The sequence below is a fragment of the Aurantimonas endophytica genome (genome assembly GCF_014196845.1).
GTDB lineage: Bacteria > Pseudomonadota > Alphaproteobacteria > Rhizobiales > Rhizobiaceae > Aurantimonas > Aurantimonas endophytica.
Genome location: NZ_JACIEM010000006.1, coordinates 1 through 56,853 on the forward strand (window position 1 = coordinate 1; position 56,853 = coordinate 56,853).

Consider the following 56,853-nt stretch of genomic DNA (forward strand, 5'->3'; position numbering starts at 1 on the left):
CCCATCCACCCAGACCCGAAGGACCAGGCGAACACGCCAAGGCCGGCCCCGCATCCCTGCGAAACCAGCAACCTGAATGCCGCCGCCCTCGCCCGGCCCTCCAGCCTCGCAGTCACCCGCAAAACCCAAAGCACCAGAACAAGAGCCGTACACTCTCATACCGAAACGTAGAACGATCAGGTCGTTTCTCTCATGGATACTCTCAACCGGAAAGGATACCGGCCAAAGAGCTCCAGACAGACAACCGCCGTCCACATTTCTCTTTCTTCTCAATCTTCAATTGTCAAAGAACACGCCAACAAAACGATGGCGTCAGGTCCGTCTGGACATTCCGTCCGGAGAGACCCTGGAGCAAGCCCGTTCGGGCCGAACTCGTGATATAGTGACGAAACCAGGCAGCACAAGAGCGAAGCAAAGGGCTCGCCGGCGGCGCCTGCGCCGTCGATGAGTGGCTTATAGGACCTGTCCGGAACCCAAGTCAACAGCCCTTTTCAGAAAACATGCGACGGGGCGGAAATTTCCTCTGCCGGCGCAAACCCCTGCGCTGCAGGCTTCCCCGACGTCACCGGCATGTCATGAAGCGCATCCGCCCCGGGGCGGCGGGCCTTCCGGGCCCTCCCGTCCTCCCGCAGCATCCGGCCAGTCCTGATCCCACGGGGCCACTGTCGCAGCCCGGGTCGATCCCCCAGGGTTGCGCCTAGGTGGCGCCCCCGGCTGATCTTCACATTGCGCCGCCGGCCCTCACGGCGTATCCGGCAAAAAAGGGTGCACCGGTGCCCGCCTTTCGGCAGGATAGCGGCCATGGACGACAGACACGGACAAGCAGCCGGCAACTACGAAGCGATCCTGCGCGAGGCCGGGGTGCGGATCACGCGGCCGCGTCGAACCATCCTCGCGATTCTCGCCGACGGCGAGGATCACCCGGGGGCATTGGAGATCTTCCGGCGCGCGGCGGAGATCGACCCGGCCATCTCCCTCTCCACCGTCTACCGGACCATGAAGCTGCTCGAGGAGAAGGGCGCCATCCAGCGCCACGTCTTCGAGGGGGGGCCGTCGCGATTCGAGCAGGCCGCCGGCCGCCACCACGATCATCTGATCGACGTTGAGACCGGCGACGTCGTCGAGTTCCGCTCCGACCGGATCGAGCGGCTGCAGGAGGAGATCGCCCGCGAGCTCGGCTACGAGCTGGTCTCGCACCGCCTGGAACTCTACGCCCGCCGCCGCAAGCCCGACTGATTCGGCGCCCGCGGCAACGGCCGGAGGATCTTCCTCAGGCGAGCTTTGCCTCGAGGCTCACCTTGATCGCCCCGAGCGCCTTGGAGACGGGGCAGCCCTCCTTCGCCTTCTGCGCGAGGCCGTCGAAGGTCGCCGAATCGATCCCGGGGACCTTCGCCTGAAGGCTGAGGGCGCTTTCGGTGATGTCGAACCCGGCCGCTCCCTGCTCGACCGACACGACGGCCTGCACCTTCAGCTCGTCCGCCGGCGTGCCGTTCTCGGCGAGGAAATGCGACAGCTGCATCGCAAAGCACCCGGCATGGGCGGCCGCGAGCAGCTCCTCGGGGTTGGTCCCGGAGCGGCCGCTTTCATCCTCGAATCGCGCCTTGAACGAATAGCCATGGTCCTGGAGCGCGCCGGACTGGGTTGTGAGCGCCCCGGTCCCGTCCTTGAGGGCACCCTTCCAGATTGCTGTCGCGTGGCGTTTCATGGGATCTGTCCTTTCGAGAGACGGCGCTTCCGCGCCTTTCGTCGGGCCGGCGCCTGTGGCGGCCGGGCAGTCGTCGGGCAACCGTTTAGAAGCGCCCCGGTTCCGCCGATACGCCGAGTTTACCGGGATGTCGTAGACTAGGCCCTGACGCCACCGGGACGATGGCGATTCCTGAGGAGGAGCAAGCGATGGCAGAAGCGCTGCTGGTGCACGCGACCGCTGAGGTGCTCGGCGAAAAGGCTGCGTGGCTGGCCTCCTTGGCGCATGAGCGCCACGCAAGCGATCATACTCTCGATGCCTATGAGCGGGACCTGCGGCAGTTCCTGGTGTTTCTGACCGGCTACCACGCCCGACCGGCCGGCATGGCCGACCTCGCCGATCTCGGCACGACGGAGCTGCGCGCCTTCCTCGCCGCGCGGCGCCGCGACGGTGCCGGCGCCAAGACGCTGGGGCGCGGCCTTGCAGGTGTTCGCTCCTTCGTTCGCCATCTGGAACGCAAGGGCCTCGCCTCCGCCGCCGGCGCCAAGGCGATGCGTGCGCCGAAGCAGCCGAAGTCGCTGCCCCGCCCCCTGAGCGTCGCCGATGCGATGTCGGTAACCGAGGAGGCCGGCGCCTATGCCGCCGAGCCGTGGATCGCCGCGCGCGACACCGCCGTCGTGACGCTGCTCTATGGCTGCGGCCTGCGCATCTCGGAAGCCCTGTCGCTGCCGGGCGATGCGCTGGCCGACCCGGCCGCCCGGTCGATGCCGGTCGCCGGCAAAGGCGGCAAGACCCGTATCGTGCCGCTGCTGCCGGCGGTGCTGGCGGCGGCAGCCGAGTATCGCCGGCTCTGCCCATATCCGCTCCCCGCCGACGGTCCGCTGTTCCGCGGCGCCCGGGGCGGCCCGTTGAGGCCGCAGATCGTGCAGCGGGCGATGGCGCTCTTGCGCGGCGCGCTGGGCCTGCCCGATTCGGCGACGCCGCATGCGCTGCGCCACTCCTTCGCGACGCATCTTCTCTCGGCGGGCGGCGACCTGCGCACCATCCAGGACCTGCTCGGCCACGCCAGCCTGTCGACCACGCAGAACTATACCGCCGTCGATGCCGCCCGACTGCTGTCGGTCTACGACGACACACACCCCCGCGCCCGCCGCCGACGCCCGGAAGCGAGCCTAGCGAGGATCGCCTGATGACCCTGCCCCGCCGTCCCCCCGTCGCATTGCGCCGGCTTTATCCGCTGCTCATGGCGCTTGCCTCGGGTCTCCTCCTCGTCGGCCCGGCCCCTGCGGCGACGGCGGATGCGGCCTGTCACGGCAGCAATCTCGTCGACACGTTGCGCGCCGACGGCAAGCTGGCGGCGGTCGAGGCGGCAGCGGCGGCGATTCCCGATGGCGCCGGCAAGCTCTTCCGGATCGAACGGGACGGCGTGGCACCATCATTCCTGTTCGGCACGATGCATCTCAGCGACCCGCGCGTGATGATTCTGCCGCCGCCCGCGGAAGCCGCCTTCGCGGCGGCGGACCGGCTGGTGATCGAGACCACCGACATTGCCGACCCGGCCAAGGCCGCGGCGGCGTTCTTCGCGCATCCGGAGTTCGTCAATCTGCCGCGCGGCGAAACTCTGGCGACGCTGCTCGATCCTATGGATCTGGCGACGGTGGAGGCGGGGCTTGCGGAACGCGGCATCCCGCTGCAGTCGGTGCAGACCCTGCAGCCCTGGTTCACCGCAGTCAGCCTGATGCTGCCGGCCTGCGAGACGGCGCGCAAGGAGGAGGGCGAGGCGGTGCTCGACACCTCGCTCGCAGAGCGGGCGACGGCGGCCGGCAAGCCGGTCGAGGGGCTGGAGACCGCCGCCGAGCAGTTGGAGGCGCTAGCCTCGCTCTCGCTCGACCTGCAGCTCGAAAGCCTCGTCGCCACCGTCGCGCTGGCGGATCGCATGCCGGACATCATGGAGACGATGCTGGCGCTCTATGTCGAGGGGAAGATCGCGATGATCATGCCGGCCATCGAGGCGGCGGTGCCGAACGGCGGCCTGCTGGTCGGCGCCGGCGAAGGCTATGCGGAATTCGAGCGTCGCGTCGTCACCGAACGCAACCAGCGAATGGTCGAACGCATGCAGGCCATGCTGGGCGACGGCGGTTCCTTCGTCGCGGTCGGGGCGCTTCATCTGCCGGGCGAATCAGGGCTGGTCGCGTTGTTGCGCCAAGAAGGCTGGGACGTCACCCGCGCCGACTGATTCGCTTTGGGGGCGGCGTTGCGACGCACCATAAAGTGAACGGCCGCACCGCGACCGGCCTGTTCGGCTGCGACGATCGACACTACGCTGCCTGGATCGCAACAGCCCAAGGAGACATGCCGCATGAAATCCTTTCTCGCTGTCACGCTGAGTGCAGGCCTTCTCGCTGCCGCATCCGGCGGCGCCATGGCCGCCTGCGCCTCCCATGACACCACCGCCGAAGCCCCGGCACCGGTGGTGACGGCCGACGCCGGCACCTCAGGCCCCGCCGCCCCCGTCACGACGGACGCCGACAAGAAGAGCTGACGCCACGCCTCCCGAATCAAAAGGCCCGGTCGCGCCAGCGACCGGGCCTTTTTCATGGGAGCTGATTCACGTGGAACGGCTGCGTTGCCGCCCCGTCCGCCACTCAGATGTGGATCGGCTTGGCGAAGGCCGCGAAGGCCGCCTCGCGCATCACTTCCGACAGGGTCGGATGGGCATGCGAGGTGCGGGCCAGATCCTCCGCCGAGCCGCCGAACTCGATCAGCAGCGCGGCTTCCGCGATCAGGTCGCCGGCGCCGGCCCCGAGAATGTGGCAGCCGAGCACCTTGTCGGTGCGCGGATCGACCAGGAACTTCACGAAACCGTCGGTCTTCAGCATCGCCCGGGCCCGGCCGTTCGCCATGAAGGGGAACTTGCCGACCTTGTACTCGACGCCTGCCTGCTTCAGCTCCTCCTCGGTGCGGCCGACGGAAGCCACTTCCGGCGAGGTGTAGACCACCGACGGAATCGCGTCGTAGTTCACGTGCCCGGCCTGGCCCGCGAGGATCTCGGCCAGCGCCACGCCCTCGTCCTCGGCCTTGTGGGCGAGCATCGCACCCTTCACCACGTCGCCGATCGCATAGATCCCGTCGACATTGGTCTTGTAGTGCGCGTCGATCTCGATACGGCCGCGATCGTCGAGCGCGACACCGACCGCCTCCAGCCCGAGCCCTTCGGTGTACGGCTTGCGGCCGGTGGCGACCAGCACGACGTCGGCGGTGAGCGTCTCGGCCTCGCCGCCCTTGGCCGGCTCGAACGTCACCGAGGCGCCGCCGCCGTCCTTGCGGGCGACATCGGTGACCTTGGCGCCGAGCTTGAAGGTCAGTCCCTGCTTGACCAAGAGCTTCTGGAACGCCGCGGCGACCTCGCCGTCCATCCCGCCGAGGATCTTGTCGAGATATTCGACCACGGTGACCTTTGCCCCGAGCCGGGCCCAGACCGATCCGAGCTCGAGCCCGATGACGCCGCCGCCGACGACCACCATCGTCTCCGGCACCTTCTGCAGCGCGATCGCGTCGTCGGAGGAGACGATCGTGTCGTGGTCGAACGCGACCTCGACGCCGGGGATTCCGGCGACCGAGGAGCCGGTGGCGATGCAGATCGCCCTGGCCGACAGCGTTTCGGTCGAGCCGTCTTCCTTTGTCACCTCGACCTCGGTCGCGGAGACGAGCTTGCCGGTGCCGATCACGCCGGTGATCTTGTTCTTCTTGAACAGGAAGGCGATGCCGTCGACATTCGACTTCACCGTCTTGTCCTTGTGCTCCAGCATCTTCGGCAGGTTCAGCCGCGGCTCGGCCTCAATGCCCAGCTCTGCGAAAGCGTGGCCGGCCTCGGAGAACATCTCGGAGGCGTGCAGCAGCGCCTTGGAGGGGATGCAGCCGACATTCAGGCAGGTGCCGCCATAGGTCTTGCGCTTCTCGACGACGGCGACGCGAAGGCCGAGCTGCGCTGCCTTGATGGCGCAGACATAGCCGCCGGGTCCCGATCCGATGACGACGAGGTCGAAGGGTTCAGCCATTTCCAGTCCAGTTCGAACGATGCGGGCGCTGGGCCCGGGTCACATGTTGGGGTTCAGGGCACCTAGGGCCAGATCGACCGTGCGCCCGACACGTCGAGAATGGCGCCGGTCGAGTAGCTTGCCTCGTCGGAGGCGAGCCACAGGATCGCCTTGGCCACTTCCTCGGCCGTACCGGCCCGCTTCATCGGCAGGCCGGGGCCAAGCTGGGCGACGCGGTCGGGCTGGCCGCCGGAGGCATGGATGTCGGTGTCGATGATGCCGGGCCGCACCGCAAAGACGCGGATGCCGTCGTCGATCACCTCCTTGGCAAGCCCGACGGTCAGCGTGTCGATGGCGCCCTTGGAGGCGGCGTAGTCGAGATACTGGCCGGGACCGCCGAGCTTGGCGGCGACCGAGGAGACATTGACGATCGCGCCGCCTCTGCCGCCGCGTCCCGTCGCCATGCGGTGGACCGCCTCGCGGGCGCAGAGGAAGCTGCCGGCGATGTTGACGCGGAACATCCGCTCCAGCCGCTCCCCGCTCATTTCGGCGAGCGTCGCCGTCTCATCGACGATGCCGGCATTGTTGATCAAGGCGCCGAGCGGGCCGAAGCGGTCGGCAGCCCGGAACAGGTCGATGATGTCGGCCTCGCTGCCGACATCCGCCCGCACCGCCATCGCCTTGCCGCCGCCGGCCTCGATGGCGGCGACCACTGCGCCGGCCGCCGCCTCGTTGGTGGCGTAGTTGACGACGACAGCATAGCCAGCCTTGGCGGCAAGGCGGGCCGTCGCCGCCCCGATGCCGCGCGAGCCGCCGGTCACGATCATCACCCGGTCAGTCATCGACGGTCTCCCGCGCTCGCTTCCGTGCCGGCCGCCGGCCTGCCTCGACCCTTAAAGGTCGAGGACCAGCCGCTCGGGATCCTCGAGACTGTCCTTGACGCGGACGAGGAACGTCACCGCTTCCTTGCCATCGACGATCCGGTGGTCGTAGGAGAGCGCCAGATACATCATCGGGCGGATCACCACCTGCCCGCCGATCGCCACCGGCCGCTCCTGGATCTTGTGCATGCCGAGAATGCCGGACTGCGGCGCGTTGAGGATCGGGGTCGACATCAGCGAGCCGTAGACGCCGCCATTCGAGATGGTGAAGGTCCCGCCCTGCATGTCGGCCATGGCGAGCTTGCCGTCGCGCGCGGCGAGACCCAGGCGGCCGATTTCCTTCTCGATCTCGGCGATGGTCATCTGGTCGGCATCGCGTACCACCGGCACGACGAGACCCTTCGGCGTACCGACGGCGACGCCGATATGGGCATAGTTCTTGTAGACGAGGTCCGTGCCGTCGATCTCGGCATTGACCGCCGGAATCTCCTTCAGCGCGTGGCAGACCGCCTTGGTGAAGAAGCCCATGAAGCCGAGCTTCACGCCGTGCTTGTTCTCGAACAGATCCTTGTACTTCTTGCGCAGCTCCATGACCGCCGTCATGTCCACCTCGTTGAAGGTGGTCAGCATGGCGGCAGTGTCCTGCGCCTCCTTCAGACGCCGGGCGATGGTCTGGCGAAGCCGGGTCATCTTCACCCGCTCCTCGCGCGACTCCTCGGCCGGGCTGGAAGGCGCTCGCGCCGCCTTCGGCGTCTCCTGCGGCGAGGAAGGGGCGCCGCGGCCGATGGCGTCGAGCACGTCACCCTTCAGCACCTGGCCGCGCCGGCCGGAGCCTTCGACGTCGCCGTCGGAAAGACCCTTCTCGTCCATGATCTTTTTGGCCGAAGGCGCCGGGCTCATGCCGCCGCTCGTCCCGTCGCCGGAATTGCCGGCCGGTGCAACGGCGTGACCGGCGGCCCCGCCGCCGTAGTCGGCCTTGGTTTCCGGCGCCGTCTCGGCTTTTGCCTCGGCCGCCTTCGGCTTCTCCGGCGCCGGGCTCGAGCCATCGCCCTCGCCGATCGAGCCGAGCACGGCGCCAACGCCCACCGTCTCGCCCGCCTGCACCGCCACGTCCTCGAGGACGCCGGCCGCCGGAGCCGGCACCTCGACCGTCACCTTGTCGGTCTCGAGCTCGGCGATCGTCTCGTCGAGTTCGACGCGGTCGCCGGGCTTCTTGAACCACTGGCCGATCGTGGCCTCGGTGACGGACTCGCCCAGGGTGGGGACTTTGATCTCGGTGCTCATGGGTGGGTCAGGTCTCTTCGATCGGGTTTCGGTCGGACGCTCGGCGGGCTCAGCCGAGGGCGTCTTCGAGGAAGGTTTCGAGCTGCTTCAGATGGGTGGACATGGTGCCTGCGGCCGGCGAGGCCGCGGCGAGGCGCCCGGTGTAGCGCACGCGCCGCTTCTCGGCGCCGATATGATCCAGCACCCACTCCAGATACGGGTCGATGAACGCCCAGGCGCCCATGTTCTTGGGCTCCTCCTGGCACCAGACCATCTCCGCGCCCTTGAACCGCGACAGCTCGTTGATGAGCGCCTTGGCCGGGAACGGGTAGAGCTGCTCGAGCCGCAAGAGGTAGACGTCGTCGGTGCCGCGCTTCTCGCGCTCCTCCAGGAGGTCGTAATAGACCTTGCCGGTGCACATCACGACGCGCCGGATCTTGTCGTCCCTGACGAGCTTGATCGGCGAATCCTTCTGCATCTCCGCATCGTCCCACAGGAGACGGTGGAAGCTCGTGTCGCCCGACATCTCGGCGAGGGTCGAGGTCGCGCGCTTGTGGCGCAGCAGCGATTTCGGCGTCATCAGGATCAGCGGCTTGCGGAAGTCGCGCTTCATCTGCCGGCGCAGGATGTGGAAATAGTTCGCCGGCGTCGTGACGTTGGCGACCTGCATGTTGTCCTCGGCGCACATCTGCAGGAAGCGCTCGAGCCGGGCCGAAGAATGCTCCGGCCCCTGACCCTCGTAGCCGTGCGGCAGGAGGCAGACGAGGCCGCTCATGCGCAGCCACTTGCGCTCTCCCGACGAGATGAACTGATCGAACACCACCTGCGCGCCATTGGCGAAGTCGCCGAACTGCGCCTCCCAGAGCGTCAGTGCGTTCGGCTCCGACAGCGAGTAGCCGTATTCGAAGCCGAGCACCGCCTCTTCCGAGAGCATCGAGTTGATGACCTCGTAGATCGCCTGGCCCTTGGCGACATTCGACAGCGGGATGAAGCGGTTCTCGTTCTCCTGATCGTAGAGCACGGAATGGCGCTGGCTGAAGGTGCCGCGCTCGGAATCCTGGCCGGACAGCCGCACCGGATGGCCTTCCGAAACCAGCGTGCCGAAGGCGAGCGCCTCGCCGGTCGCCCAGTCGAGACCTTCGCCGGTCTCGATCATCTTGGCGCGGTTGTCGAGGAAGCGCTGGATCGTCTTGTGGACGGTAAAGCCCTCCGGCACCTTGGTCAGCCGGTTGCCGATATCCTTCAGCGTCTTCAGGGGCACGCCGGTAACGCCGCGGCGTGGCTCGTCGGCCTGCTCGGCCTTGCGCAGGCCTGCCCAGGCGCCGTCCAGCCAGTCGGCCTTGTTCGGCAGATAGGAGTGGCCCGCCTCGAACTCTTCTTCGAGCGTCTTGCGCCATTCGGCCTTGCGGCTGTCGACCTCTTCGCTGCTGACGACGCCGGAATCGATCAGGCGCTTGGCGTAGAGTTCGAGCGTCGTCGGGTGGCCGCGGATCGTCCGGTACATGATCGGCTGGGTGAACGCCGGCTCGTCGCCCTCATTGTGGCCGAACCGCCGGTAGCAGAACATGTCGATGACCACCGGCTTGTGGAACTTCATCCGGAATTCGGTCGCCACCTTGGCGGCGTAGACAACCGCTTCCGGATCGTCGCCGTTGACGTGGAAGATCGGCGCCTCGACCATCTTCGCGACGTCGGAGGGATAGGGCGAGGAGCGCGAGAAGCGCGGATTGGTGGTGAAGCCGATCTGGTTGTTGATGATGAAGTGGATCGATCCCGCGACCCGGTGCCCGCGCAGGCTCGACAGGCCGAAGCATTCGGCGACGACGCCCTGGCCGGCAAAGGCCGCGTCGCCGTGGATCAGCAGCGGCAGGATCTTGGAGCGGGTCTCCAGCGGCACGATCTCGTTGCGGTTGCGCCCGGCCAGCGCGTCCTGCTTGGCGCGCGCCTTGCCCAGCACCACCGGGTCGACGATCTCCAGATGCGACGGGTTCGCCGTCAGCGACAGATGCACCTTGTTCTGGTCGAACTCGCGATCCGACGAGGCGCCGAGATGGTACTTCACGTCGCCCGAGCCCTCGACGTCCTCCGGCTTGAACGAGCCGCCCTTGAACTCGTGGAAGATCGCCCGGTGCAGCTTGCCCATCACCTGGCTCAGCACGTTGAGCCGGCCGCGATGGGCCATGCCGAAGACGATTTCCTGCAGGCCCAGCTGGCCGCCGCGCTTGATGATCTGCTCCAGCGCCGGGATCAGCGCCTCGGCGCCGTCAAGCCCGAAGCGCTTGGTGCCCTTGTACTTGACGTCGATGAACTTCTCGAAGCCCTCGGCCTCGATCAGCTTGTTGAGGATCGCCTTCTTGCCCTGGTCGGTGAAGGCGATGCCCTTGTCGGGGCCCTCGATCCGCTCCTGCAGCCAGGCCTTTTCCTGCGGATTGGAGATATGCGTGAACTCGACGCCGATGGTCGAGCAATAGGTCCGCTCCAGGACGTCGACGATCTGCCGGATCGTCGCGGTCTCGAGTCCCAGCACGTTGTAGATCAGGATCGGGCGGTCATAGTCGGCTTCGGTGAAGCCGTAGGCCTCCGGCGACAGCTCGTTGTAGTCGTCGTCGGCCGCCTTGACGATGCCGAGCGGATCGAGCTTGGCGTGGAGGTGGCCGCGCACCCGGTAGGCGCGGATCAGCATCAGCGCCCGCACCGAATCCTGGGTCGCCTGGCGGACCGCCGGACTGTCGAGATCGACGGGGCCGTTCTCCTGGGTCTTCGCCTTGACCTTGGTCTCGATCTTTTTCTCGACCGTCGCCCAGTCGCCGTCCAGCGCCGAGATCAGGTCGCCATTGGCCGTGATCGGCCAGTTCGAACGCTCCCAGGATGGACCGCTGGCGCTCTTCAGCACCGCCGCCTTGTCGTCCTTCAATTCCCTGAAGAAGTCGCTCCACTCGGCGGAAACCGAACTCGGATCCTGCTCGTAGCTGGCGTAAAGCTCCTCGATATAGCCGGCATTGCCGCCATAGAGAAAAGACGTGAGTGCGAGGGTTTCGTTCGCCTGATTGCGTGCCATCGGTGCCGTCGCGGCGTCCGTTCGGAACGCCGTCTCCTTGTTTGCCTCTGCGACGGTCGCAGCCCGTTCGGCAGCGACCGTCCTTCACCTCTAGTCCCTATTCCGGCAAAGCCATGGCGCCAGGGAGCAATTGCGCGTGTGATCCGCCCGCGGAGGCGGATTAGCCTTTCAGCACCTCGACGAGGGTCTTGCCGAGCTGAGCCGGCGACGGCGAGACCCGGATGCCTGCGGCTTCCATCGCCGCGATCTTGTCCTCGGCGCCGCCCTTGCCGCCCGACACCACGGCACCGGCATGGCCCATGGTCCGTCCGGCCGGCGCGGTGCGGCCGGCGATGAAGCCGACCATCGGCTTCTTGCGGCCCTTCTTCGCCTCGTCGGCGAGGAACTGCGCTGCCTCTTCCTCTGCCGAGCCGCCGATCTCGCCGATCATGATGATCGACTGCGTCGCGTCGTCGGCGAGGAACATCTCGAGGATGTCGATGAACTCCGTCCCCTTTACCGGGTCGCCGCCAATGCCGACGGCCGTCGTCTGGCCGAGGCCCTCGTTGCTGGTCTGGAAGACCGCCTCGTATGTAAGCGTTCCCGAGCGCGATACGATCCCGACATTGCCCTTCTTGAAGATGTTACCGGGCATGATGCCGATCTTGCACTCTTCCGGGGTCAGAACGCCGGGGCAGTTCGGTCCGAGCAGGCGCGAGTTGGAGCGGTCGAGCCGCGCCTTGACCTTGACCATGTCCATCACCGGGATGCCCTCGGTGATGCAGACGATCAGCGGGATTTCCGCTTCGATCGCCTCGAGGATCGCCGCTGCCGCGCCGGCGGGCGGCACGTAGATCACCGAAGCGTCGGCACCGGTGCTGTCGCGCGCCTCGGCAACGGTGGCGAAGATCGGCAGCGACGTCTGGTCGAGCCCCGATGTCCAGGTCTCGCCGCCCTTCTTGGGATGGACGCCGCCGACCATCTGCGTGCCGTAATAGGCCAGCGCCTGCTCGGTGTGGAACGTGCCGGTCTTGCCGGTCAGGCCCTGGACGATGACCTTGGTGTTCTTGTCGACGAGAATGGACATGGGTTTCCCTGATCAAAATCTTGCGGAAGGCGAATGGTCACTCGCCGAATTGCGGTCTGGGCCGCTGGCAAAACCCGGCCCCTTCGGTCGTCATCCTCGGGCCGGTGCCCGAGGGTGACGGTGGCGCGTGGCAAGCGCGGCGCTCAAGGTCAATTCGATCTCGTGCTCACTCGCCATCGCCTTTTGCCCTTCGCTTCAGCCGACCGCCGCGACGATCTTCTTGGCCGCGTCGTCGAGGTCGTCCGCTGCCGTGATGGCGAGGCCGCTCTCGTTGAGGATGGCCTTGCCCTTCTCCACGTTGGTGCCCTCGAGGCGCACCACCAGCGGTACCTTGAGGCCGACTTCCTTCACCGCGGCGACTACGCCCTCGGCGATGATGTCGCATTTCATGATGCCGCCGAAGATGTTGACCAGGATGCCCTTCACCGCCGGATCGGCGGTGATGATCTTGAAGGCAGCCGTCACCTTCTCCTTGTTGGCGCCGCCGCCGACATCGAGGAAGTTCGCCGGCTCCTTGCCGTAGAGCTTGATGATGTCCATCGTCGCCATGGCAAGGCCCGCGCCGTTGACCATGCAGCCGATGTCGCCGTCGAGCGCCACGTAGGCGAGGTCGTATTTCGACGCCTCGATCTCCTTGGCGTCCTCCTCGCTCTCGTCGCGCAGCGCCTTGACGTCGTCGTGGCGGAACAACGCGTTGCCGTCGAACGACACCTTGGCGTCGAGCACGCGCAGGCGCCCGTCGGTCATGACGATCAGCGGGTTGATCTCGAGGAGGCTCATGTCCTTCTCGGTGAAGGCCTTGTAGAGGATCGGGAACAGCGTCTCGCCGTCCTTCGCCGCCTGGCCGGTCAGCTGCAGTGATTCGTTGAGCTTGGCGACATCGGCCGAGGTGACGCCGGCCTCGGGATCGATGGCGACGTTGATGATCTTCTCCGGCGTCGCCTCGGCGACCGCCTCGATGTCCATGCCGCCCTCGGTGGAGACCACGAAGGCGACCCGCCCGACCGCGCGGTCGACGAGCAGCGACAGGTACAGTTCGCGGTCGATGTCGGCGCCGTCCTCGATATAGAGGCGGTTGACCTGCTTGCCCGCGTCGCCGGTCTGCTTGGTCACCAGCGTGTTGCCCAGCATCTCGCGGACATTGGCGACGACCTCGTCGATCGACTTGGCCAGCCGCACGCCGCCCTTGGCGTCCGGCCCGAGCTCGGTGAACTTGCCCTTGCCGCGGCCGCCGGCATGGATCTGGCTCTTGACCACGTAGAGCGGGCCGGGCAGCTGGCGCGCCGCGGCCTCGGCCTCTGACACCGCGGTGATCGCAACGCCTTCGGCGACCGGGGCGCCAAAGCCCTTGAGCAGTTCCTTGGCCTGATATTCGTGGATGTTCATGTGGGTCTCCCGGCCTCTGGGCGGAGCATAAGGAAAAGGGGCCGGGATCAGCCGGCCCCTCGGGGATTACTTCAGGTTCGGCGCGATCGCCTGGCAGGCTTCCATCAGGCCGCGCACGGAGCCGACCGATTTCTCGAACTGCGCCTTCTCGTCGCCCTCGAGATCGATCTCGATGATCCGCTCGACGCCGTCGGCGCCGATGACGCAGGGCACGCCGACATACATGTCGCGCTGGCCGTACTGGCCGGAGAGGTTCGCCGCGCAGGGCAGGACGCGCTTCTTGTCCTTCAGGTAGCTTTCGGCCATCTCGATGGCGGAGGAAGCCGGGGCGTAATAGGCCGAGCCGGTCTTCAGGAGGCCGACGATCTCGGCGCCGCCGTCGCGGGTGCGCTGGACGATCTCCTCGAGCCGCTCCTTCGAGCACCAGCCCATCTTGACGAGATCGGTGAGCGGGATGCCGGCGACCGTCGAATAGCGGGTCAGCGGCACCATCGTGTCGCCGTGGCCGCCGAGCACGAAGGCGGTGACGTCCTCGACCGAGACCTTGAACTCGTCGGCGAGGAAGGTGCGGAACCGGCCGGAGTCGAGCACGCCGGCCATGCCGACGACCTTCGCCTTGGGCAGGCCGGAGAATTTCTGCAGCGCCCAGACCATCGCGTCGAGCGGGTTGGTGATGCAGATCACGAAGGCGTCGGGGGCGTATTTGGCGATGCCGGCGCCGACCTGTTCCATGACCTTGAGGTTGATGCCGAGCAGGTCGTCGCGGCTCATGCCGGGCTTGCGCGGCACGCCGGCGGTCACGATGCAGACATCCGCGCCCTCGATGCCGGCATAGTCGTTGACGCCCGACAGATGCGCGTCGAAGCCTTCGACCGGACCGGACTGGGCGATGTCGAGCGCCTTGCCCTGCGGCGTGCCTTCGGCGATGTCGAACAGGACGATGTCGCCGAGTTCCTTGAGGCTCGCCAGATGAGCGAGCGTGCCGCCGATCATGCCGGAACCGATGAGTGCGATCTTGTTACGTGCCAACGCCATTCCCTCCTGCTGCGCGCGATGGGTGGCCGGCGCGCCGATGACTCCCGACGACGTGCTCGATGCGTCGCCCCATGCGGCCGGCGCCGAAGGGGTCCGTCTCCCGCGCCTGGGCGCGGGATGAGGGAAGCCGCAACGGTGCCGCCGTTGGGGTCGAGCAAATAGCCCGGCTGGGGCTTTCGTGCAACTCCAGAAAGCAAGGCCAGCAATTTCAACCGGTTGTATTACTCGGGACTTACGTAAGAGTAAGTCGGAACTGACATTCGTTTCAATGCGTCAGCCCGTTCCCCGGTTTTCTGCCGGCGCCGGGGCCGACGCTGACGAAGCCGGCTCGCCGGCTGGCCCGGCGCTGGAACGCGCCAGATAATCGTCCGAGCGCATCTCGATCAGCCGCGACACCGTGCGGTCGAATTCGAAAGCCTCGGTACCGTTGGCGCCGCGATACAGCGCCTCGGCTGGCGCGTCGGCGGACATCACCAGCCGCCGCCCGGCGTCGTAGAGCGCGTCTACCAGCATGATGAAGCGCTTCGCCTCGTTGCGCTCGGCCTCGCCCATCACCGGCACATCGTCGATCATCACCGTGTGGAATCGCCGCGCAACGGCGAGGAAATCCTGCGCCCCGAGAGGGCGTCGGAGAAGGTTGTCGTAGGTGAAGCGCGCGGCGCCGCCGCCGGCCCGCGGCACCGCGACCGTCCGCCCCTTGACCGAGAGCGAGGCCGTGCCCTCGCGGGTGCCGGCGAGCAGCGCCGCCCATGCGGCGTCCATCCGCGCCGTCGCCGCCGGCCCGAGCGGCGTCACGTAGCAGTCGTCGCTGCCGATCGTCGCCAACCGGTAGTCTTCCGCGCCGGCAAGTTCGACGATGTCGGCGTTGGCTTTGAGCATGTCGACGAACGGCAGGAACAGCGGCCGGTTGAGCCCGTCGCGGTAGAGGTCGTCCGGCGCCACGTTGGAGGTCGCGACGAGGGTGACGCCCTGCTCGAACAGCGCCTTGAACAGCCGGGACAGGATCATCGCGTCGGCGATGTCGGTGACGGAGAACTCGTCGAAGCAGAGAAGCCGGGCCGCGCGGGCGATGTCGGCCGCCACTGGCGGGATCGGATCGTCGCCCTTGGCGGTCCCGGCCTTCACCGCCTCGCGATGCGCGCCGATACGGGCGTGAACGTCGCCCATGAAGTCGTGGAAATGCACCCGGCGCTTGGCCGCGACCGAGCTCTGACGGAAGAACATGTCCATCAGCATGGTCTTGCCGCGGCCGACGTCGCCGAAAATGTAGAGCCCCTTGATCGGCTCGCTCGGCCGGGACTTGCCGAACAGCCAGCCGAGCGCGCTCTGCTTGGAGGCGACCGTGGCCGATGAAAGGACGCGGTCCAGCCGATCCAGCCGGTCGGCCACCTGGCGCTGGGCCGGGTCGGCCTCGATCTCCTTCGCGGCGATCAGGCGGTCGAGTGCGGAGCGGACAGGCCCGCGGGCCTGGGCCGGCTCACGCGTGACGGGGCTCGCCATCGAAACTCCAACGGAAGAAGAGAGAGAAAGAAGCGTCGCCCGCCCGGCGGCCAGGCATAACGGATGTGAGACAGCCGCGGCGTGATCGCGGTGAGCCGGCCGCGTCCTGCGCGGCCGGCTTATGCCATCCTAGCGGTATAGGCTGATCTGCTGTCCGCCGGTGGTGGTGCCCTCGTAGCGGGCGCCGCCGGCCGAGTTCAGATTGGCGACGGTCGTGCCGCCGGAATCCTTCAGCACAACCTGGCTGCCCGACACGTCCCAGGCCGAGACGTCCGCGACCGCTCCCGGGCAACCGCGCGAGGCGGCCCGATAGCCGCCGGTCCACTGCGTCAGCGAAAGGATGATCTGGCAGTTGCCGCCGGTGGTGGTGACGCGGTAGGCGCCGAGCACCTCGCCGCGGGTCAGCGGCTGCCCGCTGCCCAGCGAGGCGACCTGCGAGCCGCCAGCCGCGCCATTCTGGGCGCCTGCGGCCGTATCCGTACCGGCGTTCATGTCGGTCATGCTGGGCGGCGGCGGAGGCGGCGGGGGCGGCAGCTGGTTGCTCGCCACCTGGCCGGTCGGCGCCGGCGTCAGCGAGCTCGGTCCGCTCGGCATGCTGGTATCCATCGTCGGCATCGAGCGCGAGCACCCTGCCGCCACGAGGAGCGCGGCCAGCGCCACTCCGGTCTTCATTGATCGCGTCATCGCACATTTCCCCCGTGACATGTTCTGTCAATTGCGGGCTCGGGCTGCGCGCCCTGAACCGTTCCCGGCCATAAAGCGGGCGCCGGCCCATCATCGCAAGGCTCAACTGTGCCAAAATGCGACGCAGGGTACCGATTGTGGCCCCCAATCCACGAAAAACCGGTGAGCCGGGCGGTAATGTGACCGTCGGCGCGCTTGACAGACCCGCCGAGCCGGCTCGCGCTGCTAATCGAGCGGCCGCATGAAATCGCCCGTCTCGGGATCCATCGCCCATAATTCGCCGCGGGCGATGTCGACCCAGGCGCCGTGCAGCGACAGCTTTCCCTCGCTCTCAAGCGCCACGATCGGCGGGAAGGTGCGCAGATTGGCGATCGAATAGCGGATGGCGATCCGCTCCAGCGCGGCATGGCGCTCGAGATCGGTCATGTGGTCGTTCGATCCGACGGCCCGCGCCACCGGATCGAGCAGGCTCATCCACTTGCCGATGAAGTCGCCGGGCGACAGCGGCTCGGCCGAAGGCGAGAGGGCGGCATGGATGCCGCCGCAGCCGCCATGGCCGAGCACGACGATATGCTCAACCTTCAGGGCATGGATAGCGAATTCCAGGGCCGCCGAGGTGGCGTGATACTCGCCGTCCGGCTCGTAGGGCGGCACCAGATTGGCGACGTTGCGCACGACGAAGATCTCGCCCGGCGCGGTGTCGAAGATGATCTCGGGGGCCGTGCGGGAGTCGCAGCAGGCGATGACCATCGTCTTTGGCTGCTGGCCGGATTCGGCGAGCTGCCGCAGGCGCTGCCGTTCCGACGGAAGGCGCTTGTCGAGGAAGCTCTGATAGCCGGTGAGAAGGTGCTCGGGAAGATACCGTGTCATGGCGAGACCAGTAGCGTTTTGCTGCGGCGCGATCAATCGGGATCAGCGGCCGCCGCGTCAAGCCCAGATGGCGATGGGAAGCCCGTGCGCGTCCTGGGCCGGCGGATCCGGATAGGGTCGCGCGGTCCCGACCGCCCGGCGGGCGGCGACGAGGAGCAGGGCCGCGCCATCGACGCTGTCGACCAGCGCGGCGCCGGGCGGCGGCGGCGCATGGAGGAAGTCGCGGGGGATCGCGTGGCGCAGGAGCAAGGCCCGCCGCTCCTCGATGCCGGCCGCGTCGACGACATTGCGGACCCGCTTGGGCGTCGCCATCGCCGTCCCGCCGTTCAGCGCCATGAAGGCGACCTCCGGGTGACCCTCGACGACCCGGGCAAGCAAGGCCGGCCGGGCCCGCAGGATCGCGTCCAGTTCGAGGATCCGGGCAAACATCGAAAAGCCCTGGATCGAGACGCCGCGCGGCGGGTGTGACGTTTGCCGCGCGACCGCGCAGCAGCGCTGATGGGCTTCCCGGCGCGCCAGCTCACTGGCGTAAGGTGGTGCAGCGGCGACCACGGCGCGGCGCGCGGGCATCGAGAAGACGCTCGACTGGCGCATGCCCAGCAACGGGCGAACGGCCTTCTCGGCCGCCCGGCCGGGTCCTTCGATCCGCTCGGGAAGCCCGATCGGCATGCCGACGACGATCTGGGCGTCCTCGCCGATCGCGTCGAGGAGAAAGCCGAAGCGGGGAAATACGCGCGCCGTCGGCAACGTCCGCCCCGGCAGGGCGTGCACGGCCAGCCAGCCGCCGCGGCAGGCGCCGACGCCGCAGATCTCGACGGCGCCAGGAAATACCGCGGGCGCGGTTCCGTTCATGCCCGTCGGTTGCCGCCTGGAAAGGCGAGACGGCGCATGTGCACCATCGCCATCGGATGGCGCAGGCTGTCGGCGTCGATCTCCACCGTCAGCTCGTCGGCACCGCGCTTGCGGGTGCGCGCCAGGATCTCGAACACCGTCGCCGTCGTCGTCTGCAGCGCCTTTTCCGGACCGAGGCCCGACAGGATCCGGGCGAGGAAGACCGCCGAGGTCAGGTCCCCGAGACCGTGCGGCGCGTCCTCGATCGAGCGGTGCTCGGCGAGATGGGCGGTGAAGTCGTGGACCAGCAGGTTGCCGATGCCCCCGCGCAGCATGGCAAAGGCCGAAGTGACCAGGAGCTTGTCCGGGCCAAGCGCGCTTGCCGCCTCGGCGAGATGGGCGTTGTCGGCGAGCTCCAGCCCGCAGAGCATCTCCAGCTCGAACCGGTTCGGCGTGGCGATGTCGGCAAGCGGGATCAGCCGGTCGCGGATAGCGTCGAGGGTCGCCTGCGGCTGGTACAGCCTTCCCTGGTCGCCGACCACCGGGTCGCAGAGATAGATCGCCGACGGATTGGCGCGCTTGACGGCCTCAACCAGCCTTGCCGCGGGCTCCACCTGCGCACTGTCGCCGAAATAGCCGGTGAGGATGGCCCCCACCTCGCCGAGCCAGGACGAGCCGGCGAGGTCGTCGACAAAAGCGGCGAAATCGGCCGCCGGCGGCACGATCCGCGTCGCCTTGCCGTGGCCGGCATGCCAGGGAAGCGTCACCGTCGGCACCGACCAGACCGGAAAGCCCAGCGACTCCAGCGCGAAGACCACGGCGCGGTTGCCCACCGTGCCGCGCGCGACGTGGCTGGAGATCGAGATCACGGCCGGGCGGTCGCGCGGGTTCCGGGGTTCGGCTGTCGACACGGTCCGCTCAGTTTCCGAAAAGCTGGGAAGCAAGGAGGAGGGAGAGGACGACGAACCCGACGATTCCGGCCATCCGGCCGATCCGCGTGCCGATGACCTCGAGCCGGTCGTTCTGGTCTGCGTCTCCGGCCATGAAATGCTCCCGGGTCCGGGTCAGCATCGCCTCGGTATGCGCCCCAACCTGCGGCTCCGTCTCCTGGCGCACCCGGTCGAGAATGGCCTTCGCCTCGCGCTGCCTTGCATCGTCGTCATGATGGCCTGTCATGACAGAAGCAGTGTCGGAAAAGCCGCCCGAGGGCAACTGCCCGCGGCCATGTTCGGCTTCTGGATCGCAGACCGATACGCTAGAGTGCCGCGCAACGGGCCTTTTGACCCCAGCTTACCGGAGACCACCATGCAGATTGCCGACCGCGCCCGCCCGAGCGGCGCCCGCGCCCTCCTGACCGGCCTCGCGCTGATGCTCCTCGTGCCGCTGCTGTCGGCCTGTGGGATCAACGCGATCCCGACCTACCAGGAGCAGGCGCGGGCCGCCTGGGCGCAGGTCGAGAACCAGTACCAGCGCCGCACCGACCTGATCCCCAATCTCGTCGAGACGGTGAAGGGCTTTGCCGAGCAGGAGCGCGAGGTGCTGACCGCCGTGGTCGAGGCGCGTGCAAGAGCCACGCAGACGCAGATCAACGCCGACCAGCTGACCGATCCCGCTGCCGTGCAGCAGTTCCAGGCGGCGCAGGACGAACTCTCCGGCGCGCTGTCGCGCCTGCTCGTCACCGTCGAGGCCTATCCGGAGCTGCGCTCGAACCAGAACTTCCTCGCGCTGCAGAGCCAGCTGGAAGGCACCGAGAACCGCATCTCGGTTGCCCGCCGCGACTATATCGAGGCCGTGCGGGTCTATAACACCGAGCTGCGCACCATCCCGGGCCGCTGGATCGCCGCCATCTTCTATTCCGATGCCGAGCCGATGCAGCCCTTCACCGCCACCGCCGGCTCCGAGACCCCGCCAGCGGTCAATTTCGGCAACTGATGGCCGGGCGGATTGGGCGTAGCATGCGAGCGACCACGATAGCAGCGGCGGGCCGGATGGCGGTCGCTCGGCTGGCGACGCTCGCCCTTCTGGCGTTGCTGGCCCTACCGGCCGGTGCACAGGAATTTCCGGCGCTCACCGGAAGGGTGGTCGACACCGCCGACCTGCTCGACCCGGCGGCCGAAGCGACGCTGACCGAGCGGCTCGCCGCCTTTGAAGCCACCTCCAGCGACCAGGTCGTGGTCGTCACCGTCCCGGATCTACAGGGCTTCGAGATCGCCGACTACGCCAACCGGCTCGCCCGGCAATGGGCGATCGGCCAGGCCGGCGAGGACAACGGCGTCGTCTTCCTGGTCAGCCGCGACGACCGCGCGGTACGGATCGAGGTCGGCTACGGGCTGGAGGGCACGCTCACCGACGCGCTGTCGAGCCTGATCATCCAGAACGACGTCCTGCCGGCCTTCCGCGCCGGCGACTACCCGGGCGGCATCACGGCTGGTGTCAACGGCATCCTGCAGGTCCTCTCCGGCGACGCCGCCGAGCTGGAAGCAAGGGCGGAGCGCAACCAGAACTGGAGCGAGGAGGACGTCGCCGAGGGGCTGTTCTCGCTGTTCTTCTTCGGGGTCTGGGTCTTCGTCATCGGCATGTTCCTGATGACACGCCTGGCCCGGATGCGCGGCCGCAAGGTCGGCAAGAACCGCTATCGCTGGCTCGGCATGACCTGGGCGATGGGTGCGGGATCCGGCATGGGCGCCGGCGGCTTCGGTGGCGGCGGCTTTGGCGGCGGCAGCGGCGGGGGTGGATTCTCCGGCGGCGGCGGCTCGTTCGGCGGCGGCGGATCCTCGGGGAGCTGGTAGATGGCGCAATTGACCTTCACGCCGGCGGACCACGCCCGCGTCACCGACGCCATCCGCGCCGCCGAGGCCGCGACCACCGGCGAGATCTACGCCGTCTTCGCGCGGTCGAGCGACGCCTATGTCTTCGTCCCGGCGACGGTCGCGCTCGGCCTGTCGCTGCTGGCTGCGCTCGTTGCCGCATTGCTGGCGCCGCTCGCCGGCTTCGCCATCTCCGCGCTGGCTCTCGTGCTGAGCCAGGTCGCGGCGACGGCGCTGCTCCTGGTGCTCTTCGCCGCGATGCCGCGCCTGCGCCTCGCCTTCGTGCCGCAGGCCATCGCCGAGGAGCGGGCGCACCGCACCGCCTTGGCGCAGTTCTTCGCCCACAATCTCCATTCGACGAAGGGACGAACCGGCATCCTGATCTTCGTGTCGGAGGCCGAGCACTATGCCGAGGTCCTCGCCGACGCCGGGATCGCCGCGAAGGTGCCGCAGGAGGCCTGGGACGCGATCGTGGCAAAGCTGATCGAGGCGGCGAAGGCTGACCGGCTGGCGGAAGGCTACATCGCCGCGATCACCGCCGCAGGCGCGATCCTCACCGAGCATTTCCCCGGCGACCACCGCAATCCGAACGAGATCCCCGACCGGCTGGTCGAGATCTGACCGCCGGCCAGGACGGCCGGCGTTCCGCTACCGCGCCATGGAATGATATTCGGCGTTCGGGCGCATGTCGGTCGCGGCGGCGACGCGGTTCGACATGGCGAAGAATGCCGCCACCGATGCGATGTCGAAGATCGCCCGGTCGCTGTACCCGGCGTCGCGCAAGGTCTGCCGGTCCGCCTCGACGATCGTGTCCGGCCGCTCGGTCAGCTTGACGACGAAGTCGAGCATCGCCGTGCGCTGGGCATCGAGCCCGGCGGCCCGCCAGTTCTGCGCGATTTCCTCGCCGAAGCCGGGATCGCCCGAAAGCTGCCGCACCGCCGCGCCGTGCGCGGTCAGGCAGTAGTGGCAGTGGTTGATCGCCGAGACGACCACCGCGATGATCTCGCGGTCGAGCTTCGACAGCTCGCTAGGGGCCAACATCAGCTCGTTGTAGAAGGTCGAGAAGGCATCGAGCTTGCCTTCGTCGAAAGCGTAGGCGCGGAGCACGTTCGGCACGAGGCCGAGCTTCTCGACGCATTTGGCGAAATACGCCGCCGTCCGTTCCGACGGCGGTGACTGCGGCACGAGATCGAGTGCCGTGACCGGCCGCTTTTCCTGGTGGTCCATCCTGCCTCCCCGGGCGCCCCGATCGTCATCCTGGCGTCGAACATTGGGCGCACTCCCCTATCATAGGTCTCGCGAGCCATCAGGGCGAACGGGGCAGGGGCACGGCATGAACCATCGCGACATCGGCAAGGCGGACATTCTGAAGGCGGTGGTGGCCGCCGCCGGGGAAGGCAGTCCCGCCGCGACGCTCGCCCCGCTGCTGTTCGCGCGCCCGCCCGCCGACGATCTCGCGGCTTTTTCGCCGGAGGCTCTGGCGTCCGCCGCGAACGCCGCCGCCGCCGCCCTCGACGCGCATCGTCCGGGGCAGACGATCGTGCGGATCGAACGTCCTGCCGGTTTCGCCCGGGGCGACGACGCCCAGGACCTGATCACCGTGGTCAGCGACGACATGGCGTTCCTGTTCGATTCCGTCACCGCCGAGATCGTCGAGAAGTCGCCGGGCATCAACTATATCTCCCACCCGGTGCTGGACGTGCGGCGCGGCCCGGACGGCAGCCTCACGAGCTTCTCCGTCACCCATCCGAGCGACGCCGGGTCCGGGTCGGCCCTGCGCACCAGCCTGATCCAGTTCGCGGTCGAACCGCTCGGCGAGCGCGAGGCGGCGCCGGCGCTGAAAGCCTCGCTCGAGGGCATCCTCACCGAGGTGCGGCAGGCCAACACCGATTTCGGCGCCATGCGCGAGCGCGTCACCGTCGCGGTGGAGGCGCTGCGGCGGCGCGCCGACGCCCTCTCCGACGATCGGGAGCGGACGCTGATCGCCGAATCGACGGCGCTGCTCGAATGGCTGCGGGACGACAATTTCATCTTCCTCGGCTGCCGCGAATACGACTATCTCGCCGAAGCGGGCGGCGAAGCGCTGGCCCGGCGCTCGGAAGACGGGCTCGGCATCCTCGCCGATCCGGACGTGCGCATTCTCGGACGAGCCACCCGGCCGCTGACGACGACGCCGGAAATCCGCGCCTTCCTCGAGGCGCCGACGCCCCTGATCGTCACCAAGGCCAATGCCCGCTCGCGGGTGCATCGGCGCGCCTACATGGATTACGTCGGCATCAAGGAATACGACGAGGCCGGCCGCTTCGCAGGCGAGGTCAGGATCGTCGGCCTGTTCGCCTCCAGCGCCTATACCCAGTCGATCCTGACCATCCCCTATCTGCGCCTCAAGGCGGAGACGGTGATTGCCCGCTCCGGTTTCCGCCGGGGGTCGCATTCCGGCAAGGCACTGCTGAACGCGCTGGAATCCTATCCGCGCGACGAGGTGTTCCAGATCGACGTGGAACTCCTGGAGGAGTTCGCCGCGACCATCGTCGAACTCGGCGAGCGGCCGCGCGTGCGGATCCTGTCGCGGGTCGACCGCTTCGACCGCTTCGTCTCGGTGATCGTCTTCGTGCCGCGCGACCGCTACGATTCGCGGCTGCGCGAGCGGATCGGCACGCTGCTCGCCGAAGCCTATGACGGGCATGTCTCGGCCTATTACCCGGCCTTCCCGGAAGGCCCGCTCGCCCGCGTCCACATCATCATCGGCCGGGTCGGCGGCACCACGCCCGACGTCGACCCGGCGCGGCTCGAGGCCCGCATCGTCGAGATGGCGAAGAACTGGGACGACGCATTCTCAGCGGCCCTTGCCCGCGCCGGCCGGCCCGCCGCCCTGGCAAGCGTCGCGCCCGGCCTGCCGGACAGCTATCGCGACGTGATCGCGCCCGCCGAGGCGGTGGGCGATGCGGAGATCATCCAGAACCTGCAGCCGGGCCAGGCGCTGCAGATGGATTTCTACCGGCGCGACGGGGACCCGGCGGAACTGCTGCGCCTCAAGATCTATCATCTCGGCCGGGCGGTCTCCCTGTCGACCCGGGTGCCGATCCTGGAGAACATGGGGTTCGGCGTCGTCTCCGAACGGACCTTCCGGATCGCGCGTCCTGACGGCGAGATCATCCATCTGCACGACATGGACCTTGTTCGGCGGCGCGGCGGTGCGATCGAGCTGGAGGGCTCGGGACGCCCGCTGGAAGCGACCTTCGCCGCGGTCAGCGCCGGCCGGATCGAGAACGACGGCTTCAACGCGCTGGTGCTGGAAGCCGGGCTCGGCTTTCGCCAGGCCAACGTGCTGAGGGCCTATGCCCGCTATCTGCGCCAGGCGGGGCTCTCCTACTCCCAGGACTATCTGGCCGAGGCGCTGCTCCGGCACCCTGCCATCGCCCGGCTGCTCTGGCAGCTCTTCGAGACGGCCTTCGACCCGTCTCGCGAGGCCGCGTCCGACACCCCGCCCGCGCCGCGTGACGAGACGCTCGCCGAGCCGGAGCGGCGCAACGCCAGGAACGCCGCGGCGCGCGGCGCCGGCGATGTACACGCTGCCATCATCGAGGCGCTGGACGAGGTCGATTCCATCGATGACGACCGCATCGTCCGGCGCTTCCTCGGCGTGATCCTGGCGACGCTCCGCACCAATTTCTACGCCGTCGACGGCATCTCGGACGCAGGTGATTCGGCCCCTGGCCACGTCGATCCGGCCCTCGCCTTCAAGCTCGATTCCGCCGCCGTCGAAGGCCTGCCGGCGCCCGTGCCGTTCCGCGAGATCTTCGTCTTCGACGCGCGGGTGGAGGGGGTGCATTTGCGCTTTGGCAAGGTGGCGCGCGGCGGCCTGCGCTGGTCCGACCGGGCGCAGGACTACCGCACCGAGGTGCTCGGCCTGGTCAAAGCCCAGCAGGTCAAGAACGCCGTCATCGTGCCGGTCGGTGCCAAGGGTGGCTTCTATCCCAAGAAGCTCCCCGACACCGGGGATCGCGATGCCTGGTTCGCCGCCGGCCGGGCTGCCTATGTGGTGTTCATCGCCTCGCTGCTCTCGCTCACCGACAACATCGCCGGCGACACGGTCGCGGCGCCGGCGATGATCAAGCGCTACGACGGCGACGATCCGTATTTCGTCGTCGCCGCCGACAAGGGCACCGCGACCTTCTCCGACACCGCCAACGCCATCGCCCAGTCGGCGGATTTCTGGCTCGACGACGCCTTCGCCTCCGGCGGGTCGGCCGGCTACGACCACAAGGCGATGGGCATCACCGCCCGCGGCGCCTGGGAAGCGGTGAAGCGGCATTTCCGCGAACTCGGCCGCGACATCCAGGCCGAGCCGTTCACCGTCGTCGGCTGCGGCGACATGTCGGGCGACGTCTTCGGCAACGGCATGCTGCTGTCGCGCCAGACGAAGCTCATCGCCGCCTTCGACCACCGCGACATCTTCATCGACCCCGATCCCGACCCGGCGACGTCCTTTGCGGAACGCCAGCGGCTGTTCGCGCTGCCCCGCTCTTCCTGGGCCGATTACGACCGGGCCAGACTCTCGGCCGGCGGCGGCGTCTTCTCGCGGCGCGAGAAACTGATCAGGCTGTCGGAGGAAGCCGCGGCGGCGATCGGCTGGGACCGCCGCCAGGGAACACCCGCCGAGGTCATCACGGCGATCCTCAAGGCGCCGGCCGATCTGCTCTGGTTCGGCGGCATCGGCACCTATGTCCGGGCATCGGCCGAGACCAACGCCGATGTCGGCGACCGCGCCAATGACGGCCTGCGCGTCACGGGGCTCGACCTGCGCGCCAAGGTCGTCGGCGAGGGCGCCAATCTCGGCGTCACCCAGAAGGGCCGCATCGAGTTCGCCCGCGCCGGAGGGCGGATCAATTCCGACGCCATCGACAATTCCGCCGGGGTGAACACCTCCGACGTCGAGGTCAACATCAAGATCGCGCTGAAGGGCCCGATGTCGGAAGGCCGGCTGTCGCGCCCGGATCGCGACACGCTGCTGGCCTCGATGACCGACGAGGTTGCCGAGCTCGTGCTCGCCAACAATTACGAGCAGACGCTGGCGATCTCGCTGGAACAGCGGCTCGGTGTCTCGGCCCTGGCGCTGCAGTCCCGCTTCATGACAATCCTCGAGACGGCGGGATCGCTCGACCGCACTGTCGAAACCCTGCCCGGCGACGCCGCGATCGCCGATCTGCGCGGCGCCGGCAGCGGCCTGACCCGGCCCGAGATCGGCGTGCTGCTGGCCTATGCCAAGATCACGCTGTTCGACCAGCTCGTCGCCGGCTCGCTGCCGGACGATCCCTATCTGGAAGACCGGCTGATCGACTATTTCCCGGTGCCGATGCGCCGCGACTTCGCGCGCGACATCAAGGGTCATCGGCTGGCGCCCGAGATCGTCGCGACGGTTCTCGCCAACGAGATGGTCAACCGCACCGGACCGACCTTCGGGACGATGCTGGGCGAAGCGACGGGCGCCTCGCCGTCGGACGTGGTGCGGGCCTTCGTCGCGGCCCATGACGGACTGGACGTTCGCTCGCTCTACGAGCGTGTGGACTCGCTGGACGGGCATCTGAACGGCGACATCCAGAACGGGCTTTATGGCGAAATCCGCCGGTTCCTGATCCGCACCACCCGCTGGTTCGTCCGCAACGAGCGCTTTGAAGGTGGCCTCACCCCGGCCATCGTCGACAGCCGGGAGGCGCTCTCCCGCCTGCGTCCCGGCCTCCTGGACCTCGCCACCGACGCCGCGCGGGAAGAGGCCGGCAGCCGCGCGGCAAACTGGGTCGAGAAAGGCGTCCCGGAAGAACTCGCAGCCGACATCGCGGCGCTGCCGCTGGTTGCGCTGGTGCCGGACATAGCCTCTGTCTCACGTGAAACAGGCGCGCCGCTGGAGCGGACCATCGCCTGCTATTTCGCCATTACCGGCCTGTTCCAGATCGGCCGGCTCGAGGCAGCGATGTTCGCGATCGACACCGCCGACTATTATGAGATGCTGGCGCTCGACCGCGCGGGCAGCGAGATCGCCATCGCGCGGCGGCGCCTGACCGCCCACGCCCTCGGATCGCATGGGGAGGCCGACGATCCGGCGGCGGCATGGGCCGCTGAGGGGCAGGAGGCGGCCGAAAGGATCAGCGCCCAGATCGCCGCTTTGGCCGGGTCGGGCGAGACTTCCGTCGCGCGGCTCACCGTTGCCGCCGGTCTGCTGGCGGATCTCGCCAGCTAGAAACAGAAGCGGGCGGAGCCCCTATAGGAGCTTCGCCCGTGCTGCCGAGACGCAAGGCCGCAAGCCTTACTTCTTCTTGTCGTCGCTCTTGGCGGCAAACTTGCCCGGCACGGTCGAGGGAACCGGTGCCACCTTCTTGTCCGCCTTCGGTTTGCGGACTTCCTTGTTGCTGCGCATCTGACCCTTGGCCATGGCGATATCCTCCAGATCCTGATCGATCCAAGGCTCTCGATAGCATACGGCCAGCCGTCCGTGCAGCCTCCTCCTTAAGCCTAACCATAACGCTCGCTTGCCCCGGCGCGCGACGGGACGTAGAGCGATGGCGGGCACCATCGGGTCCATGAATGACGTCCCCGGATTCGGGGGGCGAGGAGCAGTACGAGCATGGCCGACGCAACGCTGAGCCGCGACGGGCCGCCTTATCGGATGCCGCTGCGGCGCCCCGGCGTCTGGGCCTGGATGACCTTCGACTTCGCGGCCCAGCCGCTGTTCACCGTCATCATCACCTTCGTCTTCGGTCCGTATTTCGTTTCCCAGCTGGCGCCCGATCCCGCCACCGGCCAGTTCTGGTGGAGCGCCGCCGCGACGGTCGCCGGCCTGTTCATTGCCTTGCTCTGCCCGCTGCTGGGCGCCATTGCCGACCGGGCCGGACCGCGCAAGCCCTGGATCGCCGCCTTCGGGGTGGTCCAGGTGATCGCCCTGGCGCTTCTGTGGTTCGCCGCTCCCGGCTCGCCGCTGGTGCTGGTGGCGCTGCTGATCGTGCTGGCGCAGATCTCGGCGGAATTCTCTATCGTCTTCAACGACGCGATGATCCCGCGCCTCATCCATGTCCGCTCGATCGGCCGCGTCTCCAACATCGCCTGGGGCCTCGGCTATGCCGGCGGCATCATCTTCCTGATGTTCACCCTCGCCTTCCTGGCGGGTTCGGCCGACACGGGCCTGACGCTGCTCGGGCTCGAGCCGCTGTTCGGACTTGATCCGGCAGAAGGCGAAGGCGCCCGTGCCACGGGGCCGCTCGCGGCGCTGTGGTATCTCGTCTTCGTCCTGCCGATGTTCTTTCTCACCCCGGACCGCAAGCCGGAGCGGCCGATCGGCGCCGCCGCCCGCGACGGGATCAAGGACCTCAAGGCGACGTTCCGCGAGATCCGATCCCGGCCGGACCTCTTCCGCTTCCTCCTGGCGCGGATGTTCTACCAGGACGGCGTCAATGGCCTGCTGATCCTCGGCGGCGCCTTCGCTGCGGGCATGTTCGGCTGGTCGCTGACCGAAAGCGGGCTGTTCGGCATCATCATCAACGTCGCCGCCATTGCCGGCTGCCTGCTTGCCAGCGTCCTCGACGCAAAACTCGGTTCGAAGGGCGTCGTGGTCATGTCGATCGTCTGCCTGGTCATCGCGACGATCTGCATCGCCTCCACCGCACCGGGCTTCACGTTGTTCGGACTTCTGACCTTCGCGCCTGTTGCGGAGGGCGGTCTGTTCGCCAGCGGTGCCGAGCGGAGCTTCGTCGTCTACGGCATGCTGATCGGCCTCGCCTACGGGCCGGTGCAGGCATCCTCGCGATCCTGGCTGGCGCAGTCGGTGACCGCCGAGGAGGCCGGCCGCTATTTCGGCTTCTACGCGCTGATCGGCCGGGCGACGTCGTTCCTCGCGCCCGCCTCCGTCGCCGCCCTGACGGCCATCGCCGCATCGCTTACCGATCCGGTGACGGCGTCGCGGATCGGCATGTCGGCGATCATCCTGTTCTTCGCCCTCGGCCTTGCCTTGCTGTGGAACACGAAAGGGCCGTTGCGGCAGGAAGGCTGAGGGAGCGGCACGCTTCGCCGGGTCCGCGCCGGAACGGCGCGTGGCCGGGAAGACGGGCGCTGGTCAGCGCCGCCTTCGCCGGGCCGGGCACAGGGGTCGGTGCCTGGATCGAACACCCCGGGGGAAAGGTGTTCGGCGATGGGGCCGCCAGTCCATCCGTGGTCGGCCCCACCGGAACAGGTCCTTATCGCAGCGCCGGCTTGCGCGAGGCTTTCGCCAGGCACAAGCACCAGGGCGCGCGCCTCAGTGGCGGAAGTGCCGCATCCCGGTCATCACCATGGCGATGCCGTTCTCGTCGGCGGCGCGGATGACTTCGTCGTCGCGCATCGAGCCGCCCGGCTGGATCACCGCCGTCGCGCCCGCCGCGACGGCCGAGAGCAGTCCGTCGGCGAACGGGAAGAACGCATCCGACGCCACCACCGATCCGCGCGTCAGGGGCTCGGCGAGCCCTGCCGCCTCGGCGGCGTCCTCGGCCTTGCGGGCCGCGATCCGGGCGGAGTCGACGCGGCTCATCTGGCCAGCGCCGATCCCGACGGTCGCGCCGTCCCGGACATAGACGATGGCGTTGGACTTCACGTGCTTGGCGACCCGGAACGCGAATTTCAGGTCGGCCAGCTCGCTCTCGCTCGGCGCGCGCTTCGTCACCACGGTGAGGTCGAGATCGTCGACGACGCCATTGTCGCGCGTCTGGACGAGCAGGCCGCCCGCGACCGACTTCACCGTCAGGCCGGGTGCGCGGCGATCGGGCAGGCCGCCGGTGAGGAGCAGGCGGAGGTTCTTCTTCGCCGCCACGACCGCGATCGCGTCCTCGTCCGCCTCGGGGGTGATGATCACTTCGGTGAACACCTCGACGATCGCCTCGGCCGCCTCGCGGTCGAGGCGGCGGTTCATCGCGACGATGCCGCCGAAGGCGGAGACCGGATCGCAGGCCAGCGCCTTGCGATAGGCCTCGACGAGGCTCGTCCCCTCGGCGACGCCGCAGGGATTGGCGTGCTTGATGATCGCGACGGCCGCGCTTTTCGCGGGATCGAACTCGGCCACCAGCTCGAAAGCGGCGTCGGTATCGTTGATGTTGTTGTAGGACAGCGCCTTGCCCTGCAGCTGCCGCGCCGTGGCAACCCCCGGCCGCGCCTCGGCCGTGCGGTAGAAGCCGGCGCTCTGGTGCGGGTTCTCGCCGTAGCGCAATGTCTCGGACAGCGTACCGGTGAAGCTGCGGACCGCAGGCATGTCGCCGACATCCGCCGCGAACCACTTGGCGACGGCGGCATCATAGACCGCGGTGGCACCGAAGGCTTGCATGGCAAGGCGCTTGCGCAGCGCCAGCGTCGTGTGGCCGCCTCGTTGCCGCAGTTCCTCCAGCACCGACCCGTAATCGCCCGGATCGACCAGCACGGTGACATAGCCGTGGTTCTTGGCGCCGGCGCGGATCATTGCCGGCCCGCCTATGTCGATGTTCTCGACGATCGTCGCGCGGTCGGCGCCGCCGGCGAGCGTTTCGGCGAACGGGTAGAGATTGACCGCCAGGAGGTCGATACCCTCGATGCCGTGCGTCGTCATCGCCGCCGCGTGGTCCGCATCATCGCGGATCCCGAGCAGTCCGCCATGCACGCCCGGGTGCAGCGTCTTGACGCGTCCGTCCATGATCTCCGGAAAGCCGGTCAGCTCGGCGACGTCGCGCACCTTCAGGCCGGCCTGGCTCAGGGCCCTGAACGTACCGCCGGTCGAGATCAACTCGACGCCGAGCTCGGCAAGGCCGGTGGCGAACGGCACGAGGCCGGTCTTGTCGAAAACCGAGAGCAGTGCGCGGCGGACCGGGACGCGGTCCGGCAGGGGCGTGGCGTTGGCTTCGACGGACATGCGGCTTCCCGTGATCGTGGCTGAAGCCCGTCTGATAGTCGCCGCCCGGCCGCCCGGCAATGCCTGTCGGCCGCTACCTACGGCTTCTCTCGGACGGGCGGCGCATCGCCGCGCAGCGGCGCCGACCGTTCGCCCAGATCGTCGAGCGTGTTGGGCAGGACGCCGACGGCGCGGTTCATGCCGCAGCCGGCGAGCAGCAGCGTGACGGCGAGGAGGGAGAGGGTACGGATCATGCCAACTAGCTGGGGCGGTGCCTTCAACCTGTAAAGACTTCGACCCGCCTTTGGCGGGAACGCGCGCCATGATCGACCGTTTTCAGCTGAATATGCCCGCGCACAGGAGGACGCCATGCCCCGGGGCGACAAGTCCAAATACACCGACAAGCAGGAACGCAAGGCAGATCACATCGCCGAAGGCTACGAAAAGCGCGGCGTGCCGGAGGACGAGGCCGAACGGCGGGCCTGGGCGACCGTCAACAAGGACGATGGCGGCGGCAACAAGTCCGGCTCCGGCCGCGGCAAGCAGACCGGCAATCCGGCCGCGCACAAGGGCGGCAAGAAGGGCGGCGAAGCCTCGGCCTCGCGAACGGCCGAGGAGCGCTCGCAGTCGGCGAAGAAGGCCGCCGCCACCCGCAAGCGCAACGCCGCGCATGCAGCCAGCTAGATCGGCGGGCGGACGTCGCGCGCCCGCCCGCCTTCAGCGCTATTCCTGGCGGTGGAACACCATGCCGCCGTGGTACAGTACGCCGTCCCGGAACTCGCCGTCGGCGGTGAAGCCGGTGTCGTCCCAGTAATCGATATGGTTGCCGCGGACCTCGTAGCGCCCCTGATAGGCGCTCTCGCGAGTCCCCCGCGCTTCGTCGTAGCGCCCGTTGGGCAGCAGTTCGTGGCGGACATGTCGGTCCTCCGTCACCCACATCCCGACATAGGGGTGGGTCTGCTGGGCGGACTGCCTGTTCGTTGGAGCTGTCATGTCGGCATGGACCTTTGGTGTGACGAGGGTCGCGGCGAGGATCAGGAAGAACGGCAGGGTCTTCATGGCGTCGTCCCCTCGCTGGCCGAGCGTCGTTCCGCAAGGACTTCCGACAGCGACTGCGACGCCGCGATCGCCCTCGAGAAGCCGGCCGGCACGGTGATCAGGTAGATGATCTCCTTCAGCTCCTCCTCGGAGACGCCGATATTGAGCGCATAGCCGGCATGGACCTGCATGATCGCTGTCTGGCCGGTGGCCGCGAAGGCCGCCACCGCCGCGAGCTGCCGGGTCCGGTCGTCGAGCCCCGGCCGCGACCAGACATCGCCGAGCGCATAGGCCTCGGTCGCGTCGGCCAGGAAGGGAAACTCCTGGCGCATCTGTTCGAGGTTCTGCTGCGGCACGCCGTCGTTGAGCTTCATGATCACCGCCGCCCCGCGCTCGCGACGGGCTTCGGTGGACTCCGCGACGGCGGACGACACGCCCGCCAGCAGGAGAGCGGCGGCAGCGGCGGCGCGCACGGGTGCTGTGGTGGGGATTAACATGGCTGGCCTCCTCATTGACTTGCGGTGGGGCGGACGACGATCTCGTTCACGTCGACATCGTCGGGCTGCTCGATGGCGTAGCGGACCGCCCGGGCGATCGCCTCCGGTTTCAGCGCAATGGCCCGATAGGCCTTCATCGCCTCGGCAGCGACGGGATCGGTGATCGTGTCGGCGAGTTCGCTCTCGACGACCCCGGGATGCACGCAGGTGACCCGCAGGCGGTCGTTCTCCTGCCGCAGCCCCTCCGAGATCGCGCGCACGGCGTATTTGGTGGCGCAGTAGACGGCTGCAGTCGGCACGACGCGCAGCGCGCCGATCGAGGCGATGTTGACGATATGGCCGGAGCCACGCGCCGTCATCTGCGGCAACACGGCAGCGATGCCGTAGAGAACGCCCTTGATGTTGACGTCGACCATCCGGTCCCACTCGTCGACCTTCATCGACGCCATGGGCGACAGCGGCATCACGCCGGCATTGTTGACGATCACGTCGACGTGGCCGAAGCGCTCGCGCGCCGCATCGGCGAAGGAAGCGACATCGGCGCGATCGGTGACGGCGAGGCGGCGAACCAGAACTTCGCCGCCGATCTCCGCCGCCAGTTCTTCCAGGCGATCGGTGCGGCGGGCGCCGAGGGCGAGCCGGGCGCCGGCCCTGCCCAGTTCCCGGGCAATGGCGGCGCCGATGCCGCTGGAGGCGCCGGTGATCAGGATGGTTTTGTCGAGGGACATCGGGATTATCCTTTCATGACGTCTTCGATGGCCAGAAGGATAGGCACGTGGCACTGTCGTTATAATCCGGTGATTCCTAACCAGACTGGAAAGTCCTGCTAACCAATGCAGCTTGATCTCAATGCCGTTGCGGTATTCGCCGTCGTCGCGGAGGAGCGGAACTTCCGGGCCGCGGCCGACCGCCTGGGCGTCACCCGCTCCGCCGTCAGCCAGACGATCCGGCGCATGGAGGAAAACCTCGGCGCGGCCCTCGTCCAGCGCACGACGCGCAGCGTCAGCCTGACCGAGGCGGGCGAGCGGCTGTTTGCGGAAATCGCGCCGGCCGTCGCCGATATCCGCACGGCGCTCGACGAAGCTACGCTGCTGACCGGGAGACCGCGCGGCCGCCTGCGCCTCGCCGTCTCGTCCATTGCCGAGCATTTCCTGTCGGGGCCGTTCCTGGCCGGCTTTGCGGCGGCCCATCCCGAGGTGTCGCTCGACATCACCGTGACCGACGAGGAATTCGACATCGTCGCCGAAGGCTTCGATGCGGGCGTGCGCCTCGGCGAGGTAATCGAGCAGGACATGATCGCGGTCGCGGTGGCCGGGGACGAGCGGCAGCTGGCGGTCTGCGCGCCCTCCTATCGCGACCGGTTCGACGTCCCGACGCACCCGGCGGAGCTCGCCTCGCATAGCTGCATCGGCTGGCGACCGTCGCCGAAGGCAGCCCCCTATCGCTGGGAGTTCGCCGAAGCAGGCAAGGAATTCCGAGTCGCGGTCCCGCCGCGATTCACCACCAACGACATGGCCCTGATGATCAAGCTGGCGGTCGCCGGAGCCGGCATCACCTTCGGCATGGAACAGAGCTTCCGACCGCTGATCGAGCGCGGCGAACTGGTGCCACTCCTCGAGGAGTTCTGCCCGTACTTTGCCGGCTTCTATCTCTATTATCCGAGCCGCCGGAACGCTCCGCCGAAACTGCGCGCGCTGATCGAGCATCTGCAGCGCCAGCGTTGATGCTCGGAACGACCGGGGAACCCTGCCGGAGCCCGGGCCTAGCGTTCGCGGTCGAAGCGCCAGGCGACGCCTTCGGGCGACAGCGCGTCGAACGGCACGACGATCTGCAGGGTGCGGCGCGCCCCCGCGGCATCGGCGAAGAAGATCGAATCCTCGATCTCGCAATGCGAATCGCAGCGGAAGAGCCAGGTCTGGTCGCGGACGCTGAGCCGGATCGCGGCGCCGGCGGTCTCCACCACCACCGACGGGTGGAGATGGAACCGCGCCGTCGCGTCGCGGGCGATCATCTGCGGGCGATGCCCGCTGCCGCGCAGGAAGCGGTCGGCGCCGAACACCGAGCGCCCATCGCGGGAGACCTCGATGCGGCGGCTGTGCAGGAGGCCGAAGCCGCGATCATAGCCGTCATGCGTCGCCTCGAAACCGAGGCCGCTGTCGCCGGTTTCGGCGCAGTCGACATGGGTCGGCCCCGGCACCAGCGGCGTGCCAAGGAACCGGTCGAGGCTTTCCGACCGGGCGAAGCGCGAGGAGGACTGGTCGGCAATAGTCACGGTCGAATGCGCCGCGGTCGACCGCGACAGCCGACGCCAGTCGCCGTCCTCACCCACCGGCCGGCCGCAATTGACGACGATGCGACTCGCCTCGCTCGACAGCTCGAAGGACAGTGTGCCGGCATGGGCGCCGCCTGAAAAGGCCGGTTGCGGCGGACAGCCTGTGTCCGCGATCACCACGGTCTGGTCCGCGGCCAGGCGGTGATAGCCGGACTGCCTGGCATGGAACATCGGCTCGCCCAGCGTTTCGTCGAAGCGCAGCAGCACGGAGAGGAGATGGACGTCGCCCGCCCCGGCGCCGTTGAACAGGGCCAGCGATCCGTCCGAATGGCGGAAGAAGCGCAAGGCCGGCAGCATCCGGTCGATGGCGGTGTAGATGCCCTTCGGCACCGGCTGGCCCTGCCCGACGAAGGTCTGTCGCAGCGGGATCATGTCGGCGAGGATGCGCGCGACGGCGCCGGGATCGCGCGACACGTGGCCGCCATCGGGAAAGATCTGCCGCTCGAGCTCGTCGGCGAGATGAAGTGCGGCGATGCGGATGCGGGCATTGGGCGTCGGCAGGCAGAGCGCCGCCAGGGCCAGGGCGATCCGCACCGTCAGCCGGGGCATCCCGTCGGGCGCTTCCTGGGCGATCGAGCGCAGATAGCGGGCCTGGCCGGCCAGGCTCTTCATGAAGCGGCGATAGAAACCGATCTCGGCGTCGGTCAGCAGCAGATCGGCATGCGTCATCCAGGCGATCACCCGCCGTGCCGTCACCGCCGGCTCGAAGGCGGGACCGGCAATCGTCCGGCCCTTGAAGCGGATCCAGTCGTCGACGAGGGCACGGGCATTGGCGACCGCCAGCGCGTCGCCGGCTTCGGCATGATGGCGCAGCCAGTCGAAGCCGTTGAGCTCCGCCGTATAGGCCGGGCTCGGCAGCGCCAGCTCGAAGATCGACGAACGCCCTGGCTCCAGCAGCTGGCCGGCGAAATGGAACCGTCCGGCGTAGATCGCTTCGGCAACGACCGGATCACCATGTCGCAGGTTCGGCGGCACGACCAGCAGCCGATCGGGAACGCCGCCGGCGAAGCGCCAGCGATGGATCGGCCCGGTGCGCAGCCGCCGTCGAGCCCGCCGCCACGCTTCCCGCAGCGTCAGGACCGCCAGCAGCGGTCTATCCACGAGGCTCGTCGACACGTCCTCTTCCCAGCTCCGGACGATGTCCGGTCCCGTCGCCCAAATTGGGCGTCACCGGTTCTCCGCCTTCCGGCGACGAAGCCGGGACGCCGGCTCTCTGGCGCCAAGTTTCTGCCGATATGGTAAAGGTTTTGCTAAGCCGCTGGCGAGTCCCGGACGGTCTGCCTCAGATGCGACGCAGCCGCGCGGCAAAGAATCCGTCGAGACCACCGCCAGCTCCCTCGCCGCCGCCCATCATCTCGGGCGTCGTGCGCAAGTCTCCGGCCGCCGTCAGGGCAAAGGCGAAGCCCGGCAGCTCCTCCGGCAGGACCGGGTCCCGGACGAAATCCGGCCGCGCCGTGAGGAACGCCGCGACCAGGTCTTCGCCCTCCAGCGGATCGAGCGAGCAGTTGGAGAAGACGAGACGCCCCCCGACCGCCAGCATGTCGGCGGCGACGCCCAGGAGACGGGCCTGCACCCCGGCGAGCTTCTCGATCTCGGCCATGTCCTTGGTATAGGCGACGTCGGGATGCCGGCGGATCGTACCGGTCGACGAGCAGGGCGCATCAAGCAGGATGGCATCGAAAGGCGTTTCGGGCTCGTGCGCGGCCACATCGCCGACCACGGTCTCCGCCTCCAGCTGCAGCCGCTCGAGATTGGCCTTCAGCCGCTTCATCCGGTTGGCGTTGATGTCGAAGGCGGTGACCTTGCCGCCGGCAAGGATCAGCTGCGCGGTCTTGCCGCCCGGCGCGGCGCAGAGATCGGCGACGCGCTGCCCGGTCAGATCGCCGAACAGCTGCGCTGGGAGCGCCGCGGCGGCGTCCTGCACCCACCAGTCGCCTTCCGCAAAGCCCGCAAGCCCGGTCACCGCGCCGTCGAATTCGCCAAGGCGCACGGTCGAGCGTCCGAGCGGGGTGCCGCCGAGGCGTTCGGCCCAGCCGGCCGCGTCCGCCTTCACCGTCAGGTCGAGCGGCGCCGGCGTCATGTGCGCCAGGGCGATCGCCTGCGCCCGCTCCGGCCCATAGGTGGCGACCAGCCGGCGCATCAGCCATTCCGGTACGTTGTCAGAGGGCTGGCCGATGCTTGCCAGCGCCTCCTTCTCCCGCGATAGGCGGCGCAGCACGGCGTTGATCATGCCGGCAAAGCGCTGGCTGCGGGAATCGATGTTGGCAGCGGCGACCGCGAGGTCCACTGCCGCCGAGTCCGGGACGTTGAGATAAAGGATCTGCGCCGCGCCGACGTGCAGAATGTGCTTCAGCGACGCCGCATTGGGCGGCAGCGGCCGGTCGAGGCAGGCGTCCAGCGCCCGGTCGATCGTACCGCGGAAGCGCAGCGCCGTCAGGATGATCGCCTTGACCAAGCCCTGGTCGCGCGGCTCCAGCGCACGCAGGCCCGGATGCCCGCCGGTCGGATCGAGCAGGCCGTCTGCCGAGGTCTTGGCGTCGACGATCGCCGACAGGAGCTTGGCCGCGACCAGGCGGGCGCCGAGGCCGGGCCGGTCGCCGGCCGAGTAGCCGTCCGGCACGAAGCCGTCGGGACCGGCGGGAATGCGGGCGTGATTACCGCCGCGATCCTGCGATGCCTTGCCCGGCAGCGGGCGCTTGCGCGGCGCCGAGCGGGAGGCGTCGAAATTGCCGCCGCGGCGGGACTTCTTGCCGTCGGCGCTCAACCCCAGGGTCCACGACGGGTGCCGCGAGCGGAAGCCGCGGGCGGCGCAACGCGCTGGTTCGCGCTGCGGCCGATGCCAACCCCCATCTCCGCTGCCATCGCCTCGAGCGCCGCGATCCGGTTGGCCGGGTTCGGATGCGTCGAGAACAGCCCGTCCATGCGCTGGCCGGACAGCGGATTGATGATGAACATGTGGGCGCTCGCCGGATTGCGCTCGGCGTCCTGATTGACGATGCGGCCGGCGCTCTTCGCGATCTTGTCGAGTGCCGTGGCAAGCCAGAGCGGATTGCCGCAGATTTCCGCGCCGCGCCGGTCCGCGGAATATTCCCGCGTCCGGCTGATCGCCATCTGCACCAGCATCGCCGCGAACGGCGCGACGAGCATGCCGACCAGCAGCCCGATCATGCCGAGCGGGTTGTTGTTGTCGCGATTGCCGCCGAAGAAGAAGGCGAAATTGCCGAGCATGGAGATCGCGCCGGCGAGCGTCGCAGTGATCGTCATGATCAGCGTGTCGCGGTTCTGCACATGCGCCAGCTCGTGCGCCATCACGGCCGCGACTTCCTCAGGAGTCAGCCGCTCGAGCAGGCCCGTCGTCGCCGCGACGGCGGCATTCTCCGGGTTGCGGCCGGTGGCGAAGGCGTTCGGCTGCGGGTTCTGGATGACGTAGACCTTCGGCATCGGCAGGCCGGCATTGGCCGAAAGCCCCTCGACGATGCGGAAGAGTTCCGGCGCGGTGCGGGCGTCCACCTCGCGGGCATGGTGCATCCGCAGCACCATTTTGTCGGAGTTCCAGTAGGAGAAGAGGTTCATGCCGGCCGCGACCACGAACGCGATCATCATGCCGGAGCGTCCGCCGATCAGGAAGCCCACCCCCATGAAGAGGGCGGTCATGAAGGCAATCAGCATCGCCGTCTTGATCATGTTCATGCGGGGGTCGTCCTCCGTTCGGTGCCGCGCGTCCAAACCGCGCTGTGTCGGCGGGAAATCTGGGGATCGCAGGGGCTTTCTTCAATGCTGAAAGGCGCGCCGAGGAGGCTGGTCGGCGCTCGCGAGACCCGAGTTGCAGCTGGCCCGCGGGCCGACGGCCAGGCCCGGATGGCGAAAAGGGCTTCACCCGTCCGAGCCGATGCTTATGTGGAGGGAAGCGCTCGGCCGTGCCGCGGTCGCCTCCGGGCCGCGGGCGCAGGCCCGCACAACCGACTCGATATGCAGCGGATGAGGAAATCGACGATGACGGACCTGCCGGAGAGTGGCCACCCTTCGCCCGAGCTGCCGGTAAGAGCGGAGCTGCCGGAAGCGGCGCGGCGGGCGCTGGCGGAAGCGGCGGAGCGACGCCGGCAGCGCGAAGCCGCGGGTGCCACAGAACGCCCGATGGAGGTGAACGGCCCCAAGGGTCCGGAACCGATCCGCTACGGTGACTGGGAGAAGAACGGCATCACGTCGGACTTCTGAGGGCACCATCGCTCCGGGCATCTCGCCCGCTGATTGTGGGTGTCGCATCCTAAACCCAACGCCACCCGCGCCATGATATACCGTAAGGTCAGATATTCCGGCAGCCGCAACCGGATTGCACTGGAAGCAGCATAGGAATATTATCCGGCATCGTCATTGATTCGCCGGCAGGGCTCATTGCTTCCTTCGCGCTCCACTCTCTGCGGTTGCATCGCTACAGCATTGCTCGCGGCGTCGGTCTCGTCTCCGGTCGTGGCCGACGATCGCTATCCGCGAAAGATCGCCGGTCCCGTCGAAGCGCGGGTCATCAAGGTCCGTGACGGCGACACGGTCGAGGTCGAAGCGTTCGTCTGGCCGATGCAGGCCGTGCAGGTGGCGGTGCGACTGCAGGGCATCGACGCGCCCGAGCATCGCGGCAAGTGCGATGCCGAGAAGGCAGCGGCGGCCAAGGCCACCGATCGCCTGTCGGCCCTCGTGGGCGGTCAGAGCGTGACATTGGCCGAGATATCCGGCGACAAATATTTCGGCCGCGTGCTGGCGACGCTGTCGACGGCGGACCATCCCGATCTTGCCAGGGTCCTGCTCCGCGAAGGTCTCGTCGCCCCTTATGGCGGCGGCAAACGCCGCGACTGGTGTATCGGCGCGGACGGCCAGGATCTGAGCGCCGTCAAGGCAGGCACGCTCAGCCCCGGCTGATCCCGATCGGCCTGCCGACGGCCGACCTTCGCCCTCGTTACGGATTGCCGTTCACCGCCTGCCGCGATATGCGCAGACGGTGGCTTGCGAGCAGTTTCACGTGAAACGGGAATGGGCGATGGCGACGGGCGAAGCGAAACTCGAGGCCATCGTGCGCGAGGCCGTCGCGGCCTTTCAGCCGAAGATCGCCGTGCGGCTCTGGACTGGCGAGCGGCTCGGTCCGGCGGATGGGCCGGTCCTCGCCCTCAACGACCCTGCAGCGCTGGCGCGGCTGGCGATTAGCCCGCGCATCGCCACGGCGGTCGAGCTTTGGATGTCCCGCGCGATCGACATCGAGGGCGGGACAATCTTCGACGTCGCCGCCGCGCGCTCCGACATCAAGACGCGCGATGCGTTGAAACGCCTCGACAAGCTGAAGCTCGCGGCAGCCCTGCCGGCGCTCTATAGCCTCTCGCGGCAGGGCAAGCGGCAGGCGGTGGCTGAGGCCGGCGATGGCGCCGGGGCCAGCGGCTCGTCCATGGCCGCAATCCAGTTTCACTATGATATCTCCAACGATTTCTACCGGCTCTTCCTCGACAGCCGCATGCTCTACTCCTGCGCCTATTTCGACGGCTGGCACGACGACATCGACAAGGCGCAGCACGACAAGCTCGACATGATCTGTCGCAAGCTTCGACTGCAACCAGGCGAGCGCTTCCTCGATATCGGCTGCGGCTGGGGCGCCCTGCTGATCCACGCCGCCGAGCATTACGGCGTCACCGGCCATGGCGTCACGCTCAGCCAGGCGCAGTACGATCTCGCCCGCGAGCGCATCGCCGCCAAGGGCCTGGCGGACAAGGTGACGGTCGAACTGAAGCCGTTCCAGGACCTCTCCGGCACTTTCGACAAGATCGCCTCGATCGGCATGTTCGAGCATGTCGGATGGGACAATCACGACGCCTATTTCAAGGCGGTGCGCGGCCTGCTGCGCCCGAAAGGCCTTTATCTCCACCACGCCATCACGCGGCCGGCCAAGGCGACAGACGCGAAATTTCGCAAGGGCACGAAGGAATATGCGGCGATCATCCGCTACATCTTCCCCGGCGCCGAACTCGACCATGTCGGCCATTCGGCGCAGATGCTGGAAAAGCATCGCTTCGAGGTCCACGACGTCGAAAACTGGCGCGAGCATTATGCCCGCACCTGCCGCCTCTGGCACGATCGGCTCGTCGCCCGCATGGACGAGGCGGCGGCGATCGCCGGCGAGGAGCGGGCACGGCTGTGGCTCCTTTATTTGGCCGGCGTCTCGCTGGGCTTCGAACGCGGCGGCCTCCTGATCTACCAGACGCTGGCCTCGAAACGCGCCAAGGGCCCCAGCGGACTGCCGCCGACCCGGCGCGACCTCTACGCCTGAACCTGTCGCGGATCGGCTCCCCGACGAAGACAGGCGGATCGTGACGCCGGGCATGCAGGCCCGGTCGCGGTCACTTTTCTTGCGCGGCGGAACACACCCGCGCAACGCTCCTTGGCAGCGCAAGTGACGGGTGCTGCCGATTCTTGTGCGGTTAGGCGGGAACCAGTACCGGGCACATACATTCTTTCTCCACAATCAACTGTTGGAGAACTCACCCATGCGTAAGACCCTTCTCCCCGTCCTTCTCGCCGGCGTTGTTATGCCGTTCGCTGCCTTCGCGCAGGACACGACGGCCCCCGCCACGACCGAAACCCCGTCGATGTCCGACGAGTCGGCACCGGCCCAGTCGATGGAGCCCGCGGCTTCTCCGGATGCCGGCGGCAGCACGACGGACTCCACGACGACCGCCACCGATACCGTCACGCCGCCTGCGGGTGATGCGTCCGACACGGCCGAGACGCCGGACATGGACACCGACACCGATACCGCAGCGACTCCGGGGATGGACACCGGGTCCGATATGGCCGCGACGAGCGCCGGCGAAGGTCCGTTCGTGACCGTCGAGCCGACCGGCGCGTGGCGTGCGTCCGATCTGGAAGGCAAGGACGTCTACGACACCACCGGCGAGAACATCGGTTCGATCAGCGACGTCCTGCTCTCCGAGCAGGGTGAAGTGATGGCCGTCCTCGTTGGCGTCGGCGGCTTCCTCGGCATTGGCGAAAAGGACGTCGCCGTTTCGATGGACGCGCTCGAGTTCGGCCCGGGCAAGACCGAGGGCCTGCCGACCGAGGCTGAGGCTGAGGCTACTGCCGACGCGGCAGCACCGGCTGCCGGCGGCATGGCTGCCGACCCGGCCGCTCCGGCCGGTGGTGCCGAGACCACCGCTTCCACGGCGGAGCCGGTGACCCCGGTCGTCGGTGAGGACAACCTCCCGGATCGCATCGTGCTCAACGTGACGCGCGAAGAGCTCGAGAACGCGCCGGCTTATGGCGAAGCCGATGACGGCACGGACGACGCTGCTGCCACCGGATCGGCGGCGACGACGCCCGCCACGGACACCGGCATGGCGCCGGCCAGCGAGCCGGCCGCACAGTAAGCGGACCCGCGCACGCGGGGCTTGGTCCCGCCAAAGCCTGAAAAGACGAAGGCCCGTTCCACCTGGTGGAGCGGGCCTTTTCGTATCTGCCTGTGGGGCGGCTGGAGACCTCGCCAATCAAAAGGCCGCTCCCTGTTTCCAGGAAGCGGCCCCGTGATGTCTCAATTACCGGTGGTCGTCAGACCGAAATCCGGACCTGCATATCTTATACGAAGCGAGGAGACTGCTCCGCCGCGTTGCCAAGATACTGAGACCCAACCGGTACCTGGAAATCACTCGACATTGGATCACCTCCTTTCGCTTCGTTGAACACGAGGGAAGTATGGGAAGAAAAATGCGGCAGTGCAAGAGCCTGGCGCATTTTGCGCCAGTTTCACGCAAGGCATTGGCCTTGCAGGGGAAAGGGAAGGCTCGGGGAACGCCGTTGAGGGTTTTCAGCGGCTCAAGCGGTTTGGAATGGGCCCCCGGGCCGAGCCCGGGGATGACGCCGCGAGGGTCGGCGTACCAAGCCGTTGGCGGCGGAGCGATGAGCGCCTTTCCCCGCCGCTCCGCGCGACAAAGGCTGGCGCCGCGGCTACCCCTTCCGGTTCTGCCGATGCTCGACGAGATCCTCGACGACCCCGGGATCGGCCAGCGTCGAGGTGTCGCCTAGGGCGCCGAAATCGTCCTCGGCGATCTTCCGCAGGATGCGGCGCATGATCTTGCCAGAGCGCGTCTTCGGCAGGCCGGGCGCGAACTGGATCTTGTCCGGCGAGGCGATCGGGCCGATCTCGTTGCGGACATGCGCGACGAGTTCCTTGCGCAGCTCCTCGGTCTCGCTCTCGCCCTCCATCAGCGTCACGTAGCAATAGATGCCCTGGCCCTTGAGGTCGTGCGGATAGCCGACCACGGCAGCCTCTGAGACCTTGGGATGCGAGACGAGGGCCGATTCCACCTCCGCCGTGCCCATCCGGTGGCCGGAGACGTTCAGCACGTCGTCGACCCGGCCGGTGATCCACCAGTAGCCGTCGGCGTCTCGGCGGGCGCCGTCGCCGGTGAAGTACTTGTCGCGATAGGTCGAGAAATAGGTCTGCTCGAAGCGCTCGTGGTCGCCGTAGACCGTGCGCATCTGCCCCGGCCAGGAATCCGTGATGCACAGATTGCCGGCACCCTCGCCCTCGATGACTTCGCCCTCGTTGTCGACCAGCTGCGGCTGGACGCCGAAGAACGGCAGAGTCGCCGAACCCGGCTTGAGATCGATGGCGCCCGGCAGCGGGGTGATCAGGATGCCGCCGGTCTCGGTCTGCCACCAGGTGTCGACCACCGGACAGCGCTCCTCGCCGACCACCCGGTAATACCAGGTCCAGGCTTCCGGGTTGATCGGCTCGCCGACCGAGCCGAGGACCCGCAGGCTGGCGCGCGAAGTCGACGTCACCTTGTCGTCGCCGGCGCCCATCAGGGCACGGATCGCCGTCGGGGCGGTGTAGAAGATGTTGACCTTGTGCTTGTCGACGACCTGCCAGAAGCGCGAAGGGTCCGGGTAGTTCGGCACGCCCTCGAACATCAGCGTCGTCGCGCCGTTGGCGAGCGGGCCGTAGACGATGTAGCTGTGGCCGGTCACCCAGCCGACATCCGCCGTGCACCAGTAGATCTCGCCGTCACGGTAGTCGAAGACGTATTCATGCGTCATCGAGGCATAGACGAGATAGCCGCCCGACGTGTGCAGCACACCCTTCGGCTTGCCGGTCGAGCCGGACGTATAGAGGATGAACAGCGGATCCTCGGCGCCCATCTCGGCCGGGGAACAGTCGGCCGAGACTTCCTCGCGCGCCTCGTGCCACCAGACGTCGCGGCCGTCCTGCCAGGCCACATCGCCGCCGGTGCGCCGGACCACCAGCATGGTCGACACCGCCTGCCCGGCCTGGGCGGCGATCTCGCAGGCGCGATCGGCATTCTTCTTCAGCGGCACCTTGCGGCCGCCGCGCAGCCCCTCGTCGGCGGTGATCAGCACCGAGGATTGCGCGCCCTCGAGCCGCCCGGCCAGCGCGTCGGGCGAGAAGCCGCCGAACACCACCGAATGCACCGCGCCGATGCGCGCCGAGGCCAGCATCGCGACGGCGGCTTCCGGAATCATCGGCATGTAGATGGTGACGCGATCACCCTTCTTGACGCCGTTGGCCAGCAGGACGTTGGCCATCCGGCAGACCTCGCCATGCAATTCGCGATAGCTGATCGCGCGGCTGTCGGCCGGATCGTCACCCTCCCAAAGGATCGCCGTCTGGTCGCCGCGGGTCGCCAGGTGCCGGTCGAGGCAATTGGCGGAAACGTTCAGCGTTCCGTCCTCGAACCAGCGAATGTCGACATTGCCGGGCGCGAAGGAGGTGTTCTTCACCTTGGTATAGGGATTGATCCAGTCGACGCGCTTGCCGTGCTCGGCCCAGAAGCCCTCCGGATCCTCGACGCTGCGGCGATACCAGTCACGATACTGGTCCGCAGTCAGCTTGGCACCGGCCTTCCACTCGTCCTTGACCTGGATCGTCGTCATGCTGTCCCTTCCCATCGTCGCACCGGTTCGACGCCGGCAGTTGGGCGCAATCTAGTGTAAAACGCCGCTTTGGGTCCAGTTCGCGGGTCTTAGACTTTCGCGGGACACGGTCCGTGACGGATCAACCGAAGAAGCCGATGACCAAGCTCATGATGACGATCACGCCGAACCAGTGCCCGGCGTTGAGATAGGTCAGCTTGCGCGAACGGGCCTCGTAGGAATGATCGACGACAATCGTCGTCAGGACGAACCCGGCCCAGATAAGCACGCCGGTGATCAACGCGTTGCCGATGGTCACCGCGCCGATATGGCCGACAATGCCGGCCAGCGCCGCAGCCATCACCAGCTCGGCGAGGAAGACGATGGTGAGCGGCCCGAGCTTCAATGCCGGGCGACCGCCATAGCCGCTCGCCGTCATCCAGGGCTTCTCCACCGCCCGGTGCCAGGCAAAGCCGAAGCCGAAGGCAAGCAGGGCGGCGATGACAACGCCGAGCGGGCTGAAATTGCTGAAGCTCATAGCGAAGACCTTTTCGACGGTTGAGCGGGACGGGAAAGCAGCGCCGGGGTCAGGACGTGCGGGTGAGGGTGGGCATGGCCTCGTCGTCCTCCTTGTAAGGACCGCCAAGCGTGTCCTTGATGTAGAGTTCGTCGACGAGCGTCTTCAGCACCGCCACCATAGGCACGGCGAGGATCAGCCCCGCCATGCCGAACAGGACGCCCATGACCAGCTGGGCGCCCAGCGTCAGGGCCGGCGGCAGGGCGGTCGTCCAGCGCTGGGCCACCGGCTGGGTAATGTTGCTCTCGACGGCCTGGATCAGCACGTAAGCCCCGAGCCCATACAGTGCCATCTCGGTGCTGTCGGCAAAGCCCGCGAGGACGATGACCGCGCCGCCGATGAACGGCCCGATGGTCGGGATGAAGGCGAGCAGGCCCGCCTGCAGCGCCAGGAGGAAGGCGTTCGGCATGCCGATGATCCAGAGAGCGACCAGCGTCACGACGAAGATCGTCGCCATCGAGATGGCCTGTCCCGCCAGCCACAGGATCAGCGTCTCGGCCGTCTTGAACAGCGTCTCGTCGATGCGCTGGCGTTTCGGCTTGGGGAAGAGGCTGACGACGCCGCGTCGATAGATGCCGGGCTGCGAGACGACGAAGATCGCGATGAACAGCGCGATGAAGAAATTGCCGAGGCCGCCGGCGAGGGACACCGCCGAGCTCAGCACGCTACCGGGGTCGGGCAGCAGGCGGGCGACGCCTTCCCCGTCCTGCTGTCCTTCCGCTTCGCCACCGGTGACGGATTCGATTTCCTGGAACAGGCTCGGAAGCCGGCCGAGTTGCTCCTCGACGAGATCCGTCAGTTCGCTGAATTGCTGGACGAGGGTGATCCCGCCCCAGGCGAACGCACCGCCGATCAGGGCGATCAACAGCAGGAACACGGCGATCAAGGCGCCCAGGCGGGGCACGCCGACACGCTGCAGCAGGCCGGCAAGGCCGGCGAACACCGCGGCCATCAGCAGGCCGGCGAAGATCAGGAAGACCGCGTCCGAAGCCACCCAGAGGAGCGCGACGCCCGCGACCAGCGCGATGATGATGCCGGCGGCGATCAAGATGCGCCGGGCGAACTCCGCGTCGCGCTGTGGAACCTGCATGGAAAAACCCCTCTGGCCGGGGCTTACGCCCGTTGCAGGAAGCATCGAACGCTGTTCCGGGTTCCCGGACTGGGCAGAGACCGGCCATTTCGGTCCGAGGATGGGCCGTTCACCGAACAGGAGAATGACGAAACGCTCACCCGTAGTCGCGCGCGCCGAAGATCGCCGAGCCGACCCGGACCGAGGTCGCGCCGAAGCCGATCGCCGCCTCGTAGTCGCCGGACATGCCCATCGACAGATGCGAAAGCCCCGCTTCCTTCGCCAGCTTTTCGAGCAGGGCGAAATGCGGCCCCGGGTTCTCGTTCGCCGGCGGGATGCACATCAGCCCCTCGATCGAAAGCCCATGTTCGCTGCGGCATCGCTCCACGAAGGCCACCGCCTCGCCCGGCGCGATCCCGGCCTTCTGCGGCTCCTCGCCGGTGTTGACCTGGACGTAGAGGCGCGGACGCCGGTCCTGCTTGGCCATCTCCTTGCCGATTTCGCGGGCGATCTTCTCGCGGTCGACAGTCTCGATGACGTCGAACAGCGCGACCGCCTCGCCCGCCTTGTTGGACTGCAGCGGGCCGATCAGACGCAACTCGACGTCCGGGAAGTCTTCGCGGAGCGCCGGCCATTTGGCCTTCGCTTCCTGCACCTTGTTCTCGCCGAAGACGCGCTGCCCCGCCTCGAGCACCGGCCGGATCGTGTCAGCGTCATGGGTCTTCGACACGGCGACCAGGGTCACGGCGTCTGCCGCCCGGCCGGCCGCCTCGGCGGCTGCGCGAATGGCTTGGCTGACCTGCTGATAGCGCTCGAGAATGTCGTCGCTCATGTTGCCTCATTGCCCGAATGGCCGGTTTTGCCGCCTGCGGCAGAGAATCAGTAGACGCCGATGTTGAACGCGGCGCCGACATAAGGGTAAGTCAGCGTCGACTTATCACGTCGGCTTCCGACGAACAGGGCCCCCCAACGCCGCATGACCACCGAACGCTACAATCCGCGCGCCGCCGAACCTCGCTGGCAGAAATCCTGGGACGAGGCGAAGCTCTTCGAGACGCGCACCGAGGACCCCGGCGAGAAATACTACGTCCTCGAGATGTTCCCCTATCCGTCGGGGCGCATCCACATGGGCCACGTGCGCAATTACGCGATGGGCGACGTCGTGGCGCGCTATCGGCGGGCCAAGGGCTACAACGTGCTCCACCCGATGGGCTGGGACGCTTTCGGCATGCCGGCCGAGAACGCCGCGATGCAGAACAAGGTGCATCCGCGCGAATGGACCTACCAGAACATCGCGACGATGCGCGGCCAGCTGAAATCGATGGGCCTGTCGCTCGACTGGTCGCGCGAATTCGCCACCTGCGACGTCGAATACTACCACCGCCAGCAGATGCTGTTCCTCGACCTCCTGGCGAAGGGCCTCGCCTATCGCAAGAAGTCGAAGGTCAACTGGGACCCTGTCGACATGACCGTGCTCGCCAACGAGCAGGTGATCGACGGCAAGGGCTGGCGCTCGGGCGCCGACGTGGAGCAGCGCGAGTTGACCCAGTGGTTCTTCCGCATCACCGACTATGCCGAAGACCTTCTGTCGGCGCTCGACGACCTGCCGGGCTGGCCGGAAAAGGTCCGGGTCATGCAGAAGAACTGGATCGGCAAATCCGAGGGCCTGCGCTTCTCCTTCGGCCTCGTCGGCGCCCCGGACGGTTTCGACACGCTGCCGGTCTTCACCACCCGTCCCGACACGATGTTCGGCCCGACCTTCGCGGCCATCGCCGCCGACCATCCGCTGGCCGCGGCCCTCGCCGCCGAGCGGCCGGAGGTCGCCGCCTTCGTGGAGGCGTGCCGCAAGCTCGGGACGACGCAGGCGGAAATCGACACGGCCGAGAAGCTTGGCTTCGACACCGGCATCAAGGTTTCGCATCCGGCCGACCCGAACTGGCTGATGCCGCTCTACATCGCCAATTTCGTGCTGATGGATTACGGCACCGGCGCCGTTATCGGCTGCCCCGCCCATGACCAGCGCGATCTCGACTTTGCCCGCAAATACGGCCTGCCGGTGCTGGACGTTTTCGTTCCGCTGGAGAGCAAGGAGACCGTCGGCGACACCGCCTTCGTGCCGCCGAAGACCGCGACGGTGAAATATGTCCGCTGGGTCGGGGAGGCCGGCACGGTCCTCACCTGCCAGGAGGCCATGGACCAGACGCTGGCGATCTTCGAACGCGAGGGCTGGGGCAGCCGCGAGACCAATTTCCGCCTGCGCGACTGGGGCATTTCGCGCCAGCGCTATTGGGGCTGTCCGATCCCGGTCCTGCACTGCGAGGCCTGCGGCATCGTCCCGGAAGCGCGCGAGAACCTGCCGGTGGTGCTGCCGGACGACATCGACTTCGACAAGCCGGGCAACCCGCTCGACCGCCATCCGACCTGGCGCGACACGACCTGCCCGCAATGCGGCGGGCCGGCCCGGCGTGAGACCGACACGATGGACACCTTCGTCGATTCATCCTGGTATTTCGCGCGATTCACCGCGCCGCATGCCGACGAGCCGACCGACCCGCAGGCCGCCAATGCCTGGCTGCCGGTCGACCAGTATATCGGGGGCATCGAGCACGCGATCCTGCATCTGCTCTATTCGCGCTTCTTCGTGCGGGCGATGCGGGCCTGCGGCCATCTCGACCTCGACGAGCCGTTCAAGGGCCTGTTCACGCAGGGAATGGTGGTGCACGAGACCTACCGGGAGGGCGAGCGCGACTGGGTCGCCCCCGCCGACGTGGTGATCACCGAGACCGACGCGGGCCGGGTGGCGAAGCGCCTGTCGAACGGCGCGGCGCTCGAGATCGGCGGCATCGAGAAGATGTCGAAGTCGAAGAAGAACGTCGTCGATCCGGACGACATCATCGCCTCCTACGGCGCCGACACCGCCCGCTGGTTCATGCTGTCTGACTCGCCGCCCGAGCGCGACGTGATCTGGACCGAGGCCGGCGTCGAGGGCGCCCACCGCTTCGTGCAGCGGCTCTGGCGACTGGTCAACGAAGCCGCACCGCATCTGCAGGGGGCAGATGCTGCCGGGACGGGCGGCGGCGAGGCAGCGCTTTCCATCAGGCGGGCCGCCCATCGCGCCGCTGCGGGCGTTGCCGACGACATCGAGCGCCTCGCCTTCAACAAGGCGGTCGCCCGCATCTACGAGCTGGTCAATTCGCTGTCCGCTGCCTTCGGCGGGCTCGCCTCAGCCGACGATCGGGCGCTCAAGGCCGCAGCGAGCGAGGCGTTGTCGATCCTGGTTCGTCTGATCGCGCCGATGATGCCGCATCTCGCCGAAGAATGCTGGCGCGTGCTCGGCCATAACGGTTTTGCCGCCGCGACAGGCTGGCCGGATGTCGATCCGACGCTGCTGAAGGACGACACGGTCCTGATGCCGGTCCAGATCAACGGCAAGAAGCGCGCCGACTTGACCATTGCCGCGACGGCCGGCAAACCTGAGATCGAGAAGGCCGCGCTGGAACTGGAGATCGTCCGCTCCGCTCTGGCCGGCAATACACCCAAGCGCGTCGTGGTCGTCCCCGGGAGAATCGTCAATGTCGTCCTCTGACCGGGTTCGACCCCGCGCCATCCTCGCCTGCCTGGCGATCGCCGTGGCCGTGCTGCCCGCCTGCACGGCGCGGCCGCTCTACGGCACCGACTCAGCGACCGTATCGGCACTTGCACCGGAGGGGCGCCTTGCCGCGCTGCGCGGCCGGATCGCCATCTCGGAAAGCAACACCCGCACCGACCAGGTGGTCCGCAATGCGCTGCTGTCGCGCCTCAACCAGGGTACGCGGGTCAGCCAGCCGCTCTATGAGGTGCGCCTCACCGTCACCGGCACAGAGACCGGTCTCGCCATCGAGGCCGGCGGCGTGCTGACTTCCTCGCTTTACCGGATGAACGGCAGCTACCAGCTGGTCCGCCTGTCCGACGGCCAGGTGATCGACACGCAGAGGCGCAATTCCACCGTTCCGTTCGACCGGACCAGCCAGCAGTTCCAGAGCCAGCGGGCTCTTCTCGACGCCCGCCAGCAGGCCGCCGACGATCTTGCGGCGAAGCTGGAAATCCCGATCGTCCGGGCGCTGCAAGCGGCCGGCCGCTGACGAACGGGCGGCACGCCGCACCGGCACGGGCGATAGCTCGGGCTTGTAATCGGAACGGGTGACGGACAATGGCGCAGAAAAAGGCCGGGGAGGTCGAGGCCTTCCTGTCGCGGCCGGACTTCTCCTTTCCGGTCATCCTCCTCTACGGCCCCGACCCGGGCCTGGTTTCCGAGCGCTCCGACAAGATCGCCGCGCAGTCCGGCGTCGACCCCGACGATCCGTTCGCGGCGGTGCGGCTGTCGGCGGACGACCTCGAGAAGGATGTCGGCCGGCTCTACGACGAAGCCCGCACGATGTCGCTGTTCGGCGGCAAGCGGCTGATCCGCGTGCGCGGGGCAGGGGCCGGCAAGGCTCTCGCCGAAGCCGTCGCGACGCTGGCGGAGGAAAGGCTGGAAGGCGCCGTGCTGATCGTCGAGGCCGGCGACCTCAAGAAGAGCGCGGCGCTGCGTACCAGCGTCGAGCGCTCCCGCTTCGCCATGGCGCTGCCCTGCTACCAGGACGAGGGACGCGCGCTCGACCAGATGATCGACGAGGAATTTACTGCGAGCGGCCTGACGATCGACCGGGCGGCGCGGGACGAGCTGCGCTCCCGGCTCGGCGCCAACCGGCTCGCCTCGCGCGGCGAGATCCGCAAGCTCTGCCTCTATGCGCTCGGTGCGCCGGGCGTGGTCGAGGAAGACGTGCGCGCCGTCGTCGGTGACGTCTCGGCAGACACGCTGGAGGAAACGATCGACGCCACGGCCAGCGGCGAAGTGCGACGGCTGCCGCATCTCGTCGACAGGCTGGTGACCGCCGGCACCGCGACCTTCCAGCTGCACCAGGCGCTGCTGCGTTATTTCCAGCAGCTTCAGGCGATGCGCGAAATGGTAGAGCGCGGCGGCGAGCCCATCGGCCGCGTCGTCGAAAGACGGCGGCCGCATTTCCGGCGGCGGCATGCGATGGAAGTGGCACTGGCTGCCTGGCCGCTGGAGCGGATCGGCGCCACGCTGCGCCGGATCGAGGCGGATATCCTGGCCAGCCGCAAGGAAGGCGGCCTCGCGCTGACCATCACGCGCCGCACGCTGCTCGACGTCGCCGTCGAGGCAGCGCGGCTGAAGGCGCGCCGGAACTGAACCCTATGGCCGATGCTGTTTCACGTGGGACAGCCGGAATTGCCGACAGCTACAAGGAGCGCAGCCGGGGCTCGCCGCCCTGCAGGCGGCTGCGCGCATGCGCCTGGAGCAACCCGCACAACGCGTCGAGCTGCTCGAGATCGGCATAGGCGATACGGACGGATCCACCCTCGCCGTCGACCTCGATCTCCACCGCCATGCCAAGCGTTTCCGAGAGCAGCCGTTCCAGCGCCTGCGCATCCTCGTCCTTCTCGCTCTTCGCCGGAACGGAGGCATTGCGACGCGGCTTCGACGGCTTGGCAGCAGGCTCGGCCGCGGGACCCCGGGCAAGATCCTCCGCTTCCCGGACACTGAGGCCGCGGGACACGATTTCCCGTGCCACGGCGAGCGGATCCTCGGCGGTCACCACGGTGCGCGCGGCCCCGGCGGACAGCGTGCCCGAGACCACCATGTCCCGAACCTCGTCCGGCAGCTTCAGGAGCCGCAGCGTGTTTGCGACATGGCTGCGGCTCTTGCCAAGGACGTCGGCGAGGTCGGATTGCGTGTAGCCGTGCTCGCTGATGAGCTGCTCGTAGGCCTGCGCTTCCTCGACCGCATTGAGGTCGGAGCGCTGGACGTTCTCGATGATGGCGATCTCGAGGGACTGCCTGTCCCCGATGTCGCGCAGCACCACCGGCACTTCCGACAGGCCAGCCAGCCGCGCAGCGCGCCAGCGGCGCTCGCCGGCGACGATCTCGAACCGGTCGCTCACACCCGGGGTGGGCCGCACCAGCAGCGGCTGCACAACGCCATGATTGCGGATCGACGCCGCCAGGTCCTTCAGCTCGCCGTCGTCGAAGCGTCGGCGCGGATTGTTCGGGTTGGCCGACAGCCTGTCGATCGCCACGTGACGCTCGGCCGGGATGGCCGGCTCGTCAGCCGCAAAGCCCGGAACGGCGCGGGACGGCGCGGCGACACCGGTGCCGATGAGCGAGGCGAGGCCCCGGCCAAGCCGTTGCCGCGATCTGTTTTCGGTCATGCCCGTTTCCCCCTGCTCATGCTTCTCGTTCCCCGCCCCGATCGTCTCGCCCCGTTCATGCCGCCACCAGCCGCCGCTCGCGCTGGATGATCTCCGAGGCGAGCCGTATGTAGGCCTGGCTCCCCGAGCATTTCATGTCGTAGAGGATCGCCGGCTTGCCGAAGGACGGCGCCTCCGACACCCGGACATTGCGCGGAATGATCGTGTCGTAGACATGCTCGCCCATATAGGAGCGGACGTCCCGGACTACCTGTGCCGCCAGGTTGTTGCGCCCGTCATACATGGTCAGGACGATGCCATGCAGGTCGAGCGTCGGGTTCAGCGAGTCGCGCACCTGCTCGACCGTCTGCAGGAGCTGGCTGAGGCCTTCCAGCGCGAAGAATTCGCATTGCAGCGGCACCAGGATCGAGTCTGCCGCGGCCATGGCGTTGATGGTCAGGAGGTTCAGCGAGGGCGGGCAATCGACCAGCACGAAGTCGAACAGCGGCGTTTCCACCTGGTGGAAGTGCAGCGCGTCACGCAGCCGATAGGCCCGGCCGGTTGCGCCGGCAATCTCCATTTCCAGTCCCAGCAGATCCAGCGTCGAGGCGATCACCGAGAGGTTCGGCACCGCGGTCGGCATGGCCGCCTCGGTGATCGAGGCGGTCTCCATCAGCACGTCGTAGGAGGAGACTTCCCGGTCGTCCTTCTCGATGCCCAGCCCCGTCGAGGCGTTGCCCTGAGGGTCGAGATCGACCAGCAGTGTCCGCTTGCCGATCGCGGCAAGCGCCGTGGCGAGATTGATGGCCGTCGTCGTCTTGCCGACGCCGCCTTTCTGGTTCGCTATGGTGATGATCCGCATCGACCGCCCGGCTACCATGTCCATCGGCCCGTTTCCGCTTCGCGCGTCTTCGTACGATCTCGCAGGGTGCGTCCGCCAATTTGCTCGATCCGCATGACGCTCGTCCTTGCCGAGGCCCGCTCAACGCGGCGCAATATCACCGATCTCGAGCACGACCGAACCATCCTCGAGCTCCGATTCATGCTTTACCATGCTGAATCGCCAATGGGCAGTCGCGGCGTTAATTTCCTGTTCATGACTTCGACCCTTGGCGAAGAAACAGCGCGCCGACGGCGCGATATAAGGCGCGACGAACCCCAGCAACTGGTCCAGCGATGCCAGGGCACGCGCGGTCACGATATCTGCGGATGCCAGCGCCGCGCCGCAATCCTCGATCCGCGCTGCATGGACGGTGCCGCAGAGACCGGTCTCGCGCTGGACGGTCCGCAGGAATGCCGCCTTTTTCGCATTGCTTTCGATGAGGTCGACGGTCGCTCCAGGGCGCGCCGAGGCGATCACCAGCGCCGGGAAGCCGGCGCCGGAGCCGAGATCGACGGCCCGCTGGAACTGCGGCAGACGCCGCTCGAGCGACAGCGAGTCCGCCACGTGCCGCGTCCAGATCTCGCCGATGGTCGAGGCCGCGATGAGGTTCACGCGGGTCTGCCAGGTGACGAGCAGATCGACGTATCGATCCAGACGCGCCAGCGTTTCACGTGAAACAGTGAACTGTTCGAGCACGCGCGCCCGATCTTCGGCAAGGAGCGCTGCCAAATCCTGGCTGGAGAGGCGCTTCGGCCGCTGTGCCGGGTCAGGCCGCATCGGCCAACTCCCGGCGCCGAATGGCCACGAGAATGATCGCCAGGGCGGCAGGCGTCATCCCGTCGATCCGCTCGGCCTCGGCGATCGATCCGGGCCGGCGGTCCGACAGCTTCTGGCGCAGTTCGTTGGACAGGCCGGCAAGCGCATTGAAATCCAACGTCGCAGGGATCGCCCGGTTCTCGTCGCGGCGCAGCCGTTCCTGGTCACGGCGCTGGCGCGCCAGATAGACGTCATAGCCCGCCTCAATCTCGATCCGCTCGCGCAGCGGCCCCGCGATCGCGTCCAGTTCCGGCCAGATCTTTGTGAGCCGGTCAAGGCAGATCTCGGGCTGCGACAGCAGTTGCCAGGCCGAACGGCGGCGCCCGTCCTGGTTCAACGCCAGACCGTGCCGCGCCGCTTCCGGCGGGGTCAGGGTCGCTGCCTCGAGCTGGGCGCGTGCCTGTGACAGGGCCGACTCGCTGGCCTCGAACACGGCTCGCCGCTCGGCATTGATGATGCCGAGCGAAAGGCCGAGCGGCGTGAGGCGCCGGTCGGCATTGTCGGCGCGCAGCGACAGGCGGAACTCCGCCCGCGAGGTGAACATGCGGTAGGGCTCGGTGATGCCGGTGCGGGTCAGGTCATCGATCATCACGCCGACATAGGCGTCTGCCCGTCCGATCGACACCGGCGCCGAACCGGCGGCAAGGCACGCGGCATTGATGCCGGCGACGAGGCCCTGCGCCGCCGCTTCCTCGTAGCCGGTGGTGCCGTTGATCTGGCCAGCGAGATACAGCCCCTCGGCACGACGCACGGCGAGATGACGATCCAGCTCGCGCGGATCGACATGGTCATATTCGATCGCGTAACCAGGCTTCAAAACGGCGACCCGCTCCAGACCCGGGATCGAGCGGAGGAAGGCTTCCTGCACATCCTCGGGAAGGGACGTCGACAATCCGTTCGGATAGATCGTGTCGTCGTCCAGCCCCTCCGGCTCCAGGAAGATCTGGTGGCCGTCACGTTCGCCGAACTTGACGATCTTGTCCTCGATGGACGGGCAATAACGGGGGCCGGCGCCTTCGATCTGCCCCGAATAGAGCGCCGAGCGAGCGAGATTGTCCCGTATGATCTGGTGCGTTTCGGGTGTTGTGCGGGTGATGCCGCAGTCGATCTGCGGATTGGTGATCTCGCGCGTCAGGTAGGAGAAGGGCACCGGCGTCTCGTCGGGGCCCTGACGGTCGAGGCCCTCCCAGTCGATCGTTCGCCCATCGAGGCGCGCCGGCGTCCCGGTCTTCAGCCGTCCGAGCCGGAGCCCGAGCCGGCGCAGCGTGCCGGAGAGACCGGTCGAGGGATCCTCGCCCATGCGCCCGGCCGGGATCTTGCGGTCGCCGATATGGATGAGCCCGGAGAGGAACGTGCCCGTCGTCAGCACCACCGCCCGACAGGCGATAACGCGACCGTCAGCCAGGATGACCCCCGTGACGCGGTTAGCCTCGTCGAGCGTGAGGTCAGCCACGTCGGCCTCGACAACCGTCAACCCTGTCTGCCCGGAGATGGCCGCCTGCATGGCGTCGCGGTACAGCCGGCGGTCCGCCTGCGTCCGCGGTCCGCGCACGGCAGGACCCTTGCTGCGGTTGAGCAGCCGGAACTGGATGCCGGCCGCATCGGCCACCTGGCCCATCAGCCCGCCCAGGGCATCGATCTCGCGGACAAGATGGCCCTTGCCGATGCCGCCGATCGCCGGGTTGCAGCTCATCGCCCCGATCGTGTCGAAGCGGTGCGTGACGAGCAGCGTCTGCGCGCCCGACCGCGCCGCCGCGCTCGCCGCCTCGCAGCCGGCATGGCCGCCGCCGATGACGAGGACGTCGCAGGAGAAAGGAGCGGCATGAGCCGGCAAAATGGTCATCGACATCTCGATAGTCGTGACGGGCGGTGCCCGGAAAACGTGCGAGCCACAGCCTATAGGCCTGGTAAGTGCGGGAAACAACGTTGGGCCGTGCCCTGCCGCCGTGCTCAGCCATCTCAAGCTTGTAGGATGACCTGCGACAGGTTTCGTTTCACGTGAATCGCAAAGGTCCGATTTCACGTGAGTCATTCATTTGCCGATGCAGAATTCCGAGAAGATGACGTCCAACAAATCCTCGACGCCGACCTGCCCGGTCAGCGCACCGAGGCGGTCCCCCGCCTGTCTGAGTGTCTCGGCAGCGACCTCGGCCGGAATCGAGGGGTGGTCCAGATATCGGTCGAGAATATGCAGCGCCTCGGCGACCAGCTCGCGATGCCGAACCCGAACCGGCACTGCCTCGTCAGGATCCCCTGCTGCCTCGCCAGCCATCAGGGCGATCCGTTCGACGAGGGCACCAAGCCCGTCCCCGGTGCGGGTCGAGATGGCGAAGTCGAAGCGGTGGTCGCGATCGGAATCCGTAATCGTAGCCGCTGCACGCGCCGGCAGGTCAACCTTGGTGCGAATCGTCAGGATCTGCCGGGCCGGGTTATGGACGGGAGAAGATGCTTCCCGCGCTCCCTCATCCTGACCGACCAGCATCAGCGGGTGTTTCACGTGAGTCAGCAACTCTCCCAACTGGGCAAGGG

General features: G+C 67.9%; 51 protein-coding genes (1 of these 51 only partly in view). 18 read left to right on the forward strand and 33 right to left on the reverse strand.

The annotated features are described in order from the left end of the window. Positions 1-801: 801 nt before the first annotated feature. Positions 802-1,236 carry a Fur family transcriptional regulator gene (locus tag GGR03_RS20400; protein ID WP_183210645.1) on the forward strand — a complete coding sequence of 145 codons (435 nt, stop codon included), beginning with the start codon at positions 802-804 and terminating at the stop codon, positions 1,234-1,236. A 34-nt stretch (positions 1,237-1,270) separates the two neighbouring features. On the opposite strand, the gene GGR03_RS20405 is transcribed toward GGR03_RS20400, so the two are convergent. After that, complete coding sequence (locus GGR03_RS20405; RefSeq protein ID WP_183210646.1) at positions 1,271-1,705, reverse strand: OsmC family protein; 435 nt, start codon at positions 1,703-1,705, stop codon at positions 1,271-1,273. 188 nt (positions 1,706-1,893) lie between these two features. Here GGR03_RS20405 and GGR03_RS20410 point away from each other — a divergent pair, with 188 nt between their 5' ends. The 3 genes from GGR03_RS20410 (at position 1,894) to GGR03_RS20420 (ending at position 4,226) form a co-directional block, all read left to right on the forward strand. Beyond that, complete coding sequence (locus tag GGR03_RS20410) at positions 1,894-2,874, forward strand: tyrosine recombinase XerC (protein ID WP_183210647.1); 981 nt, start codon at positions 1,894-1,896, stop codon at positions 2,872-2,874. After that, complete coding sequence (locus tag GGR03_RS20415) at positions 2,874-3,920, forward strand: TraB/GumN family protein (RefSeq protein ID WP_183210648.1); 1,047 nt, start codon at positions 2,874-2,876, stop codon at positions 3,918-3,920. The genes GGR03_RS20410 and GGR03_RS20415 overlap by 1 nt, the downstream gene beginning before the upstream one ends. A 123-nt stretch (positions 3,921-4,043) precedes the next feature. Then, a complete protein-coding gene (locus GGR03_RS20420) occupies positions 4,044-4,226 on the forward strand; it encodes a hypothetical protein (protein ID WP_183210649.1) in 183 nt (60 codons plus the stop codon). Between the two features lie 103 nt (positions 4,227-4,329). On the opposite strand, the gene lpdA is transcribed toward GGR03_RS20420, so the two are convergent. The 13 genes from lpdA to GGR03_RS20485 form a co-directional block, all read right to left on the reverse strand. Then, positions 4,330-5,742, reverse strand: a complete 1,413-nt coding sequence (lpdA, locus tag GGR03_RS20425) for a dihydrolipoyl dehydrogenase (protein ID WP_183210650.1) — start codon at positions 5,740-5,742, stop codon at positions 4,330-4,332. 62 nt (positions 5,743-5,804) lie between these two features. Next, positions 5,805-6,563: an SDR family oxidoreductase gene (locus GGR03_RS20430; protein WP_183210651.1), complete on the reverse strand. Its 759-nt coding sequence runs from the start codon at positions 6,561-6,563 to the stop codon at positions 5,805-5,807. A 51-nt stretch (positions 6,564-6,614) separates the two neighbouring features. Next, positions 6,615-7,886 (reverse strand): 2-oxoglutarate dehydrogenase complex dihydrolipoyllysine-residue succinyltransferase, encoded by a 1,272-nt coding sequence (gene odhB / locus GGR03_RS20435; RefSeq protein ID WP_183210652.1) that lies wholly within the window; start codon positions 7,884-7,886, stop codon positions 6,615-6,617. Positions 7,887-7,935: 49 nt separating this feature from the next. Continuing rightward, positions 7,936-10,923 (reverse strand): 2-oxoglutarate dehydrogenase E1 component, encoded by a 2,988-nt coding sequence (locus GGR03_RS20440; protein ID WP_183210653.1) that lies wholly within the window; start codon positions 10,921-10,923, stop codon positions 7,936-7,938. Positions 10,924-11,083: 160 nt separating this feature from the next. Then, on the reverse strand, positions 11,084-11,989 hold the full coding sequence (gene sucD / locus GGR03_RS20445; RefSeq protein ID WP_183210654.1) for a succinate--CoA ligase subunit alpha: 906 nt from the start codon (positions 11,987-11,989) through the stop codon (positions 11,084-11,086). Positions 11,990-12,184: 195 nt separating this feature from the next. Then, positions 12,185-13,375, reverse strand: a complete 1,191-nt coding sequence (sucC, locus tag GGR03_RS20450; RefSeq protein ID WP_183210655.1) for an ADP-forming succinate--CoA ligase subunit beta — start codon at positions 13,373-13,375, stop codon at positions 12,185-12,187. Between the two features lie 66 nt (positions 13,376-13,441). Beyond that, complete coding sequence (mdh, locus tag GGR03_RS20455) at positions 13,442-14,404, reverse strand: malate dehydrogenase (RefSeq protein ID WP_183210656.1); 963 nt, start codon at positions 14,402-14,404, stop codon at positions 13,442-13,444. Positions 14,405-14,683: 279 nt separating this feature from the next. After that, positions 14,684-15,910: a cell division protein ZapE gene (zapE, locus tag GGR03_RS20460; RefSeq protein WP_183210657.1), complete on the reverse strand. Its 1,227-nt coding sequence runs from the start codon at positions 15,908-15,910 to the stop codon at positions 14,684-14,686. Between the two features lie 129 nt (positions 15,911-16,039). Beyond that, positions 16,040-16,594, reverse strand: coding sequence for a protease inhibitor Inh/omp19 family protein (locus GGR03_RS20465; RefSeq protein ID WP_183210658.1), 555 nt, complete (start codon positions 16,592-16,594; stop codon positions 16,040-16,042). Between the two features lie 225 nt (positions 16,595-16,819). After that, on the reverse strand, positions 16,820-17,464 hold the full coding sequence (locus tag GGR03_RS20470; protein ID WP_183210659.1) for a carbonic anhydrase: 645 nt from the start codon (positions 17,462-17,464) through the stop codon (positions 16,820-16,822). 57 nt (positions 17,465-17,521) lie between these two features. Further along, positions 17,522-18,316 carry a DUF429 domain-containing protein gene (locus GGR03_RS20475; RefSeq protein WP_183210660.1) on the reverse strand — a complete coding sequence of 265 codons (795 nt, stop codon included), beginning with the start codon at positions 18,314-18,316 and terminating at the stop codon, positions 17,522-17,524. Beyond that, positions 18,313-19,206: a pyridoxal kinase PdxY gene (pdxY, locus tag GGR03_RS20480; protein WP_183210661.1), complete on the reverse strand. Its 894-nt coding sequence runs from the start codon at positions 19,204-19,206 to the stop codon at positions 18,313-18,315. Before pdxY ends, GGR03_RS20475 begins: the two co-directional genes overlap by 4 nt. A 7-nt stretch (positions 19,207-19,213) precedes the next feature. After that, entirely contained in the window at positions 19,214-19,471 is a 258-nt protein-coding gene (locus GGR03_RS20485; protein WP_183210662.1) for a hypothetical protein, read from the reverse strand. Between the two features lie 129 nt (positions 19,472-19,600). On the opposite strand from GGR03_RS20485, the gene GGR03_RS20490 reads away from it, so the two are divergent. Genes GGR03_RS20490 through GGR03_RS20500 form a run of 3 tightly spaced genes read left to right on the forward strand, consistent with a single transcriptional unit; the run spans position 19,601 to position 21,723 of the window. After that, on the forward strand, positions 19,601-20,227 hold the full coding sequence (locus tag GGR03_RS20490) for a LemA family protein (protein ID WP_183210663.1): 627 nt from the start codon (positions 19,601-19,603) through the stop codon (positions 20,225-20,227). A gap of 23 nt (positions 20,228-20,250) precedes the next feature. After that, a complete protein-coding gene (locus GGR03_RS20495) occupies positions 20,251-21,084 on the forward strand; it encodes a TPM domain-containing protein (protein ID WP_183210664.1) in 834 nt (277 codons plus the stop codon). Further along, on the forward strand, positions 21,085-21,723 hold the full coding sequence (locus GGR03_RS20500; RefSeq protein WP_183210665.1) for a TPM domain-containing protein: 639 nt from the start codon (positions 21,085-21,087) through the stop codon (positions 21,721-21,723). A 27-nt stretch (positions 21,724-21,750) separates the two neighbouring features. Here the strand turns inward: GGR03_RS20500 and GGR03_RS20505 are convergent, their stop codons facing one another. Further along, entirely contained in the window at positions 21,751-22,329 is a 579-nt protein-coding gene (locus tag GGR03_RS20505) for a peroxidase-related enzyme (protein ID WP_183210666.1), read from the reverse strand. Between the two features lie 106 nt (positions 22,330-22,435). On the opposite strand from GGR03_RS20505, the gene GGR03_RS20510 reads away from it, so the two are divergent. Further along, positions 22,436-27,340, forward strand: a complete 4,905-nt coding sequence (locus tag GGR03_RS20510) for an NAD-glutamate dehydrogenase (RefSeq protein WP_183210667.1) — start codon at positions 22,436-22,438, stop codon at positions 27,338-27,340. A gap of 66 nt (positions 27,341-27,406) precedes the next feature. On the opposite strand, the gene GGR03_RS24690 is transcribed toward GGR03_RS20510, so the two are convergent. Next, positions 27,407-27,532, reverse strand: a complete 126-nt coding sequence (locus GGR03_RS24690) for a hypothetical protein (protein ID WP_281354625.1) — start codon at positions 27,530-27,532, stop codon at positions 27,407-27,409. A gap of 192 nt (positions 27,533-27,724) precedes the next feature. Between GGR03_RS24690 and GGR03_RS20515 the strand changes: the two genes are divergently transcribed. Further along, positions 27,725-29,143: an MFS transporter gene (locus tag GGR03_RS20515; RefSeq protein ID WP_183210668.1), complete on the forward strand. Its 1,419-nt coding sequence runs from the start codon at positions 27,725-27,727 to the stop codon at positions 29,141-29,143. A gap of 243 nt (positions 29,144-29,386) precedes the next feature. Here GGR03_RS20515 and purH read toward each other — a convergent pair whose 3' ends face one another. Both purH and GGR03_RS20525 read right to left on the reverse strand, forming a co-directional pair. Next, a complete protein-coding gene (purH, locus tag GGR03_RS20520; RefSeq protein WP_183210669.1) occupies positions 29,387-31,000 on the reverse strand; it encodes a bifunctional phosphoribosylaminoimidazolecarboxamide formyltransferase/IMP cyclohydrolase in 1,614 nt (537 codons plus the stop codon). A 77-nt stretch (positions 31,001-31,077) separates the two neighbouring features. Next, complete coding sequence (locus GGR03_RS20525; RefSeq protein WP_183210670.1) at positions 31,078-31,233, reverse strand: hypothetical protein; 156 nt, start codon at positions 31,231-31,233, stop codon at positions 31,078-31,080. Positions 31,234-31,348: 115 nt separating this feature from the next. Here GGR03_RS20525 and GGR03_RS20530 point away from each other — a divergent pair, with 115 nt between their 5' ends. Beyond that, complete coding sequence (locus GGR03_RS20530; RefSeq protein WP_183210671.1) at positions 31,349-31,663, forward strand: plasmid stabilization protein; 315 nt, start codon at positions 31,349-31,351, stop codon at positions 31,661-31,663. Positions 31,664-31,702: 39 nt separating this feature from the next. On the opposite strand, the gene GGR03_RS20535 is transcribed toward GGR03_RS20530, so the two are convergent. From GGR03_RS20535 to GGR03_RS20545, 3 genes are read right to left on the reverse strand one after another with little or no spacing between them, the layout of a single operon-like run. Next, on the reverse strand, positions 31,703-32,038 hold the full coding sequence (locus GGR03_RS20535; RefSeq protein ID WP_183210672.1) for an Atu4866 domain-containing protein: 336 nt from the start codon (positions 32,036-32,038) through the stop codon (positions 31,703-31,705). Further along, positions 32,035-32,514 (reverse strand): carboxymuconolactone decarboxylase family protein, encoded by a 480-nt coding sequence (locus tag GGR03_RS20540; RefSeq protein ID WP_183210673.1) that lies wholly within the window; start codon positions 32,512-32,514, stop codon positions 32,035-32,037. Before GGR03_RS20540 ends, GGR03_RS20535 begins: the two co-directional genes overlap by 4 nt. A gap of 11 nt (positions 32,515-32,525) precedes the next feature. Next, positions 32,526-33,242, reverse strand: a complete 717-nt coding sequence (locus GGR03_RS20545; RefSeq protein ID WP_183210674.1) for an SDR family oxidoreductase — start codon at positions 33,240-33,242, stop codon at positions 32,526-32,528. A 105-nt stretch (positions 33,243-33,347) separates the two neighbouring features. Here GGR03_RS20545 and GGR03_RS20550 point away from each other — a divergent pair, with 105 nt between their 5' ends. Beyond that, positions 33,348-34,238: a LysR family transcriptional regulator gene (locus GGR03_RS20550; protein WP_183210675.1), complete on the forward strand. Its 891-nt coding sequence runs from the start codon at positions 33,348-33,350 to the stop codon at positions 34,236-34,238. A 38-nt stretch (positions 34,239-34,276) separates the two neighbouring features. On the opposite strand, the gene GGR03_RS24830 is transcribed toward GGR03_RS20550, so the two are convergent. From GGR03_RS24830 to htpX, 3 genes are all read right to left on the reverse strand, one after another. Continuing rightward, a complete protein-coding gene (locus GGR03_RS24830; protein ID WP_183210676.1) occupies positions 34,277-35,962 on the reverse strand; it encodes a heparinase II/III domain-containing protein in 1,686 nt (561 codons plus the stop codon). A gap of 166 nt (positions 35,963-36,128) precedes the next feature. Further along, positions 36,129-37,535, reverse strand: a complete 1,407-nt coding sequence (locus GGR03_RS20560; protein WP_183211041.1) for an RsmB/NOP family class I SAM-dependent RNA methyltransferase — start codon at positions 37,533-37,535, stop codon at positions 36,129-36,131. A 71-nt stretch (positions 37,536-37,606) separates the two neighbouring features. Continuing rightward, positions 37,607-38,536 carry a zinc metalloprotease HtpX gene (gene htpX, locus GGR03_RS20565; protein WP_183210677.1) on the reverse strand — a complete coding sequence of 310 codons (930 nt, stop codon included), beginning with the start codon at positions 38,534-38,536 and terminating at the stop codon, positions 37,607-37,609. 303 nt (positions 38,537-38,839) lie between these two features. Between htpX and GGR03_RS20570 the strand changes: the two genes are divergently transcribed. From GGR03_RS20570 to GGR03_RS20585, 4 genes are all read left to right on the forward strand, one after another. Continuing rightward, entirely contained in the window at positions 38,840-39,061 is a 222-nt protein-coding gene (locus tag GGR03_RS20570; RefSeq protein ID WP_183210678.1) for a DUF1674 domain-containing protein, read from the forward strand. A gap of 252 nt (positions 39,062-39,313) precedes the next feature. Next, entirely contained in the window at positions 39,314-39,757 is a 444-nt protein-coding gene (locus GGR03_RS20575; RefSeq protein WP_252920341.1) for a thermonuclease family protein, read from the forward strand. A gap of 118 nt (positions 39,758-39,875) precedes the next feature. After that, positions 39,876-41,150 carry an SAM-dependent methyltransferase gene (locus tag GGR03_RS20580; protein WP_183210679.1) on the forward strand — a complete coding sequence of 425 codons (1,275 nt, stop codon included), beginning with the start codon at positions 39,876-39,878 and terminating at the stop codon, positions 41,148-41,150. 217 nt (positions 41,151-41,367) lie between these two features. After that, on the forward strand, positions 41,368-42,246 hold the full coding sequence (locus GGR03_RS20585) for a PRC-barrel domain-containing protein (protein WP_183210680.1): 879 nt from the start codon (positions 41,368-41,370) through the stop codon (positions 42,244-42,246). A 574-nt stretch (positions 42,247-42,820) separates the two neighbouring features. Here GGR03_RS20585 and acs read toward each other — a convergent pair. From acs to GGR03_RS20605, 4 genes are all read right to left on the reverse strand, one after another. Beyond that, complete coding sequence (gene acs / locus GGR03_RS20590) at positions 42,821-44,770, reverse strand: acetate--CoA ligase (RefSeq protein ID WP_183210681.1); 1,950 nt, start codon at positions 44,768-44,770, stop codon at positions 42,821-42,823. Positions 44,771-44,891: 121 nt separating this feature from the next. Continuing rightward, positions 44,892-45,287 (reverse strand): DUF1761 domain-containing protein, encoded by a 396-nt coding sequence (locus GGR03_RS20595; protein WP_183210682.1) that lies wholly within the window; start codon positions 45,285-45,287, stop codon positions 44,892-44,894. Positions 45,288-45,336: 49 nt separating this feature from the next. Then, positions 45,337-46,416, reverse strand: coding sequence for an AI-2E family transporter (locus GGR03_RS20600; RefSeq protein WP_183210683.1), 1,080 nt, complete (start codon positions 46,414-46,416; stop codon positions 45,337-45,339). Positions 46,417-46,552: 136 nt separating this feature from the next. Then, complete coding sequence (locus GGR03_RS20605) at positions 46,553-47,227, reverse strand: YggS family pyridoxal phosphate-dependent enzyme (RefSeq protein ID WP_183210684.1); 675 nt, start codon at positions 47,225-47,227, stop codon at positions 46,553-46,555. Between the two features lie 144 nt (positions 47,228-47,371). On the opposite strand from GGR03_RS20605, the gene leuS reads away from it, so the two are divergent. The 3 genes from leuS (at position 47,372) to holA (ending at position 51,628) form a co-directional block, all read left to right on the forward strand. Further along, entirely contained in the window at positions 47,372-49,981 is a 2,610-nt protein-coding gene (gene leuS, locus GGR03_RS20610) for a leucine--tRNA ligase (RefSeq protein ID WP_183210685.1), read from the forward strand. Continuing rightward, a complete protein-coding gene (locus GGR03_RS20615) occupies positions 49,968-50,516 on the forward strand; it encodes a hypothetical protein (RefSeq protein ID WP_183210686.1) in 549 nt (182 codons plus the stop codon). The genes leuS and GGR03_RS20615 overlap by 14 nt, the downstream gene beginning before the upstream one ends. Positions 50,517-50,584: 68 nt before the next feature. After that, entirely contained in the window at positions 50,585-51,628 is a 1,044-nt protein-coding gene (holA, locus tag GGR03_RS20620; protein WP_183210687.1) for a DNA polymerase III subunit delta, read from the forward strand. 49 nt (positions 51,629-51,677) lie between these two features. Here the strand turns inward: holA and GGR03_RS20625 are convergent, their stop codons facing one another. The 5 genes from GGR03_RS20625 to mnmE all read right to left on the reverse strand — a co-directional run. After that, positions 51,678-52,646 (reverse strand): ParB/RepB/Spo0J family partition protein, encoded by a 969-nt coding sequence (locus tag GGR03_RS20625; RefSeq protein WP_183210688.1) that lies wholly within the window; start codon positions 52,644-52,646, stop codon positions 51,678-51,680. 55 nt (positions 52,647-52,701) lie between these two features. Beyond that, positions 52,702-53,487, reverse strand: a complete 786-nt coding sequence (locus tag GGR03_RS20630) for a ParA family protein (protein WP_183211043.1) — start codon at positions 53,485-53,487, stop codon at positions 52,702-52,704. Between the two features lie 120 nt (positions 53,488-53,607). Then, positions 53,608-54,204 (reverse strand): 16S rRNA (guanine(527)-N(7))-methyltransferase RsmG, encoded by a 597-nt coding sequence (gene rsmG, locus GGR03_RS20635; protein WP_252920340.1) that lies wholly within the window; start codon positions 54,202-54,204, stop codon positions 53,608-53,610. Between the two features lie 70 nt (positions 54,205-54,274). Further along, positions 54,275-56,167 (reverse strand): tRNA uridine-5-carboxymethylaminomethyl(34) synthesis enzyme MnmG, encoded by a 1,893-nt coding sequence (gene mnmG, locus GGR03_RS20640; RefSeq protein ID WP_183210690.1) that lies wholly within the window; start codon positions 56,165-56,167, stop codon positions 54,275-54,277. Positions 56,168-56,356: 189 nt separating this feature from the next. Continuing rightward, a protein-coding gene (gene mnmE, locus GGR03_RS20645; RefSeq protein WP_183210691.1) for a tRNA uridine-5-carboxymethylaminomethyl(34) synthesis GTPase MnmE crosses the window boundary here: on the reverse strand, positions 56,357-56,853 show its 3' end. It continues 931 nt past the right edge of the window; 497 of the gene's 1,428 nt are visible here — the last part of the coding sequence; its start codon lies beyond the right edge, outside the window — the gene reads right to left on this strand; the stop codon is at positions 56,357-56,359.

Coding starts and splice junctions, on each gene's coding strand:
- htpX (WP_183210677.1), bottom strand. CDS start 38,536: ATGAACATGATCAAGACGGCGATGCTGATTGCCTTCATGACCGCCCTC.
- odhB (WP_183210652.1), bottom strand. CDS start 7,886: ATGAGCACCGAGATCAAAGTCCCCACCCTGGGCGAGTCCGTCACCGAG.
- GGR03_RS20530 (WP_183210671.1), top strand. CDS start 31,349: ATGCCCCGGGGCGACAAGTCCAAATACACCGACAAGCAGGAACGCAAG.
- GGR03_RS24690 (WP_281354625.1), bottom strand. CDS start 27,532: ATGGCCAAGGGTCAGATGCGCAGCAACAAGGAAGTCCGCAAACCGAAG.
- GGR03_RS20535 (WP_183210672.1), bottom strand. CDS start 32,038: ATGAAGACCCTGCCGTTCTTCCTGATCCTCGCCGCGACCCTCGTCACA.
- GGR03_RS20615 (WP_183210686.1), top strand. CDS start 49,968: ATGTCGTCCTCTGACCGGGTTCGACCCCGCGCCATCCTCGCCTGCCTG.
- GGR03_RS20600 (WP_183210683.1), bottom strand. CDS start 46,416: ATGCAGGTTCCACAGCGCGACGCGGAGTTCGCCCGGCGCATCTTGATC.
- GGR03_RS20475 (WP_183210660.1), bottom strand. CDS start 18,316: ATGAACGGAACCGCGCCCGCGGTATTTCCTGGCGCCGTCGAGATCTGC.
- sucC (WP_183210655.1), bottom strand. CDS start 13,375: ATGAACATCCACGAATATCAGGCCAAGGAACTGCTCAAGGGCTTTGGC.
- GGR03_RS20515 (WP_183210668.1), top strand. CDS start 27,725: ATGGCCGACGCAACGCTGAGCCGCGACGGGCCGCCTTATCGGATGCCG.
- lpdA (WP_183210650.1), bottom strand. CDS start 5,742: ATGGCTGAACCCTTCGACCTCGTCGTCATCGGATCGGGACCCGGCGGC.
- GGR03_RS20570 (WP_183210678.1), top strand. CDS start 38,840: ATGACGGACCTGCCGGAGAGTGGCCACCCTTCGCCCGAGCTGCCGGTA.
- GGR03_RS20545 (WP_183210674.1), bottom strand. CDS start 33,242: ATGTCCCTCGACAAAACCATCCTGATCACCGGCGCCTCCAGCGGCATC.
- GGR03_RS20485 (WP_183210662.1), bottom strand. CDS start 19,471: ATGACAGGCCATCATGACGACGATGCAAGGCAGCGCGAGGCGAAGGCC.
- mnmG (WP_183210690.1), bottom strand. CDS start 56,167: ATGACCATTTTGCCGGCTCATGCCGCTCCTTTCTCCTGCGACGTCCTC.
- GGR03_RS20410 (WP_183210647.1), top strand. CDS start 1,894: ATGGCAGAAGCGCTGCTGGTGCACGCGACCGCTGAGGTGCTCGGCGAA.
- GGR03_RS20490 (WP_183210663.1), top strand. CDS start 19,601: ATGCAGATTGCCGACCGCGCCCGCCCGAGCGGCGCCCGCGCCCTCCTG.
- GGR03_RS20420 (WP_183210649.1), top strand. CDS start 4,044: ATGAAATCCTTTCTCGCTGTCACGCTGAGTGCAGGCCTTCTCGCTGCC.
- zapE (WP_183210657.1), bottom strand. CDS start 15,910: ATGGCGAGCCCCGTCACGCGTGAGCCGGCCCAGGCCCGCGGGCCTGTC.
- GGR03_RS20405 (WP_183210646.1), bottom strand. CDS start 1,705: ATGAAACGCCACGCGACAGCAATCTGGAAGGGTGCCCTCAAGGACGGG.
- GGR03_RS20505 (WP_183210666.1), bottom strand. CDS start 22,329: ATGGACCACCAGGAAAAGCGGCCGGTCACGGCACTCGATCTCGTGCCG.
- GGR03_RS20540 (WP_183210673.1), bottom strand. CDS start 32,514: ATGTTAATCCCCACCACAGCACCCGTGCGCGCCGCCGCTGCCGCCGCT.
- acs (WP_183210681.1), bottom strand. CDS start 44,770: ATGACGACGATCCAGGTCAAGGACGAGTGGAAGGCCGGTGCCAAGCTG.
- GGR03_RS20470 (WP_183210659.1), bottom strand. CDS start 17,464: ATGACACGGTATCTTCCCGAGCACCTTCTCACCGGCTATCAGAGCTTC.
- GGR03_RS20550 (WP_183210675.1), top strand. CDS start 33,348: ATGCAGCTTGATCTCAATGCCGTTGCGGTATTCGCCGTCGTCGCGGAG.
- sucD (WP_183210654.1), bottom strand. CDS start 11,989: ATGTCCATTCTCGTCGACAAGAACACCAAGGTCATCGTCCAGGGCCTG.
- GGR03_RS20400 (WP_183210645.1), top strand. CDS start 802: ATGGACGACAGACACGGACAAGCAGCCGGCAACTACGAAGCGATCCTG.
- GGR03_RS20415 (WP_183210648.1), top strand. CDS start 2,874: ATGACCCTGCCCCGCCGTCCCCCCGTCGCATTGCGCCGGCTTTATCCG.
- GGR03_RS20630 (WP_183211043.1), bottom strand. CDS start 53,487: ATGCGGATCATCACCATAGCGAACCAGAAAGGCGGCGTCGGCAAGACG.
- GGR03_RS20465 (WP_183210658.1), bottom strand. CDS start 16,594: ATGACGCGATCAATGAAGACCGGAGTGGCGCTGGCCGCGCTCCTCGTG.
- GGR03_RS20595 (WP_183210682.1), bottom strand. CDS start 45,287: ATGAGCTTCAGCAATTTCAGCCCGCTCGGCGTTGTCATCGCCGCCCTG.
- GGR03_RS20440 (WP_183210653.1), bottom strand. CDS start 10,923: ATGGCACGCAATCAGGCGAACGAAACCCTCGCACTCACGTCTTTTCTC.
- GGR03_RS20495 (WP_183210664.1), top strand. CDS start 20,251: ATGCGAGCGACCACGATAGCAGCGGCGGGCCGGATGGCGGTCGCTCGG.
- holA (WP_183210687.1), top strand. CDS start 50,585: ATGGCGCAGAAAAAGGCCGGGGAGGTCGAGGCCTTCCTGTCGCGGCCG.
- GGR03_RS20510 (WP_183210667.1), top strand. CDS start 22,436: ATGAACCATCGCGACATCGGCAAGGCGGACATTCTGAAGGCGGTGGTG.
- GGR03_RS20605 (WP_183210684.1), bottom strand. CDS start 47,227: ATGAGCGACGACATTCTCGAGCGCTATCAGCAGGTCAGCCAAGCCATT.
- GGR03_RS20430 (WP_183210651.1), bottom strand. CDS start 6,563: ATGACTGACCGGGTGATGATCGTGACCGGCGGCTCGCGCGGCATCGGG.
- GGR03_RS20580 (WP_183210679.1), top strand. CDS start 39,876: ATGGCGACGGGCGAAGCGAAACTCGAGGCCATCGTGCGCGAGGCCGTC.
- GGR03_RS20585 (WP_183210680.1), top strand. CDS start 41,368: ATGCGTAAGACCCTTCTCCCCGTCCTTCTCGCCGGCGTTGTTATGCCG.
- GGR03_RS20625 (WP_183210688.1), bottom strand. CDS start 52,646: ATGACCGAAAACAGATCGCGGCAACGGCTTGGCCGGGGCCTCGCCTCG.
- GGR03_RS20525 (WP_183210670.1), bottom strand. CDS start 31,233: ATGATCCGTACCCTCTCCCTCCTCGCCGTCACGCTGCTGCTCGCCGGC.
- GGR03_RS20500 (WP_183210665.1), top strand. CDS start 21,085: ATGGCGCAATTGACCTTCACGCCGGCGGACCACGCCCGCGTCACCGAC.
- leuS (WP_183210685.1), top strand. CDS start 47,372: ATGACCACCGAACGCTACAATCCGCGCGCCGCCGAACCTCGCTGGCAG.
- purH (WP_183210669.1), bottom strand. CDS start 31,000: ATGTCCGTCGAAGCCAACGCCACGCCCCTGCCGGACCGCGTCCCGGTC.